Below are 57671 nucleotides of genomic sequence, written 5' to 3' on the forward strand. Positions count from 1 at the left end.
ACTGTGCTGATGTGCTTTTACCACGCTACCATCTATAAATAACCATTCACTATCGTAGTCTGCTGTCATTATGGACATCAGTTGTTGCCATTTACCCGTTTTACGCCAATAGCGGTATTGATGATATACGGTAGACCACTTGCCAAAGCAGGTTGGTAAGTCGCGCCATGGACAGCCAATACGTATGCGGTACAACATCGCTTCGACTGTTCGTCTTAGATTGGGCTTGTTATATATGTTAATTTGTCGCAATATATCAGACAGCTTTTGCCATTGTTCATCAGTGAGCATGGTACGAGCCATAAGTAACGCCTTTTCTCTTTGTTGTGGTAAACAAGAGTGTAAGGCGTTGCTTATTTTTTTCAACTATCTCCCAATTCTATACAGCCCCTAGTAAGCAAGTATTATTTTTTGTATCTATTGTGAGTGGTTTTTAATTAAACGTAGTTTTGCTGGATTGATATATCAATGATGGCTGCAAACACGGCAACCGCTTAAACGCGCAAAATAATAGACCTATAAACAATATGTCTATAAACAGTGCGCCTATAGGCAAAGTAATTTGCTATGACTCGATAAAAAGTGATAACCCTATGATGAATGTTGCAACCTTAGTGACTCGCTGCTTGTCTCCTGTTTTACTCACCGCCGTTGCTCTATCCAGTTTTTCTGTCACTGCCCAAGCGGGCAATATGTATATCTATAAAGACACAGGTGGCCAAGTCCTGCTGACCAATGTTAGTCCAAGTGGTAATTTCGATAAATTCACCAAAAAAGTGAAAGTAACCTACTACAAAGATTCTAAAATGTACGACGGTGGCAGCAATAACTACGGTAGCAGCGCTAGCAGCAATAGCGGAAGCCGCAACTCATACGACAGTTATATTCGTGCCTCTGCTGCGCGTCACGGCGTAGATCCTGCACTTATAAAGGCAATGATGCACACCGAGTCAGCCTTCAACCCTAATGCCCGCTCACCTGTCGGAGCGCAAGGCTTGATGCAGCTAATGCCGGCTACTGCACGCCGATTTAAAGTCAGTAATGCCTGGAATCCAGCCGAAAATATCGAAGGCTCTGCTAAATATATTGCATGGCTGATGAAGCGTTTTAATAACAATGTAGAATTTGCGATTGCAGGCTATAATGCGGGTGAAGGTAATGTCGATAAATATAACGGCATCCCTCCTTTTAAAGAAACCCGTAACTATGTCCAAAGAGTGATGAGCCGCTACCATAGCTTATATAAAAATGACGCCGGTCTTACTGAAACCAGTATGAATGCCAGTAACCAAACTGCCAATCCTAATACCAGTGGTGGCTTGCAAAACGTCAGTTACGCGACCAATAATAATACCAATAACCCCAGCTACGCCAACTCAGCCTATGCGGCATTACGCTAATATAAAAACCAGCAGTAATAGCCCCATATAAAAAGCCCGCTAATGATTAGCGGGCTTTTTATATTTAAAAGATAAGCGATTAGCGCTATATCAAACAATCGACGTAGCACTCACTCTTTTAACATCTATACCATTCACAAGAATTAGAGTGGCAAGAAAAACGAGTTCAAGTACTATACCTTCAAGTACTATGTCTTATAGACTAAACAAGTTTGACACGGCCAATCTTAATTTTTGGGTTTGGTATTATTTGTTTGCCGCTTGGGTAGCAGCAACTTCAGCAGCAAAGTCTTCTTGCTTCTTCTCGATGCCTTCACCAACTTCTAGACGTTTGAAACCAAGTACTTTTACGCCTTCAGCTTTTAATACGTCACCAACTTTTTTATCGTTGTCCATCACGTATGGCTGACGTAGTAAAGTGACTTCGTCTAGGTATTTACGTAGGCCACCTTCGATCATTTTTTCAACGATATTGTCAGGCTTGCCAGACTCTTTTGCTTTGGCTTCGATGATGTCTTTTTCGCGTGCTAGTACGTCAGCAGCAACGTCTTCGTCATCGACAGCAACTGGGTTAAATGCAGCGATATGCATGGCAAGATTTTTGCCAGTTTCTGCATTACCGCCTTCAAAAGATACCACTACACCGATACGTAGGCCGTGACGGTATGAGGCAATATTAGCGCCCTCTAGCGTTTCAACACGGCGAACTTGGATGTTTTCACCGATTTTCTGTACCAATGATACGCGTGCTTCTTCAACCGTTTGACCATCGCCATACGGTAGCTCAGAGATAGCAGCGACATCAGTGACGTTGTTTTCTAGGGCAAGGTTAGCCACTTTTTCTGCAAATGCAGTGAAGCTGTCATCTTTTGCGACGAAGTCAGTTTGGCAGTTAACTTCTAACAAGAATGCTTTATTTTCGCCTTGAGCGATGATGATTGCGCCGTCAGCTGCGATGTTACCAGCTTTTTTAGCCGCTTTCGCTTGACCAGATTTACGTAGGTTATCAATGGCAGTTTCGACATCGCCGTTTGATTCTTCTAACGCTTTTTTACATTCCATCATGCCAAGACCAGTACGGTCACGCAATTCTTTTACCATTTTGGCAGATACTTTTACTTCTGACATAAGAGTTACCTTTTATTATGTATGGGGGTGCACGTGCACGATACTTATTTAGACGTATTTAAACGTGCTTAAATGCTGTTTAGCGTGTCAATAATAAGGCATGACGAGTAAAACTACATCATGCCTATTATGAACTTATACGTATGAGCTTATACGCTGTTAATAACTTTATATGGCTGCTAATAGGTTGACTATCAAGACATCCTTACAAAGTTAAACCTTATCGGTCAGCAATTTATTCTGCTGGAGTAGCCGCTTCTTCTGCTTTGGCTTCAGCTGGTGCTTCTTCAGTAGCAGCAGGCGCTTGCTCTGCAGCTTCTTGTGCTTGGTCAGCTTTGCCGCCAGCTTGAGTCTGTGCGTATTCTTTACCAGCGATAATCGCATCAGCCATAGAAGTTACGTACAAAGTCACCGCACGGATAGCATCATCGTTAGCTGGGATGATGTAATCAACGTCGTCAGGGCTAGAGTTGGTATCAACGATACCGATAACTGGGATACCTAGATTTTTGGCTTCTTTGATAGCAATTGCTTCGTGATCAACGTCTACAACGAAGATTGCGTCAGGTAGGCCGCCCATGTCTTTGATACCGCCCAATGAACGCTCAAGTTTTTCCATATCGCGAGTACGCTCTAACGCTTCACGCTTGGTAAGCTTAGCGAAAGTACCGTCTTCTGCTTGTTTCTCAAGCTCTTTTAGACGATTGATTGACTGGCGTAGTGTTTTCCAGTTAGTCAACATACCACCTAACCAGCGATGGTCAACGTATGGCATGCCAGCACGAGTCGCTTGCTCAGCGATGATGCCGCTTGCTGCGCGTTTGGTACCAACAAATAATACTTTGTTTTTCTTCGCAGCTAGGCCATTTACGTAAGTCAATGCTTCGTTAAACGCTTTTACGGTGTGCTCTAAGTTGATGATGTGAATCTTGTTACGCGCACCAAAGATGTATGGACCCATTTTTGGGTTCCAAAAACGTGTTTGGTGACCAAAGTGAGCGCCGGCTTGTAATAAGTCGCGCATTTCGATTTTGGTTGGATTGTTTGTAGCCATGTTAAATATCCTATTGGTTGGGTTATGCCTCCACATCACAAAAACTGCCTATCTAGCGACACGCATTTGCTTTGGATGCACGTGTATAAATACAACACATAGCCATTAAGCAAATTAATCAAGTCGCCAAACACCCAGCAATTTTTTGCCATGATGTGTGTGTCATTGGTTGATGGGTGGGTTTAAAAAAGTGAGCCATGATTTTAACTTAACAATACTAAATTATAAAAATAGCTGCGCTGTATTTTATCATATAACGCTTGGCGACTGCTAGTGCTATTATGCTGTTTGAGCGTATGATATGGTCAATCGACTATAAAAGAGGTAGATTCAAAATAGCGTTCTACTGGTATAAATTTTTCTGGCGTGCTGTGCCTGCGCAGACAGAGGCTGCAAAAAATTCATACCAGTCCCGCTGTATCGATTTTATACTGAACTCACTATATCAGTGATGGATTAAGCGATACAGATACCTATCACTGCCTTATAACCACGCCAGGTAAATGGTGTGACATAGCTTTGGCGGTCTTTGGGCAAATAAGACACGCTTGGCGCGCCCTCAACGATATGCGGCGGAGAGATAATAAACTCCGAGCCAAACTCAGTGCGCGCATTGCCAGAGATGGTATTTGCCATCTCACCCAACAAGTCTTTCATCATCGTCATTGATGAATCAGGCTCGCCCATTACTTTTATCACCTCTCGCAGCATCACACTTGGCGCACTCACATACACACAGCCTTCAAGAGGACCTGATATCTCGATGACACCACTAAAATCATAACCAACCGCACTCTTGTTATGATTTAAATAAGGGGTATCAATAGACACATCCGAGCCATCAATCTGCGCAAAAAACGCATTGATTGAGCTAAGAAACACACCTAGTTTTTCTACTTTAACCATAATATATTACTATCCAACTTTATTACGTGGCAGCAGTATTAATCCTGCAAACAGACCACAATCTCGCCTACTTGCGAATGCCAAGTGATGGGAATGATAAAAGAACGCTCATCGTTCGGCAACACGATACTTTGTGGCGCGCCTTTGAACACAAACGGTACAGAAATATGAAACTCTGAGCCAAATTCTTTACGTGCATTGCCTGCGATGGTATTTGCTACTTCACCGGCTAAATCGATATAATTCTCATCACTTTTATCGGTTTCACCCATGCTATCCAATATAGAGGACAGTAATTGACGGGTCGCCGAAAAATACACCACGCCTTTTTGTCCACCTGATATACCAATCACACCCGTATAATCATGAACTTTTGGCTGCTTGTTTTCCAACAAATAAGGGGTATCAGCAACGAGCTCTTCTCCGCCAAACTGATTAAAATAATTGCTAATAATACTTAAAAAAATCTGTAGCTTTTGTTCTTTCATAATCACATCTACTTAAGTCATTGAATGGTTTAGTCTTGCATCAACTCATGCAAAGACTCTACAAGCTCTTCTTCTGAAAAAGGCTTGCATAAAAATCCGCTGGCACCCAACGACAACGCTTCAATACCCGTAGCCTTATCAGACAACGCTGACACGACCAAAATACGGACTTCAGGGTCAATCGCAATGATCTTTTCAATACACTCAAGTCCGTCCATCTGCGGCATGGTCAAGTCCATGGTAATCACATCAGGACGATGAATATTGAACTTTTCAATAGCTTGAACGCCACTGGTTGCCGTAGCAACCAACATAAACTGCCCTGAATCATACGCGCGCTGAATACGGTTTCGGATGATATTTGAATCATCAACAATCATTAATTTATGCATAACCTATTACCTGTAATGAGGTACGTGGTCATCCTTAACCGCGTACCTGTTGTCCCCAATTAAGCTTTAGGTAACGTAATGACGAATTGCGTCATTTTACCCAGTTCACTATTGACATTCAGCTTGCCGCCGTAGTCTTTCACCAATGCTTTGATGATATCTAGACCCACACCGCGACCACCATCTTCATCGGCATCATCTCTGGTAGAGAAGCCAGAAGCAAATAGCTTTTTAAGTAAATCACCGTGAGTGAGCTGACTTGCCTCTTCACTATTAAAGTGGTTTTCTTCAACCAGTTTATGACGGATACCATCATAGTCGATACCTTGACCGTCATCTTGCACAATCAGCATAAAGTCTTGACCAGTGTCTTGCACTTCTAGGTCAATTTTACCTGCCGCATCCTTCCCAAGAGAATGACGAACGCTTGGCGCTTCAACACCATGTACCACAGCATTGCGTAGTAACTGAATACCAATCTCTTTGATAGGCTTGGCAAGATGCTCTGGGATATTGACTTGCGCTAACGTGTGGCTGTTTAGCTGTATCTGCTTGCCTTGTCTTGCGGCGATATCCTTGGCAAAATCTCGATAAAATGAGAGCTGATCATCCTTTGGCTCATCGTTCAGGTCGATATCCTGACCACCAGCAATAGTGATGCCACCAATCGATAGGCTGGCTGGCTGATGGCTAATAGCAGTATCAGGCGTTGCTGTTTTTACTGCGCTCTCTTTCGCCATCGCATCATTTAACGCAGTTGTTTTTTGCGTGGTGGCAGGTTTGGTAGGTGCTGGCGCTGAGCGGTTGATACGCTCACCGAGCGTTGCAATGGTATTAGACAAGCTCAACAAGTCATCTAAATGCACGGCAAGTGGCAAGAAATCATTACCCGATAGCTGACCTTGGTTTTGCAGCGCATGCAACTTGTCTTCAGCATCTGAGGCAATCTTAGTAAAGCTGTGCAGTTTTAGCGCAGAAGCCTCGCCTTTTAGACTGTGCATTTCGCGATAAATGGCTTTCAACTTGCTTTCTAGCTCAAATTGCGAGCTACCAGGGTTTTTCAAGATATTGTTCATCTTGTTGATATGCGCATCGGTATTGGCAATGAACTCGTTAATAATCTTCGGATTCACATTCAAGATAGTGGTGAGCATCTCAATCTGCATATCGTTCTGAGAACGCTCTTTTTCTAAGCGCTGCTCAAGATAAACAGCATCAGAGACGTCATTGACGTTGACCAAGATACGGGCAATGTCTTTATTATCATACACGCGTGAGAATTTGAAATCTAAGAAACGGCTATTCGCGCCTTTATTGCCAGCAGCATTATGCAGCATGACTTTGTGTAGAGGGTTTAGAGAGTCCACCAGCTTTTCTTTGACTCGTGGGTTGTATAGCTGCTCAATAAACTGCTTGGTGGTGTTTAGGTCTTTATCAGAGATACGACCACGTAATACACTGGTAAGGTTCTCACCTGCCAAGCTATCAGCACCGATAATGTCGTTTAAAGCGCGAGAATGCTGCTGACCAATCTTCAAATCTTTATCTAGCAGAAATAGACCGGTATTGACCGTTTGCATAATTTCTTGGGTTTCGCGGCGCGCCGTTATCAACTCTTCATCAGAGGATTTCAATCTACGCACAAAATATAGTACGAATATGATGAAATATAAAATTGCGAATGAAATACCAAAAACTTGCAGATTCCGTAGGAACCCAGCACGCTGACCGTTCTCATTACCTAAACTATTACTAAGTGCGGTGGCATTATCATAAATACCTTGTGTACTCTCTCCAAACCTATCCTCTAAAGTACTTGCCGCTAAGACTGATTGTGAATCAACATAGCTGGTTGCTTCTTGTTTATAAGGCGTCCACAGATTTAAAGTGTTTTGTACATACTCAATCTGATCAGGCGCAACTGGAGGCTTATAAACATCTTCATCATCACGAATAGCAACATTACCGCCCTCATTAAGCGTAGTGATCTCTTTATCAAGCTCTTGCGTCAATTGAGTTATTTTTGCCGCTTGCGACTGTAGCGCAGATGCAGGTTGCTGCTGTTGACGCATAATATTGAGTAGATATATCTCTTGGGTGAGCGTTGGAATATCACTTCGAAGGTCCGAGCTCAACGTAGTACCAGCTCGCAAATCACGAATCTTCAGTGAGTTATAAATACTAGTAACCAAAACACCTGACGTTAACAGTAAGAAGATAACGACTGAAACGACAATTGAGGTATAGCGGTTTTTAGAGATATCCAAATTTGAACGTGTAGAAGGTGCATCCACAATTAACTTCCTTGTTTAAATAGTGCATAAAATGAGATTAAAAATCTGAATGATTGATCGCTTTAATGTAGCCAAACATTTATGACATCTCTAAGCCTTAGTGTTATACAAGGCAACTGGCCATATAACCATTCAATCATCTATCCTTGAAGATTAGAGTAGGTCTAGGGCGTGTCCTACGTTTTTAGTGAAGAATTACTTTTAGCTTAAGCGTGTTTTATTAAAACCCATACCCTATCAATATCTTTTCCATAGGCACAGATATGTATTCACATAGAGGATATGTTGAAATTTCCAGATAAGTTTAGATAAGATTTTTATAAAACGTTGAATAAAAACAATCTTAGACAATATGATTTAGAAGAAATATTTTTTTATGAATGGTTGCTTAATTACAATTAAGTAAGGTTTTACACAGGTATATTGCTTTTTATTACACAAAATTACATTTTTAATCATACTAAAATGAACTTGCGAATGCAACAATTTTATTTGACTTTTGTTATGGGTTAATTCTTATACTTCTTATAATACCATTTACAAAAATTAGAGTAGCAAGGAAAACGAGTGCAAGTGCTACGCACTGTAGACTAAACGAGTTTGACAGGGCTAATCGTACTTTTTGGGTTTGGTATAAACATAAAAAAAGCATTTAGACGTATAATACGTGCTAAATGCTTTTTCGACATTTATTCTAGCTAGCTAGAATTTATCTATTAACTACTCTGCCCGTTAATTATTCTGCATTATCAAGATTCAAGTTACGGTCGATTTGCCAAATCAAATAACAACCAAGGCTCATTAGGGAAAACATCGCGATACCCATTTTTAGGACTGGATTGACTGGGAATAAGTTTAATAATAAACCCCCAAAGATACCCACTGAAAACATCAGCGATCCTTGTAAGGCACTGGCCATACCCGCACGGTGCTTTTGAAAGGCCAGTGCAATCGCTGAAGCGTTGGGCTGGGTCAAACCTAAGCCTGCGATACAAAAGAAAATACAGGCCAATACCAGTGGTAGCCACGCATCCGCACCAAGAACCATACCAATGACGAACAACACACCCGCAGAAATGACCTGCATCATCGCCCCAAAACGCAAAATACTCAAAATACGAAAGCGATTGGTCAACCATTGGTTCAGCTGGGTAAGACCCACAAAGCCCGCCGCATTCATGCCAAACAGCCAACCGAAATGTGTCGCTGATACGCCATAGGTATCCATGATTAATTCAGAGGCTGAGCTAATATAGACAAACATTGCGCCCATTAATAGCCCGCCACCAATCGCTGGATAGTTAAAAGTGGGGTCTTTTAACAAGTCCCAATATTGACTAAGGACTTCTTTGGCAGGGCGCGTATTACGGTTTTCTTCGCTAAGCGTTTCAAAAAAGAAAAACTTCGTGAGTAATAAATTAAGTGTACCAAAAGCGGCCAAAAACCAAAAAATAGAATGCCAGTTAAAAAACTGTAAAAACAGCGCACCAAGCGACGGGGCTAATATCGGCGCTAAGCCCATCACCAAAATCATAATAGAAAAGGCTTTGGCAGTTTGTTTGGCAGTCAGGCGATCTCGAATAGCGGCGCGAGTGACCACTGCACCCACACACGCACCCAGCGCTTGCATGGTTCGCCCGACAAACAATACATATTCATTATTTGTGGTCGCACAGACAATGGAAGCGACGACATATAGCGTCATGCCGATATATAAAGGCTTTACTCGGCCAACACGATCACTAAATGGCCCATAAAACAGTTGTCCAAAAACCAAACCAACAAAATAAGCAGGAACGGAGTTGGCCATAAATGCTGTTGAGACGCCAAAATCATCTGCCATCGATGGTAATGCTGGTAGATACATATCGATGGATAATGGCCCTACCGCTACGATAAGCCCAAGCATCATAATCCATGCAACAGGCAAATCAGCAGAGCGCACGCGATCAGCAGCAATCGGTTTATTGGGTAGGGAGGATTGTGGAGCAGACATATTTAGACCATTCTATAGAGTGATTATTTATTTTATTATCGATGCGCTGTTTGTGTAATTTTACCTAAGAAATAATAATTTCTACAAACAATCATGCATACTTACGTCCAGTGACGCAAGCCGACCGTCTTATATCGTACTATCTGCTTGTAATTCAATAGACGTATGACGTTAATAAAACAAACTTTCACACCTAAAACAATCTATCAAGATAGGGCACACTTTTCTAACGAAACTGACGCTTACCAAACGCGGTACTGGCTTGCTTGGCTTTTCTAAGTGCCAGCTTACGGTTACGTCCGAGCATCATTTTCAGCTGCCAGACTTTTTCTTTGTATAAGGTAGTCGCAGGCTGATGATGCATGGCATTAATCACCCGTTTACTCGCCAGCACGGCATCGGGAGAGCGCTCGGCAAATTCAGCCGCAAGCTGCTGGGCTTGCTCAAGTGGCGTCTCACTACAATGACTGACGAGACCCAGCGCTTTACCGGCATCGCCATCGACCATGCGCGCACTCATTGCCAGCTCTTTTAGTACGTCTTCTCGGACCACGCCAAACGCTGATTGTGTTAAACCCATATCGGGCACTAAGCCCCACTTGGCTTCCATGATAGACAGCTGGCAATCAGGATGGCTGATACGCACATCGCAGGCGAGCGCCAATTGCAACCCTGCACCAATACAGTGCCCTTCTAAAACTGCTATCACGGGCACTGGCAGATCACGCCACACCAGACAAACACGTTGGAACGAACTCTGCCATGGCTTTACCAGCTCCCAAACCGCGAATGCTTGGTTTTTGGGATGATTTAAATCGCCCAAATCGATACCCGCACAAAACGTCCCTTCCGCCCCATTGAGAATGACCGCTCGTATCGTTTTGTCTTTGCTAATGCGACCTGCTACTGCAATCAGCTCGTTCACTACTTTAAAGCTCATGGCGTTTTTTTTGTGTGGACGATTTAAGGTAACCGTTACTATATTGTCAGTCGCACTGACTTGTAAGGTTTCATACTGATAAGTGGCGATAGTATTCATAACAATCCTTATTAATGAGTAAAAAATGGCGCTGATAACTGATGGCAGTAATATTAACAGCCTTGTCCCTACGCTACCTTATCAATAACTGACTGCCACGATACGATTCACTCTTAATGTCATAAAATATCGGCTCTAAATCATCTTCCATGTCATGTCGTTTTCACTCAAACGGTGATAATTGAGCTGAGGATAAGCAGACAAATCTAGCGTCTGTAAGTTATTTAGCGCGGTTAACAATGCCTCATAATACGGCGCAAGCATGGCAAACTGTGCCGGTGTAGTGTGCTGTACATTCAACAAGCACTTATCTTCTAAATTTTGACTGGCCTGACGTAATTGCGGCACACCCGTGTAGCGACTGCCGCCCAATATACGGTGGGCAATTTGCGCCAGTGTGCTACGGTCACGGGCTTCCCACGCTTGGGTGAGTGCTTGTTTTTCATCATTGATAGTATCGAGCATCATAATGATCAGCTTGGCTGCCAGATCAGGTTTGTTCGCTGAACGAGTAAGGGCATCTTGCCAGTTCAAAATGTTCGTATTATCACCATCACTGACGCTTAGATGGCTGGTTTCTTGGTAATACATCTGTTGTGCAGTATTCGCTGCTGCTTGTTCACTACTCAAGCCATCTACAGGATTTTGTGAGGGATACAGTAAGGGTGCTTGTCCCTGTTTATGCGAGCGTAAACTCTCATAGCGCGGCTGGGTTTCACGCGGTGTTTCGCGTCTATAATCTTCACGAGGCTGACTGTCTCGTAAATAATCATCACGGATTTTCTTTAATGATAACGGTCGAGTGATTTTTTGTTGATTGATCTTATTAGAAGCATTATTACGAATACTCTCATCACCTTTAATCATAGGATAAGTTATCGTAGAATCTGAAGGCCATGTCGAATACGCTTCAGCATTCACATCTTCAAAACCACCATTTACTGAGCTATCAAGTGGCGAGTCGCTTTCTGCTAAGTGGGTAGCCTGCAAACCCGTGCTATGTGCATGAGCACTAGAGGCTGTCGTCGTACGCCCAAGCCATTTTTGTAGCACTTGCAACAACTGAGGCTGACTAATGGGCTTGCCGACATAGTCATTAATACCACTAGCGATAAGTTTGTCTCGCTCATCAGCTAAACCATGTGCCGTCAACGCGATGATAGGAATATGGCTATCAGAATTTTCAATACTACGGATTTGCCTAGCCGCCTCATGCCCTGACATACGTGGCATCTGAATATCCATAAATATTAAATCAATACTATTTTTGTCCTGAGTGCTATTTTTGTCTTCGGTAGACTCTTCAGCGTGAAGCATATTATTCGATTTTTTATTTACTTCATCGCGGGTTTCAGCTTTAGAGATTTGAGTTTTATTCGACAGACTTTGTTTATCACTCTTCGTAGTTTTGATGTTTTTGGTTTGCTGTTTACTGATAATCTCTATGGCATCAAAACCGCTACTCGCGGTCATTACCTGAATACCAAGCTCGCTAAGCAAGGCATCAAGCACCAGCAGGTTAGGCAGATGGTCATCAACGGCCAGTACCGTTACCCCTTTCCAACGCGGTTCTTGCAAGTTTTTTGGCATACTACGATTTTGCGTATCGAGCATGGCGTAGAGCTGTCTTTTATCCAATGGCTCATACAATATATTGGCTTGATAACGGTTCAATAGTGCTTGGTCGGCAGCCACTTGATAGCCAAATACCGCAAGCTTGCCTTGATAATGTAGACGAATTTGTTTGAGTAGCGCCATCATATCGTCCTGGGTATCATCGTCAACGATGACCCAATCCCAATAGTTGCCGCGCTCTTTTAATGATTCAAGTACTCCTGGTAGCGAGTTGGCCTGAGTCAATTTAATCGGTAAATATTGCAAGCTGGCTTTAAGCACTTGAATAGACGCCGTATGATTAATCCATATCAAAACGTTAAATTCATCGGTATCACTCGCCAGCGGCGCCAATACTGGTAGCTCAATCGTCTGACCGGTGGCAGCTTCCAAAACATCCACGTGTGCTGGCATGCGAAACCAGAATGTGGCCCCTTGATTGGCGATGTTTTCTTGAGCGTTATCATGAAAACCAATATCCCCGCCCATCAGACGGGTTAATTGCTTGGAGATGACCAAGCCCAATCCTGTGCCACCATATTGACGAGTGATTGATGGGTCACCTTGACTGAAGCTTTGAAACAGCATTTTTTGATCGGCTAGAGAGATGCCTTTGCCGCTATCTTGCACGCTAATCATCAAGTAATTGTCTCGGTAGTCATCCAAGCTAACGCGCACCACCACATCTCCGCTATCGGTGAATTTAATCGCATTACCCACGATATTGGTCAGTACTTGCTTGAGGCGCAGGGCATCACCATTGATACGCATTGGCACATCGTTATAAAACAACACCGCCATGCGCAAACCCTTTTCTGCTGACACCGGTGAGAGCATATCGACCACGTCATAAATGGTGTCATAAAGGTCAAACTCATGGCGATCGAGTACCAGTTTACCCGCTTCAATCTTGGAAAAATCCAAGACATCATTTACCAACGCTAATAAATGTGCCGATGATTTACGTATGGTTTGCACATATAAATCTTGTTCGGGGTTTAGCTCGCCATGACGTGCAAGTAAGTTAATAAAACCATCAATACTGTTCAATGGTGTGCGCAGCTCATGGCTGATATTGGCCAAAAATGCTGATTTGGCTTGGCTGGTTGAGATTGCCGCATCACGCGCATTTCTGATAGAAATGTTTTGCATTTCCATCTCATCAAAAGCCAAACGCAAATCATCTTCAGTTTGCTCAGCATGGTCTTTTAACTCTTGAAAGCTCCTATGCAGGCGACGCAGCGTTTTGACCAAATCTTGCTGTAATAAATTCAGCTCACCATTTGATTCAACCGGTACGGGCTGGTATAGATTGTCAACATGGGTACGTTGTAATTGCAGACGCAGCTCATAAATTGGTGCGATCCAGCGCTTTGAATAGATATTTAAGCTGAGCAAGAGAATTAAAATAGTGAACAAACCGGTAATCACCAATGCCATGGCAATACGGTAACGCGCAATATAAAGCGGCTCGTTGTCCATATCGACCAATAGCCACAACCTCTGCCCCTCAAACTCTCCCAATATACTGCCATAAGCCGTGCCGATAGCCGTTGGCTGCTGTGATAAGAAGCGCTCTTGTGCATCTATCGATGGCCACGCTTCATCCAATCCATAACCTACTGACGCGAGCACTTGGTTGTTTTCATTGATAATTGCGATACGCTGGACATGTTGCTCGGACTGCATGCGACCGAGTTTATCTTGGATTTCTTCAAGCTTACTTATGGCCGTTAACGCTGTTTTTGGTGTGCCTTCTGCCTCCCTCTCCTCTACAGTGACTTCGCTGTTTGCTTGCTGACGCTCTTGCTTTAAGAGCTCAGGAATCAGCTCGGCAACTGCTGGAGTGTAACGAATGAGCACCGCCTCCGCCAATACCTCTTGCTCTGAATTGCTGGCGCGCATGGTTTCATAAAAGACCAAAATACCACCGACCGCTGCCAACACACAAATTGGCAAAAACACCAATATGATGAGCTGACCATACGCACTGCTGGTATCAAAACGTTTTTTGTATGCCATGCTAGCTTTACTCTCTACTGGGGATTGGGCTATGTATAAATAACGGCGCTAATTGATGACAGCCCCTAAGTCTCTCAACTATTTTAACAGCATTTATAAATATAAATATCGTCATTACCAGGCGTTGCTGATGATTGAGCACCAGTCACAATATCAAATTCAGACGCAATACTAAATATGGCGGCTGCCCACTCATTTACCAAAATCTGTTGATGCCATCAGCGTAGCCAAAAACAAAATGATATAATGATGCAACTTTTTACTTGTCGTCAGATTCTTTTGGTTGCTACAAAAATAAAATGATAGTTAAAATATAAATAAGGATACCTTATGTCCGCTACAGACCTGTTAAACGCCAATTTCATCACTCAAGTCACCGCCCTCGCTGATTGCGTCGGTCAAACGCCGCTGGTCAAGTTACAGCGCCTGCCTGAACAAGAGCAACTGCCTAATGGTACCGCATTACTGGCCAAGCTTGAAGGCAATAATCCAGCAGGTTCTGTCAAGGACCGTCCAGCGTTTAATATGATTTATCAAGCAGAACAGCGCGGTGATATCAAGCCTGGTGACATGTTGATTGAGGCTACTAGCGGCAATACTGGCATTGCTTTGGCGATGGTCGCGGCGATGAGTGGTTATCCAATAACGCTACTGATGCCAACTAACTCAACCCAAGAGCGCAAAGATGCCATGATTGCCTATGGCGCGACGTTAATTGAGGTGGATGAAGGCATGGAAGCCGCCCGCGATTTGGCGCTGCAAATGCAGACCGATGGCAAAGGCATTGTCTTAGACCAATTTAACAATCTTGACAATAGCCAAGCGCATTACCTCACCACAGGGCCTGAGCTATGGGCACAAACTGAGGGCAAAATCACTCATTTTATTAGCTCAATGGGTACCACTGGCACTATTACCGGCGTGTCACGATACCTTAAAGAACAAAACCCTGATATCAAAGTTATCGGCTTGCAACCTGATGAAGAAGCGTCTATTGCCGGTATCCGCCGCTGGCCTGCTGCTTATATGCCAGGTATTTATGATGCGGATTTGGTCGACGAAGTCATGGATGTTGACCAGCATATCGCCGAAGTTTATATGCGCAAACTGGCACAAACGGAGGGCATATTCGCTGGTGTCTCTTCAGGCGCAGCAGCATGGGCAGCGGTGCAAGTGGCTAAAGAAAACCCTGATGCCGTCATCGCCTTTATTGTCTGTGATCGCGGTGATCGTTATTTATCGACCGGTTTGTACAATGTCGATGACAGCATAGAAAACGCAGACAATAAAGCACTGTAACCTCAAAAGCAGCAAGCTTATAAATACTCAGGATTAACTATGTCACAAGCCTTACCATCCGACCCTATATTGGTATTTGATATTGAGACCGTTGCCGATACAGATGCGGCACGTCGTATTTACCCGCAATTGGCTAAGCTTAATGATGCCGATACACTAAGCGCGTTGACGGCGCTACGCATACAGGAAGCGGGACACGACTTTATGCGTTTGCCGCTACAGCGTATCGTTTGTATTTCAGCCTTATATATAAAAGATGGCAAGCTTTCATTGTTTTCGTTGACCGCTGATAAGTTTAGCGAAAAAGACATTCTTGCTAAGTTCTTTCGGGCATTTAGTGACCTAGAAAAACTGCCACAGCTCATCAGTTGGAATGGCTCAGGCTTTGATATTCCTGTGCTGATATATCGTGCGATGCAATATGACCTGTCAGCGCCTTGGCTGTTCGAAGAAGGCGCGCGTATCAAAAATATGCGCTTTGATAACTACGTCAATCGCTTCCACACCCGTCACCTTGATTTGATGGACAGATTTAGCCAATACGGAGCCAGCCGCCGCGAAGCCATGGATGTGGTTGCCAGCTTATACGGTCTACCAGGCAAAACAGATGTCGACGGCAGCATGGTTGGTGATCTGTTTCATAATGGTGACTGGCAAACGCTGTCTATCTATTGTGAGTCTGACGTCATGAATACTTGGCTGATATATTTGCGTTGGTTGCGTTTAACTGGGCAGCTATCCTCAAAAGATTTTGATGCTTGGCAACAGCAAAGCTATGATTACTTAGCAAAATACACCCAAGCGGATGGCAGTGCTCGTCATCAGGCGTTTATTGCTGATTGGTCATCTGCACCCAACTCACAATCAGCAGGGTAGTGAACGTTTTGTTCCATCCTTGTTTTTTAGTATTTATCATTTAATTTATTAAGGCAGGTTTATGCAACCCACCGATTCAAAAACGTCTACAGCGTCTGATGCTACACCGCAAGTAAGCGATACCCAAACCATCACTGTTCCGCCTAATAAGAAAAAGTCTAAACCCTCATCAAAGACGCGTCGTCGTCTAAAAGACGCTGAGCCACTACCCTTTGCTATCGATGGCCTATCGCATGATGGTCGCGGCGTTGCGGTATACGGTAATGGTTTTGGTGTGGACGATGGTCACATCGAGGACAAACATGGCAAAAAAATCTTTGTCAGCTTTGCACTACCTGGTGAAAGCGCCCTAGTTAAAATTACCAATAGTCGTAGCAGCTTTGAAGAAGGCGATGCCATTAGCATCACTGCCAATCCAAATCCTGAGCGTGCCGTACCGCCCTGCCCGCACTTCGGTGTTTGCGGTGGCTGCAATCTACAGCATTGGCAGCCAGATGGCCAAATCAACTTTAAGCAATCTGTGTTGGCTGAAATGCTTATGCACCAAGCCAATGTGGCGCCTGATAACTGGTTAGCACCCGTGGTTGGCGATCGTCTTGGTTATCGTACCAAAGCTCGATTGGGTGTGCGTTATGTCACCAAAAAAGAAACCGCTTTGGTTGGATTTCGCGAGCGCTCAAGTAACTTTTTGGCAGAGCTCAATGAATGCCATATCTTGGACCCACGCATTGGCTTTGAGATTGAGAATTTAAAAGCGCTTATTAGCACGCTAGAAAGTCGTAACAAGATTGCCCAGCTTGAATTGGCCATGGGTGAAGAGATGCCAGAGCTACCCGATGGCAATCAGCCCGTGGCGCTTATCGTGCGAAACCTCGAGCCATTATCAGATGCTGATATTGATAAGCTAAAGACGTTTTTTGCGGCGCGTAACTGGCAGTTGTATTTGCAGTCTAAAGGTGCTGATACTATCCAGCGGATTGCTTTGACCGATGCTGATGATATGAGTCAGCAGTTTGGACGCCTGTATTATCAACTGCCAGAGTACGATTTGACATTTGAATTTATTCCTACCGATTTCACCCAGGTTAATCTGTCTGTGAATCGTCAAATGACCAAGCTTGCTTGTGATTTGTTGGATTTAAAAGCAGGTGAGCGAGTGCTGGATTTATTCAGTGGTTTGGGTAACTTTAGCTTACCGCTAGCGCGACTGGTTGGCGAAACAGGTTCGGTGGTTGGTGTTGAAGGCAGTGAAGCAATGACTGCACGCGCCGCAGACAATGCGCGCCGTAACGGTATTCATAACACCGAGTTTTATAGCCAAGATTTGACCCACGACTGTACCGATGAACCTTGGGCCAACCAAGGCTTTGATGCATTATTAATCGATCCACCACGCTCTGGCGCATGGGAAATCATGCAGTATTTACCCAAATTCAACGCTGAGCGTATCGTTTACGTCTCTTGCAATCCAGCAACCCTCGCTCGTGATACCAAAGCATTATTAGAACAAGGCTATCGTTTGACGGATGCGGGCGTGATGGACATGTTCTGTCATACCGGTCATGTCGAATCAATCGCGCGCTTTGAAAAAATCGCCGTTTGATTCTTTACTTTCTCTCAAATTAACGGTTCAGAATATTAAATAACCGTATTAAAAGCCGCTGACACTCAACCAAAATTTGAGTGTCAGCAGTAGCAATCAATGACGGCTATTTATTCTGATTAACTGTAGACATTACATAGCCCCGCTTGATTTGTTACTGCAACATGAGATAATAATATAAAATTTTACTATCTCTTTTTATTGTTTTTCATTAAGGAAATAGTGAGTATTTACACCCATAGCTTTATATATTTTACGCACGTTTTATAACTGCTAGAAATGGACTTTTTAGCAGTTATACTGTTTTATCGCTGGCACTTTATAGATCTTAAAAACAGGTCTTAAAAAACATCAGTCTTGAACTATTTATGAATCTTGAATCATAAGTGTCCACATAATAGATAAAGTTATAATCAATTTAGAATGGCTAAGAGGAGTCGGCTATGGTAAAAATTCGTGAAGGATTACCGCTGGTGGATGGACAGACCACGCAAGCCGACAGTGCCACACTAGCGGCGCAGCTGGTCGCCAGTCAACGTTCCCATCAGTCTGCCAATAGCTATGCCCAAATTCCACTGGATATCAAACATCAATTGGCGACTCATAAGCTACACACTACTTTTGATCGCTCGGCGCACTATGCTTACCATAGTCATGACCCAAACCTTGAAAACGAATATCTAGACAATAAAATCCTCGATGAATCACCCATACTCTCGGAAAAAGAGTTTGAAGCGATTGATTTGGACCAGATAAATATTGATGTCCCTACTTGGTTAGATAACGTCGCCAAGCGGATTGGGCAAGAGTCTGTACCTAACCTGAGCGCTGCCTGTGAATTTATTCGCAGCCATATGAATACTAGCGAATCGGAGCGCTCAGGCGCTTACGTGACTGGTATTGGTATGACCGATATCTTAACTTACCTTTATCAAGATGAAGACGCGCTTGTCGCTGCCATGCTCTATCGTAGTGCGCGCAAATCAATCATAAGTCTGGCTGATATCGAAAAAAAATTCGGCACCGATATATCGACCCTAGTCAAAGATACCTTGGCAATGGGTAAGCTGTCTGAAATTATTGAGAGTAACAAACGCTTAGAAGATCATTTCGTCAATAACCAGCGTGACCAACTGTCCAATATCTATAGCATGCTCATTTCTGTCACTAACGATGTGCGCGTCGTGCTTATTAAGCTGGCTGAGCGTACCTTTGCCATGCGCGAATTGACCTTTTCTAACGAGGAGCGACAAAATCGCGTGGCACGTGAGGTCATGACCATTTATGCCCCATTAGCGCATCGATTGGGTATCGCCCAACTAAAATGGGAGCTTGAAGACTTAGCCTTTCGCTACCTTGCGCCTGAACGCTATAAAGAAATTGCTAAGCTGCTATCAGAAAAGCGCAGTGAACGCGAGTCCTATATTCAGCGCGTACAAGACAAACTTAACGACGCCTTGGCAGAAGCCGATATTGAAGGTGAAGTCTCAGGACGCGTTAAACATATCTATTCTATTTATCGAAAAATGAAGCAAAAAGGCTTGTCCTTTGATCAGCTTTACGACATTCGTGCTTTACGGGTTTTGGTCAATAATCCTTCGGACTGCTATCATGTTTTGGGCTTGGTACACGGTCTATGGCGTTATATTCCTGAGCAGTTCGATGATTATATTACCAACCCAAAATCTAACGGCTATCGCTCGCTGCATACCGCAGTCATTGCTGAAAACAAATCGCTTGAGGTACAAATTCGTACTCAAGAAATGCATTTTGAGGCTGAGCTTGGCATGTGCGCCCATGTCAATTACAAAGAAGGCCTAAAAAATAAGAGAGACAACTACCTAAACCAAAGAATCAGCTCTCTGCGTCAGCTATTGTCTATCAATAACGAAACACGCAATCAACCGCGCTCAACATTATTAACTGGTGAAGAGCTAGAAGAATTAGAGTTTGATGAAGAAGACCAAGTGGTTGATTTCGATGAGCTCGAGCGCATTTATATTTTTAGCCGTGATGGCGATATTACTGAGCTACCAAAGGGCGCGACTGTTCTTGATTTTGCCTATTATGTCCATACCCAAGTTGGTAATCGCGCGCAAGCTGCTCGGGTCAATCAACGCTATGTACCGTTGACCTACCAGCTCAAAACGGGTGAGCAAGTCGAAATTATCACTAAGGCATCACGTGAGCCCAACCGCGATTGGCTGGTTGCATCACTGGGTTATATTCACACCAACCGCGCACGCTCAAAACTGCGTCAATGGTTTAATAAACAAGACCGCGACAAGAACATTGAAATAGGTCGACAGATGCTCAGCAAAGAGCTTGAGCGTTTATCAGTGCACCCCAATAGCATCGATTTAAATGACTATACGCAGCATTTTAATGTCAATAATACCGATGATATTGTTGTGGGCTTGGTCACGGGCGATATTGGTCTTAACCAGCTTACCAGCCATATTTCTCGGCAACTGCATTTAGAACCTGAGAAAACTGAAGAAGACTTTACTCCTAGTATTAACACCAGGGATTCTGGAAAGCTTGACGCCTACAAAATCCATATCGATGGCTTGGATAATATCGAGATTGGTTTAGCAGGCTGCTGCCATCCTGTACACGGTGAGCCAATTTCTGGCTATATCACTTTATCACGTGGCGTTAGCGTACATAATCGCGGCTGCCCAGAATATTTGCGTTTAATTGAACGTGATCCTGAACGCGAAATTGATGCTGCTTGGAAAGTTAAATCAGGACGCTATCAACCGGTTGACATCCATGTAGAGGCATACGACAGACGTGGACTACTGCGCGACTTGACCCAAATTATTGATAACGAAAACGTCAATATTCGTCAAGTTGAAACGCTGAGTAACGATGATAATATTGCCTTTTTAAAGTTTCATATTGAAGTTTCAGGGCTGGCACATTTATCCAAGCTATTGGCTAAACTCGAACAGCAGCATGGCATCTTACATGCTCGCCGTGCTGTCGCTTGATTAAAATAACCCGCACTTTTCAAAAGCGCCTTTCATTCATAATAGAGTTTTCATAAAAAACACCATGCCTGAATTACCTGAAGTAGAAACAACCAAGACCAGCCTTGAGCCATTATTAGGCCAACAAGTGACCAATGTAAAAGTATTCCAACCCAAATTACGTTGGTCGATGCCAGATGATTTAAATAGTCTCGTTGGTTACACTTTAGAGAGTGTCAAGCGGCGAGCAAAGTACTTAATACTTAACTTTTTACCAGCAATGGACGGTAGTACCGACTCTTCTAAGCATTTACAGCCAAAACAACTCTTAGTTCATTTAGGCATGTCGGGGAGCCTACAACAGCACAATTATGGTACTGATAAACGCAAACATGACCATTTGGTTATGAGCTTCACTGATGCTGATAATACCAAGACCCAGCTGCATTATTATGATCCTAGACGCTTTGGATCAGTCTTATGGCTTGAAGAATATGGTGATAAGTTGTTGGGTCATTTAGGACCTGAACCGTTATCAGAGGAGTTTACTGCTGATTATCTATATCATTTAATCCAGCGTAGCAATAACTCCAACCAAACGCATGATGACCCTTTAGCCAATAAAGCCAGCACCCGAAAAGCTACCGCCAATAAAACCACTACCAATAAGCAGCCTATCAAACGTGCCATAAAATCTGTGATTATGGAACAGCAAGTGGTGGTCGGCGTCGGCAATATTTACGCGACTGAAAGCTTATATCTTTCTGGCATTCACCCCGCCACTCCAGCCAATGACGTCTCATATGAGAAAATAGTTATACTGGTCGCTCATATCAAAACTATCTTACAAAAGGCGATAAAACTTGGTGGTTCGACGCTACGTGACTTCACAGTGGCCAGTGGTCAAACAGGCTATTTTCAACAGACGTTGAACGTGTATGGTAGACAAGGAGAAGCTTGTCCACATTGTGATACAGTACTCGATAATATCAAGCTTACTGGAAGAGCTAGTGTTTATTGCCCTAGTTGTCAGCCAATAATCTAAAAACCTTTTTATTTTAGACAATTGCTAGTTACTTTACCTTAGACGCCCTATTCTGGGCGTTCAGACTCCTGACATACCAGAAAAACAATTGTTCCTAAATATCTTGCATTTTTGTGCTTCAATACACATATTGCACGCATTTTTATTGCTTATTAACGCACATCTTGCTTTAATGGTGCTAGCACTTACATAAATAGTGCATACTGTTTATGTATCTGTAATATTCACCCTACCTATCGTTGCCGCATTGCTTATATAGAGAAATTATCTCTATGTTGGAGATAGCAACAGCCAGTAATCATACCAATTATGAATTTTAGGATACCGTTATGACTGTTAAAGCCAAGAACCAACGTACAGTTAAGCAAAGCACAGTTAAACAAAGTGTTTTTACTGTTGCCGTAAGCTTAGGTTTGATGGCTGCTAGCATGCAGCCTGCCTTGGCAGCGATAGAAATTGATGAAACTGACTTTGGACCTTCTTACGACACGATGGTGGTTGATACCGTGGTTGGTAAGCCTTTACAACTGGTCAGCGCCGTTGCGGGTACTGCAGCTTATATCGTTAGTTTGCCCTTTTCACTGATCGGTGGTAATGCAGATCAAGCTCAGCAAAAGCTGTTCGTTGAACCTTGGGACGCAATGGGCCGCTGCTTAGGTTGTACCGTTGCTGAAGATAACTATTATAAATCTCAAGTTGTTGATAATAATGTAGTGCGCATTGTCGTCGACCAACCCTCGGAGATTTTGATCAATACCAACGACTATGTGGTCGTCACACCTTAAACGTTACTCACTCCATAGGTGTGATATTTAGAAAAATTAAGTAACATACATCTATTAAAGACAAAAGCTTATCAATCGACAATAAAAAAAGGCTAACTTTGCGTTAGCCTTTTTTATTGCTTTAATTTGGTTAAACCAAACTATTAAGCACCTTTCTTACCACGACCATGACGCTTACGCTCACTTTCAGTCAAATAACGCTTACGTAGACGAATCGCTTTTGGCGTTACTTCAACCAACTCATCATCTTGAATAAATTCAAGCGCTTGCTCAAGCGTGAACTTAACCGCTGGAGTCAATGTTAACGCTTCATCCGTACCACTAGCACGGACGTTGGTTAGCTGCTTAGCCGTTGTTGGGTTAACCGCCATGTCGTCGTTACGTGAGTTAAGACCGACAATCATACCTTCGTATACTTCGAGCTGTGGTTCAGCAAATAACTTACCGCGCTTCTGTAAGTTAAACAGTGCAAAGCCTAGGCAAACACCTTTTGCCATAGAAACCAATACACCATTAGTTCGGCCGCCAACGTCACCAATTTTCTGTGGGCCATAATGTGAGAAACTTGAGGTCATGATACCCGTACCTGAAGTCAATGTTAGGAACTCAGAGCGGAAGCCAATCAAACCACGGGCTGGTATAGTCGCTTCAATACGCATACGACCTTTACCATCAAGCTCCATATTGGTCATCTCACCTTTACGTAGACCAACCTGCTCCATGATAGAACCTTGATGCTCATCTTCAATATCGAAGACGACATTTTCATACGGTTCTTGTAGTTTACCGTCAATTTCTTTAACGATAACTTCTGGGCCTGAAACACCCATCTCAAAGCCTTCACGGCGCATGTTTTCGATAAGTACAGATAGATGAAGCTCACCACGACCCGATACTTTAAATTTATCTGGAGACTCAGTGTCTTCTACACGTAATGCCACGTTGTGAATCAATTCACGCTCAAGACGCTCACGAATGTTACGCGAGGTCACAAACTTACCATCACGACCAGCAAAAGGTGAGTTATTCACTTGAAAGTTCATAGATACTGTTGGTTCATCAACCGTTAGTGCTGGCAATGCTTCAACATGATTGGGATCACAAATAGTATCAGAGATATTAAGAGAATCAATACCAGTAATACAGATGATATCACCTGCTTGTGCATCCTCTACGTCGATACGATCTAAACCGTGATAGCCCATAATTTTTAAAATACGACCATTACGAGTATTGCCGTTCTTATCAACGACCGTCACTTGAGTATTGGTTTTAACTTTACCACGCTGGATACGACCGATACCAATCACGCCCACAAAGCTATTGTAGTCAAGGCTAGAGATTTGCATACGGAATGGAGCATCAGCATCAACTTGCGGAGGCTGAACTACATCAACGATAGTTTTGAAAAGCGGTGTCATATCATCCGCTAAATTATCAGCTTCTAAACCTGCAATGCCGTTCAATGCTGAGGCATAAACAACGGGGAAATCTAGTTGCTCGTCGGTTGCACCTAGATTGTCAAACAGATCAAAGATTTGATCCATTACCCAATCAGGGCGTGAACCTGGACGGTCAATTTTGTTAATAACAACAATCGGCTTTAGACCTTGCTCGAACGCTTTCTGAGTCACGAAACGAGTTTGAGGCATTGGACCATCAACACCGTCTACTACTAGTAGTACGCAGTCAACCATTGACATAACACGTTCAACCTCACCACCAAAGTCGGCGTGACCTGGAGTGTCGACAATGTTGATACGGTATTCAGTTTCGTCAGTAGTATCTGTCCAGCGGATGGCTGTGTTTTTAGCCAAAATAGTAATACCACGCTCTTGCTCAATATCACCTGAATCCATCGCACGTTCAGCAATGTTTGCACGGTCGTCAAAAGTACCAGATTGATGTAATAATTTATCAACCAAAGTTGTTTTACCGTGGTCAACGTGGGCAATAATTGCAATGTTACGCAGGTGTTTGATATCGTTCGCCATATAAAATGCTCGTTTCGTCTTAAGAAAATGCAGTAGCATTAAGCACCGCTGGATAAACTTTTATCTTCAATCAGGTAGATATTAAATACTTACTTTTAGGCGACTACACAATAGGTGCTGTCGTTTAATTATTTTCAGTATAATCAAACATCTACGCTGATAAATTCATCATACAGATAGCTATGCTAATGTACATTCTGTCAATTTACAGAATGTTTGGGCAGCTAGTATAACATTATTGCTTGATAAATTTATGCAATAACTCACCTTTCTCAATACATAAATAAAAAAAAGCCACCCAATGGGCAGCTTTTTTTGTAACTATATATTTAAAATTATAACTAATGAGCGGTTATTTACTCAACAACCATATCTTTAGTTTGTTCAACAGTCATTGTTTTGTCACCAGTGATGATGGCATAAACACGACGGTTCATAGCGCGACCTTCTTCAGTATCGTTTGGCGCGATTGGGTTGTCATAACCATAACCAACAGTTGATAGACGGTTTGGAGCGATACCGAATTCATTAGTTAGCATAGATTTAACAGCAACGGCACGAGCTTCAGATAGGCGTTGGTTATAACGTGCTGAAGGACCAGTTTTAGAAGCATGACCTTCTACACGTGCTGTAGAGTTTGGATACTCACGCATCTTCTCTGCTACTTTAGCGATTTCTGGTTTGTACTGATTTTTGATAGCTGATTTATCGTTATCAAAGAATACACGTAGTTCCATTTTCAGCTCATCAGTAATATCTACTGGTACTGGGCAACCGCGCTCATCAACTACAACGTTCATAGGAGTGCCTGGGCATGCATCGATGCTATCAGGTACGCCATCACCGTCAGAATCAAGATCAGATTCCACAACCACTACTGGCGTATCATCAACCATTGGCTCTGCAACTGGTGGTACTGCTACTGTAGGGGCTAAATGACCACCAAGTACAACTTCTAGGCCGGCCAACGCCATGCCTTCCCACCAGTTGTTATCGAAGTTATGAATCGCACGAGCTTCACCACGTAGGCTTAGCGCGTCGTTGATGCGATACATAGCACCTAAACCTAGGTTACCGATAGTGTCTGTTGTTTCTGATACTTCAGTACCAGCAGCTATTGTAGTGCCAGCTGGAATACCTTCTAACGCACTCTTAGTTGTATATGACTCTTGGTTTTCTACTTTGATTTTAGACTGACCAGCACCAACCAATACATATGGTTTGAATGCGTTATCAGTGTAACCAGTGAACTCTTCGGTACCGATCAAGAAGTTACCAGAAAGCATGGTTTGTTCGACGTCAAAGCGGTTAACGCCTGCATCAGCAGAATCTTCAGAAGCTTCGCCATTCGCGCTAGATACACCGTACTCTACTTGGAACTGAGTAGAAGGAGTCAGCTCGATACCTAGAGCCGCACCAGTATATAGGCTACTTTCTTTGGCTACGCCACCATTGTTGTTACCACGAGTACCATCACCGATAACATCGCCATTGGCGTTTTCATAAAGGTTTTTACCAGTAGCAAGAAGATCACGTTGATCATCATGAGCTTCACCAGTGTAATGATAACCTAGTAATAATGGGCTGATAGTTACACCAGCATTAGCTGCTAAAGGTGCAGCCGCTACAGCAACAATAGCTAGAGCAATTTTATTCAATTTCATGGACTTCCTCCAAAGGATAATTTTAGTGATGCATTAAGCAAAACCGCTTCTCAAGATGTTCTAAAATAGACATCTTTTACGAATTTGTAAGTGACAAAGCAAAACCAATTAAGGAGTAGCTTAGCGATTATCAATTCAGTTTACAACTTTTTTCGTTAACGAGCTACACATTATTACACGATACTGTCGTAACTAAAACACAATAATCCGCTTAAGTTACCTAGAACTAACACACCTTACGATTTTTATCTTTTGTATGTCAGTTCACAATAGATAGTCAGCCGAGCAATACCTACTGTCTGGACATATTTTAATACATTTAGACATTTTTCTCTATTACTAAAACCTGTCATTCACTAATTGAAACATTTTTTGACAGTAGACATATATTCTGTTTATATTGTATCAGTCAACATTATTTCATACATTACAAAGATAACTGTTGTTACAATTTATCTGTCGCCAGCCAACTTACTCATCATAGGCAATAAGACCTCATGACACTTCTTTATAAGATATTGTTAAGTTATGAAAGGCTATCTAAATTTTCTTTATTCACCCTAACTTTGGTTAGGAATGAGTTCGCGAACAGTAGTAGATCGAGTGTTTATGGTTTTTGGTTCTACTTCCAATGGCTTAGGACACCTAACTCTAGGAAAGAAAAAAGAATACAGATAAGGACTCTTGGGCATAGAGGCAGACAAGGTTTTACGTTGGTTGAACTCATGGTTACTGTCGCTGTATTGGCCATCATAGTAAGTATCGCTACTCCGGCAATTCTAAATCAGTTAGCAAGTATGGAAGCTAAGCGCATCAAAAACCAACTAGAAAGCGCTCTACGTTTAGCAAAAGCAGAAAGTCTTATTAGACGCCAAAACGTGTTGGTTTGTCTATCTAATGCTGCTGGTCGTTGCGATAGAGACAGTGATAAAATACTTTTATTATTTATAGACAGTAATGGTAATAATCACTTTGATGCTCAGGTAGATTTTTTGCTGAGCCAGCAAACTTTAAACTTAAAATACGGCAAGCTGAAATTGCGAGTAGGAAACGAGCGTCATTACACCAAATTTTGGGGTGATAGTGGCATACCTCGAGGGCATTTTGGCCATATCAAATACTGCCCGATCGCTACTTATAGTCAAGCCATGTATCAAATCTCATTCAACCAGACAGGCATTATTAAACAGAAACTTAATGAAGACCACCCTACCGAGTGTAATAAATAATGCGACGAGTAATAAGGCCTGCCCGAATGCTTAAAATATCGTCAGTTCGATGTAAAAAAGATACCGTGCGACGGGTATTAATTTTTTGCAGCCTCTGTCAGCGTAGACACCGCAAGCAAGAAAAATTAATACCCGTCACGCGTCAAAGAAAATGTATCTTAATTTAGGGGCTGTATAGAATGTATAAAACATAGCTTAAGGTTTTTTGTGCATCGCTTCTTTCATCATAATAACCGCCTGCTCTAACCCTACGAATACAGCATCGGCAATGAGTGCGTGGCCAATGTTTAACTCATAAATGCCTTCAATCTGTGCAATAGCATTGACATTATCACGGGTTAAGCCATGTCCTGCATTAATCAAAAGTTCGCTATTGGTACGTTGCGCAGTAGCAATCGCATGTTTGATGCGTTTTAGCTCGGCATCTTGTGCCGTTTTGTTGTCTGCTAAACCTGCTTCAGCGTAAGCACCCGTATGCAGTTCAATGGCATCAGCACCGCAATCTATGGCCGCAGAAACCTGCTTGTCTTCTGGATCAATAAATAAAGAGACCTTAATGCCTGCAGCCTGCAACTTGCTAATATAATCGGTCAGCCAAGTCATTTGCCCTGCGACATCAAGCCCACCTTCTGTCGTCAGCTCTGCGCGTTTTTCGGGGACTAAACATACCCAAAATGGTTTAACTTCGCAGGCAATCACTAGCATCTCAGTCGTCGCTGCCATCTCTAGATTCATTCTAGTCGTCAACTGCCCTGCTATCTCATAGACATCTGAGTCTTGAATATGACGACGGTCCTCACGCAAATGGATAGTGATACCATCGGCACCTGCACGCTCGCACAATAAAGCAGCCTCTAAAGGACTGGGATAAATCACCCCACGTGCTTGACGTAAAGTTGCCACGTGATCAATATTCACGCCTAACAAAGGGGTTTGAGAAGTATTTTTAGATGAAGCGAATGAAGAGGTGGTCATAATAAATCCTTTTGATAACAAAACCTATATTTAAAAACAAGCATCCCAGCAGCACTATATTCTTTTAAAAGTGAATCAACTATAACTATAATTTGTCTTTTTTGAAGTAGCTCAACTATAGTGAAGCTATTAGCAAATAACAATTCTATTATTGATAGCGCTGTTGCTGCTGCCATAACAGACGACTTTGTAATGGTTGATAATCAAGTAGATGGTCTATCAGCTGCCGATGAATCCTTGACCAATTATTCAGTGTGGTTTCAGCAATACCCAATTTTGCCATCTCAATAATATCCGCACCTACAAAAAGGCTTTGTCCAGTAGCACTTTCTACATGCTCAGACGGCATATTATTCTGAGAAGTAGGCATAGAGACAGCAACCAAACCCACATCAGGTAAAAAACGATACACACAATCAGCTTCAATGCCATCCTGCATACTGTCATGAGCTAGCGCTAAGGTAAAACCCAACTCGCTAAATAAGTGCTGTTCAAACTGGCGCAAACACAGACGCAATTGATTGGCGCTTAAAGGCTGTCTAAGCTGAATCAGACTTTCTTTATAATGCTGCCACAATACTGGCATCGGGTCTTCAGTAGGTAGGAGACGCCACAGTATTTCATTTAAATACAATGCCGAGTATTGATGTTGGCCCGTGATGTTTTCGTAAGGAGCTGACTCTAGATAAGGCACTGGCTGTAGCAAAGTAGCAGCGTCTTTTGCGGCGCCTGTCTCAATAATATTTTGTGAGGCAATATTAATTTGACTAAAAGTCTTTAAATCACGTTTACCAGTGGCGAAGAGTTGCAATGGCATAAATAAGGGCGCGCCTTTTTTCCCAATACCGTGTATCACCCCATGTTGCTGAGAAAAAAGATAATATAAGGCGCGCTTTTCTTGATAGGGGCGCTGATGCAATAGATAACCGACTAACGCTTCATTACGCATGTGTTATTACCTCAACATTAAGCATCAGTATCGAGCACATAAAAAAGTGATTAAAGCGCTACTTTGCGATTAATACCCTAAACTGGTTAACGCACGCTCGTCATCAGACCAACCGCGCTTCACTTTTACCCATAGTGTCAGCATGATTTTTTTATCAAAGAGCTGCTCCATATCTTTACGAGCATCCATACCAACTTGCTTGATACGTTGACCTTTATCACCGATAACAATGGCTTTTTGGCCACTACGCTCGACATAAATAGTGGCATCAATAAAGGTACAAGCCTTACGTGGACGACCTGTTTTTGGATCGGTATGCGCAGGCTCATCTTTGAACTCGTCAATCTGTACCGTTAAATCATACGGTACTTCATCGCCTGCGCTACGCATGATTTTTTCACGGATAATTTCGCTGGCTAAGAAACGCTCTGAGCGGTCGGTGATTTGCTCAGTATCATAGATAGGTGCGGCAACTGGTAGATGTGAGGCAATCACTTCTTGTAGACGGTCTAGGTTCTGACTTTTTAATGCGGAGACAGGTACAATATCAGCAAAATCGAAACTATCACTAAAGGTTTCAATAAGCGGCAACACGCTGCCCTTATCTTTTAAAGTATCCGCTTTATTAATGACCAATACCACGGTCAAATTTGTCTCGCCGAGTTTCTGCAGGGTCAACAAATCATCGTCACGCCACTGATCTGAGTCAACGACGAATAATACCAAATCAACATCTACTAAGGCAGATACTGCGGCTTTGTTCATGCGCTCATTGATAGCACGCACTTCATTACGGTGAATACCTGGAGTATCTACAAACACAGCCTGCATTTCATGGTTTGATAAAATACCATGAATACGATGGCGAGTGGTTTGTGGCTTACGTGAAGTGATAGATAGTTTTTGACCCAATAAGTGATTCATCAAGGTTGATTTGCCGACGTTTGGACGCCCAACGATGGCCACATAACCTGCCTTAAAATCATCAGCAACATGCCCATGGCTACTAGGGGCAAAAAAATCTTCAATGGCCGTATCGTTTTCTGATGTAATATCTTCTGAATGCGTTATATCATCATTAGTGGTATCTTTATTACCTTGGTTTGGATTCAATTCTGTGTTTTCGGTCATATCGTCGGCATTATCTTCATTATTGGATGGCAAATCAGTACGATTGCTCATAGGGTAATCCTGTAGGGTTTATAACCAGTCAAACGGTGATTAATAAGGCATTGATTGTATCAACACTAAAAAATCGGCACCGTTATTGGCTGGAAAATATTGAGGTCTTAAAATAGGTTGTCAGACTAGAATCATGTTTTGCGCCTAGCTACATATCCGTTATGTGCGCTTTTTAGCTGAATTTGGGAGTTTATGCAATTGATTGATCATCAGCTCAGCGGCTTTTTGTTCAGCGATACGGCGGCTTTCGCCAGATTCAGTAATATCAGCACAGTTATTGATATTAACATGACAACGTACAACAAAGATTTGATGCGGGGCGTTACCTCGGGTTTCCATCAGCTCATAATGAGGCAAGTCAAACTGCTTAGACTGTAGCCATTCTTGCAAGCGACTCTTGGCATCTTTTAGAGCTTTTTGATCATTGACGTTATCAATCAAACTGCCATACCAAGAGAGAACGCAATCGCGAGTAATGTCCATATCTTGGCTGTCTAAATAGATAGCGCCAATCAGAGACTCTACCGCATCCGCCAATATAGACGCACGATTACGACCACCGCCCTTGCGCTCACCTATCCCTAAGATAAGATGATTAGAAAGCTCTAAGTTTTGGGCAATGATAACCAACGACTCTTGCCTGACCAAAGTTGCCCGCATCCGAGTCAAGCGGCCTTCATTTTGGGTAGGATAACGATGGTATAGTGCCTCACCGACAATCATCCCCAATAATGCATCCCCTAAAAACTCTAGACGCTCGTAGTTTTTTTTGCTATCAAACGAGCGATGAGTGAGTGCCAGCTTTGGCAAGCTTAAGTTATTAAACACATAGCCTAACTTACGCGTCAAAATAGCTAACCGCTGAATAAACTCTGAGCTAACAACAAGCGTGTCGCCAGACATGCTGTTTTTTGGGGTAGTAGGAAGCGCTTGGGCGTTCTGCGAAGTTGGTTTCATGCGTGGCTTATGGTTATCCCTTCTGTTTTACTGATTTGGTTAATATCGTCAATTCCATATAAAATCGAATACGGCGTCAGGCTCACTCAGTCTACTATTTGTAGTGCTTGCACTCGCCTTCTTTGTATCCAAATTACTTTAAACAGACTATAGTCGTTAATAACCATATTCATCAATTGGTTTTATAGAAAAATTCAAATTTTAAAGCTGTTTTATGAGTGCTTTAATAGACTCTTAAGCTAATCTATCGTGTCCATATCAATCGCCCCTTCGAAGCGATTAATGATATCAACATTATTAAAAAAATTCTTGGTCACTGCGTATTCTTTATAAATAGCCAGCTGTCCTGTTTTTTTATCAGTAAATGTAAATACGTCCTCTGCCTGAGTATCATAATCAGCATTAATAGATAGCTGTCTGTTGACACGTTCAACGAACTGCTTTGCCGTTTCTTTATTATTGTTCGATTCTTGAAGCTGTGCGCTTAACGTTTTAGTCAATTGATAATCACCAATCTGAGCGGGTACAATCGCGACAACCAGTTTGGCAGCAATGCCCAAAGCGATAATGATTAACACAATGCTCGTCACACTAGCACCGCGCTGCGTAGACAATCCAGATAGGTGCTGCATTATGATGTTCCTTTACGGGTAAATTGCTATTTTGCTAGATATTTTTTAATAGATGGCTGCTTTAATAAATGACTGGCTGCTATGAATAGGAAGTCATTTATTAGATAGCAATAATACTAGCACAAAACTATTATCGATAAACCAACCAATAGAGCACTCATAAATTTATCTCTTACGACATCAACCTTTTACAACATTAATCACTTATGCCATTAATCAATACTACCATTGCGCTTGAAGCTCGGTAAATTAAGCCCTGGTGGCTTATGCATCCAGATATAAACCGCCTTACCCGCTAGGTTTTCATCAGGTACAAAACCCCAAAATCGACCATCCGCACTACGATCACGGTTATCACCCATCACAAAATACTGACCTTCTGGCACATCGATACGCCATTCAGTACCTTCTGAGCTAACCACTTCTGGTGATTGCTGCTGCAAAAATGGCGCGTATTGCGAGCTGTTCATGCCATTTAAGTAGCGAACAAGGTGTTTATTCTCACCTTGAGTTTCTTGAAAATACTGCGCCTCACCTTCCTCTTGCTCACCCATCGCCGCGGCACTTTCTTCTGTTAATACTTGTCCTGGGCCAACCTGCCCCGGTAGATACAGCTGCGAAGTCAACTCAGCATTTGCCGCATAATCGACAGCTTTAGTGTCAACGGCAACATCATTGACTGCAAGTACCCCTTGGTCATAGCTAACAGTATCACCAGGCAAACCGATAACGCGCTTGATATAATAAATGCTAGGGTTTTCAGGGTAACGGAACACGGCTACATCACCATGGTCAGGCTCACCCGTATCCAACACTTTATTGTAAGTCAGTGGTAGTCGCACTCCGTAGGCGTATTTATTCACAGCGATAAAATCGCCTGTATATAAAGTCGGCACCATAGAGGATGAGGGAATATTAAAAGGCTCAATCAAAAACGAGCGCACTATCAATACCACTGCCAATACAGGAAAAAAATCGTAAGCCCAGCGTACCAACAAGCTTTCTTTACCGCGCCCACGGGTTTGACGCTGTTTGAGCGTTAACTTATCTAATAACCAAACAATACCCAAACCTATGGTCAACGGCACTAAAATTAAATTGAAATCAAAATCCATACCAAATTGCCTATTAACGAGCGGCTCATCTCATTACTTGAATGATAAGACCAACTACATTTGACGTATTATATGCAAAATCAAATAAGAGAGATTGTGCTATTAGCTATCAACTTGTAACACGGCTAAGAACGCCTCTTGAGGGATTTCTACGTTACCTACTTGCTTCATACGTTTCTTGCCCGCTTTTTGCTTAGACAACAGTTTTTTCTTACGTGAGACGTCACCACCATAACATTTGGCCAGTACATCTTTACGCATGGCTTTCACTGTGCTGCGACCAATAATTTGACTGCCAATCGCCGCCTGAATCGCCACGTCAAACATCTGACGCGGAATCAATTCTTTCATCTTGATCACTAGCTGATTACCACGATAACGCGCTTGGTCTTGGTGCACGATCATCGCTAACGCATCAACTTTGTCACCATTAATCAGTACGTCTACCTTGACCAATTTATCAGCTTGATAACGCTCAAAGTTATAATCCAGTGAGGCAAACCCGCGAGACACCGACTTTAGACGATCAAAGAAATCCATGACCACTTCACCCATCGGAATATCAAATATCAGCTGCACTTGCTTACCCATAAAGCGCATATCAACCTGTACACCGCGACGCTCGATACATAGCGTCATCACGTTGCCCAAATAATCTTGTGGCACCAAAATCTGGCAGCGAGCAATCGGCTCGCGAAACTCTTCGATATTGTTAGGCTCAGGCAATCTTGATGGGTTATCTACATAAATCACTTCGCCATCTTTCTTTTCAATCTCATAGATAACCGACGGCGCAGTAGTGATTAAATCCAAGTCATATTCGCGCTCTAAACGCTCTTGGATAATCTCCATGTGCAGCATTCCTAAGAACCCACAACGGAAACCAAACCCTAGCGCATCAGAGGTATCGGGCTCAAAGAATAGCGAGGCATCATTAATCTGTAACTTTTGTAGTGCCTCACGGAATTTTTCAAAATCATTGGCGTCAACGGGGAACATACCCGAATAAACCTGCGGGGTAATTTGCTTAAAACCAGGAATACGATCCACATCAGGTGTTTTGGCAAGCGTAATCGTATCACCAACTGGCGCGCCAGCAATATCTTTAATACCGGCAATAATAAAGCCAACCTCACCCGCCTCTAGAATACCTGTATCTAACGGCTTAGGTGTGAACACCCCAATAGAAGTGACTGGATGAGACTCTTTGGTCGATTTGATATAAATCTTATCGCCTTTTTTGACCGTCCCTTCACGGACGCGCACTAAGGAAACTACCCCTAAATAACTGTCAAACCATGAGTCAATGATGAGCGCTTGGAGCGGCGCATCACGATCACCTGTTGGCGCTGGGATAACTTCAACCAAGGCCTCTAACAGCTTATCGACGCCCAGCCCTGATTTTGCTGAGACACGCGGCGCATCAATCGCTTCAATACCGATAATGTCTTCAATCTCTTGAATCACACGCTCAGGCTCAACTTGCGGCAAATCAATCTTATTCAGTACCGCCATCACTTCTAAGCCTAGGTCAACGGCGGTATAGCAGTTGGCCACTGACTGCGCCTCAACCCCTTGTGCCGCATCAACGACCAAAAGCGCACCTTCGCAAGCAGCGAGCGATCGTGAAACTTCATAAGAGAAATCGACGTGACCAGGCGTATCAATAAAATTAAGCTGATAACGCTCACCATTTGGATGGTCATAAAATAAGGTGACCGATTGTGCTTTAATCGTGATACCGCGCTCTCGCTCGATATCCATGGAGTCGAGTACTTGCGCCTGCATCTCGCGATCTTGCAAGGCACCGCACATCTGAATAAAACGATCCGCAAGCGTCGACTTGCCATGATCAATGTGGGCAATGATTGAAAAGTTACGAATATTGGCTAATGCAGTCACAAAGCGCCTACTAAATTAAAGGTGATAGAATAATAAAAAGAATACTGTCAGGCACACGCAATAAAATCAGTGACCAGCGTTGAAAAGAAGACGGTTAAAATCAGATTATTGATTAACAGTATCGTCTCGAGTCAATCGCTTAGGATACAAACTCTTGCGCGCAGGCATGAAGGAGTATTCTAGCAGTTTTCCACTATAAAGTAAGGCGATTTTAGTAATAGAGAAATGATTTATAGGCGAAATTACCAGCGGATAAACTGTATAGATAAAAAAACGAGCCCATTATGAAAGTTCTAGGGCTCGTCCTTATTTTAAAAATACCGATAGTAACACTCTAGTCATACTCAAAACTAATGACAGATATATTACTGAGGTGTATTGGTTTCAGAAAGCTCAACCTCTATACGCTGGTCTTCTACTTGATTCAGATATTTATATATCCACGGCGACCGACCATAAAAAGAACCATTTAACTGGGTTTGTTCTATCAAATACTCACGAAAGCGCAGATAAAACTCATTGTCTGGGGCTTTAGGCTGTTGCCAAAAATCGTTGAGCGACTTTTGATCGGTCAGCTTCGGCGTATCGTAAATCGCGCGACCCATGACCTTGGTTGGTTTTTTATGATAGACCGATTGCAGCCCTGTCGTGCTATTTATCGTTACCATCCCAATACTATGCTTCATTAGGGTTGGCAGGTGCATGTCACAACCATAAAAAACACGCTCCGACACTTGATAGCGCGCCGCCAAACTAGATACCAGCTCACGATAGTCTCGATGACCACGATCTAGCGGATGATGCTTAAATACTAGCAGCTGCTTTTGCTCGGCATGACTGGCAAAGCTGGCGATAGACTCATCAATAAACTGCACCACGTCACGGTAATCACTATGATGCGTAATCTGTGAGTCATTGTGCACTTGTAGGCTAATCAAAAAGTAATTGTCGCTCTCTTGTTTGGTCAGCCGGTGTTGCAACCGCATATCGGGTAAATAGCCACGCAGCTTACGCCATGGCGCTTTTAACCAAGCGATTGCCTCTTGCCACGCGGTCATACCTCGGTAATGAGAATAGTGTGGATAGCGACTTTTATAAAGCCAAGCGATAATATAATAAACAATAGCAGCGATACTCAAACGATAGAATCTATTGTGTGTATATAAGGGTTTATCGTTGGCTTTTTTGAGTGCTTTGATATCCGCTGTATTTAAGCGTGAATAACCATTAATACCATATTGCTGTAAGGTGATATAGTCAGGGCGTAAGTAGCCTTCTTCAAAGACAAAGAAAGACGTCTCTAACGCCTCGCTGACACACGCAGCTTGGGTGTGGTGCGGACGACAATCACCGAAGCAAACAATAGCATCGATACCTTGTTCTTTGATAAAAACCTGCAACCAAGCAGTGAACTGTGCCAACGTGCCCGTATAGGCATAGGTATTATCTTGGTGATAAAAAAACGCATCGCCTGCATTAAAGTTAATCTTACTAACTTTGATATCCTGAGTTTGTAAAAATGACGAAAAACGGTTGAAGAATCCGCCCATCTTTCCTTGTAATAGCAAGACGTGTCGATGAGTGAGCAGGTGAGACATCGAAGCTGCCATAGTATTAAATTACCATTAATTGAAAGATATGAGATAGAGATACGCGAGGTTATTAAACCGCGTGAATATACGGATATTACCAGTAATTATACCGAAAAAACCCCTGCTTGTCGCAATGGATTTCCGCTATGGCTCTACAATAAGTTTCGGGAAAATTTAGGGAAAATCAACGAGATCGTTTGCGTAGACGCTGCTGCCACCGATGACGCTGTTGCATAAAACGTGTTGCGGCATGGCGTTTAAACTGCGTGGGTAAATTTGATAAGGCTGATACTGAAGGCTTAATTAAGTTATTGGTATTGCTAGATATTTCAGATGAAGCCTCGCCATTTTTAGTATTTTTGAGAGAGAATGAGTTTTCAGGCGGATATAAATAATCAATGACTTGCTCTACTTGTGCCAGTCCATAACCAGTAGGCAAACGATATAACGGATAGCGGATAAGCGCGCAATGCAGTAATTGCTCAAGCGTCAATGTTGTGTCTCGCTTACGTCTCTTTAGATAATCAGATTTTGGTGATAACTGCACATCGATATCTGTTGTTAAGCCCCAACCTGCATAAAACGGCAAACCATAACACGTCACTTTTAGACCACGGAGCAATGCTTCAAAGCCTGTCAATGAACTGATCGTATGTACTGCATCGACGCATTCTAAACAATCAGGCATCGCGGTATCATAAGCGACCGCTTGTACCTGACGTAATCCTGCGGCTGCGACTTTACCCGCCCTTAATCCTGCTTCAACATCAGGGTGCGGTTTATAAATTAGATAAGCATCAGGATTATCTTGGCATACACGCTCAATCAAGCCACTATTGGTCTTAATCGTCGAACCACAGTACTGCACCGATAAATCATCTTCTACTTGACCAATAATTAGAATACGGTGTTTGCCAGATGCCTTTGCTTCTTGCATCCAAGAAATATGTTTGCTGTCAACACTGTCGACATCAGCCCCGACATTGTATTTACTCACCCGCTGAGTAAGTAATTTATCTTGCAGTGTCTGCACACGTATACTTTGTTCTGCTGTCAACGTTTCGCAATCACCTAACAAAGTCTCTAAATCTGAAGGCTGGGTGGCATCATAATAAATACCTTGCTTGTCGATCACTACCGACAATGGCGCTAATAACGTCGCACCCAGACCGTTCGAGCGAATAAAGCCATCTTCCATACAGTAGATAGCTGGGATATCTGAGTGCTTTTCACCACGTTTATTCTGTAATCTCTGTTGTACTTGCTGACGCTTGGCCAAACCCCAGACTAATAAGGGCTGCTGATAATTGGCCCGAAAATGATCGGGGTGCAGCAAGTTTTTTAGCCGTGGTTTGGGTTTGATAAATAATGTCGTACGCGGAAAATCCACAAAGGCTTTAACGAATGGCAGTTTCCAGCGGCTAAATTCGTATATGGTTAAGCCGCCCTCAAAGCAAGCTTGCCAGTACCGATTAGTAACCAACCACTCAATCGCCGTGTCAATATCACAAGCCTGCTTGGTGGCTGGATCCACATAGCAGCTATAATCCAGATAAGCACTATAAAACAACGCCTCTAACGTAGTCTTAACCTTACTATCCAAAACGCTAGGAAATAACGCTTGGTTTGTTGTTTCTCTGGCCTGTAAAAATGTATTAGCAGATGCTTGACGGCGTTTCTCAACCGTTTTTAGTAAGCGTTGTGGCGCCCCGCTGTCGTCAGTAAGCCCCCAGCCACTATACCAATTGACCCCGAAACAATGTACTTTTTTACCGAGCATCAAGGCTTCAAAGCCCATATGCGAGCTAACCGTATAAACATGCTCGACTTGCGCTAGCAACGCGATGGGGTTGAGTGCTTGGGTTAAGAGACGGACGTTCTTGGGTAGTTTTAGACTGGTCAGATATCCTGATTTTGATGCAGGATGTGCTTTTATCCAAATATGAGCATTAGGATGATTGCGGCAAGCGGCTTTTAACATCCGCTTAAACTGACGTTTGTCAGCACCAGCGCCTGTAATAGAGGCATCACCTGCGACCTGATCAATCAATAAAATGTGTGATTTTAGCGGTTTTTTTTCGGTATTAACATTGCCCTGATTAACCAATTTATCTAATGACGGACAATCCATTACTGCATTATATTTGCTAAGATGTTCCGCACAAATACGCGCCATCAGTCGTTGAGCATGTTTTTTGTTTAGAGAACGCTCTTCAGGTTTGGTGACGCTTTTAGTGCGCTCAATAATCAGTTGCTCAAGGCGTGAGCTTTGTGCCAAATCAAAGTAGATGCCGATATCATCGACAACGACGCTTACACCATGACGGCTACCAATACCTGAATCTAATGAACGTAGAAAACCATCTTCAACACTCAATGTGGTCAGATTTTGCCGCGTAGCAAACTTACTGGCTCTTTGATAACTTTTTTTATGCCCCCAACCGATAAAAGCATCGGGTTGCTGTTTTGATAAACAAGAAAATTGCTGTTGAACAAAGTCAGATAGCGGTAATTTAGATAATGGTAACAACGGGTTTTTGTGATTAATGAGACGACGTTGTAACCCTGACCAGAGATACCAGCGCTGAATATCTGCTTGCAAAACCTGGGATAGCAGCACATTGTTACGACGCATCCCTTTACCAATGACCGCCAGTTGCTTTGGTGAGGTACGCGGGTCTGATGGCAAAAATAGTGCATTATCATAGGGCGATACTACTGGTATTTTACCGTCACCTTGAACACTTTTTGCCATCTTTGCCCCCTTTATCCATTACTTTTGCATCAATCTATACAGATGATGTTTTATGTCGCTATTAAATAACAGTTATAAATCGAGGACAACTTTAGCTGCGATTGCCAATTGATAGACAATCTGCGACAAGCCACGGGTGATTTCTACGCGCTTGGTTTTGACTTTTGGTAATACCATAATCTCGTCACCTTGCTGGATACGGTAGGCGGTATTGACCACTTCACTGGCCCCATTTTGATGGATAACCAAGATTTCTTTAACGTCAGCATTATCAGAGAAACCGCCTGAATTGGCAACATAATCACCAACGGTATAATCTGGGTTAAAGGTAAGCGCACCTTGTGCTCGTACTTGACCATTGACCGTAATGACTGAGGTTTGGGCAGGTATCTCAATGATATCGCCTTGCTGCAAAATAATATCCTGCCACGAATTCGGTACCACGACGATTTGACCCGTTGTCTTCACGTTACGTGCTTTGGCGACAAATTGCTTAACCAAAGTGGCATCATCTTGACGTAGTGCCGCCTCTTCGCGAGTGGTCGACTGCGTAGCAAGCGTCAGCTCTTCTAAACGATCAAGCGACTCATTAATCATGCGTTTTTGTTGCTCAGCAACGGACTCACGATAAATGGTCAGATGCGAGAGCTTCGCTAATGGACTCGGCTGCAACTGTGGAACGATGTCTTTGAGACGCGCACCGTCCTTCACTATCATCGCACCATTGCCGGTATGCGCGCCTTTAACTTGCACCGCGATTGTACCAGCATAGCGATCGGAGGTGACTACCATCTCATCACCATTATAAACAGGAACGCTTTGCGCTTCCGCCAGTGAATAGTACTCGGCGGTTTGCGCACGTCCTGCACTGCGGGTAATGCTAACGTTGGTAGCGTTCGCTTCCGGACTAGCCACTTGTAAAACATCACCGATAGTTAAGTCATTAACATCAAATTCAAAGGTATATTCGTTCTGGACCTCACCACCAACGACAAACGTCTTTTTCTGCGGAGCAACGGTAATGACATCGCCATCACGGAAGGCGAAAGACTGCAGTTTACCCGCTAATAAAAAATCATATAGATTGACCTGCTGTAACATCTGACCATTGCGTTTTATCTGAATATCAATGTAGCTACCGCGTGTTGGATCAACACCGCCCGCTCTATCCAAATAAGACAATACGGAGTCTGCTGCCAGTCCACCATAATAACCAGGCTGCTTGACAAATCCAGTGACGAATACTTTAACCGGTTGCGCTTGCTCTAAGGATGCATAGACGCCAACGTTCGAGCGATAAATACGATTGACCGCGCTCTTGACTACATTCTGCAGATTGCCATTTTGGACGCCAGAAACGCGAACCGGACCGATATTAGGCAAAAAGATATTGCCTTGTGGATCAACCGTCATAGTGGCGGCATATTGATAAGCTCCCCACATCCGTACTTGTACATTATCACCAGGGTTAATCGAATAGCTGTCGTTAAAAGTGGAGCCAGAAGTCGTGGAAAATGCGCCGCGAAATAGCTGCTCACCGAACATCAAGTCTTGAGTATCGATGTCTTGATAAGGTCGTGTGGTGTTAATAACAGACTGGCTAGGTAAGCTTGCCGCATCTACCGCTTCTTGAGTAGTGCCCTGCCCTTGTACACCACCAGCAAAGGCTTGCGTTGAGACATTAATATTGTTGCGATTTTGATCTTGACCCCTGCTGTTGGCAGACGTACCAAAGCTCGAACCTGCCATTTGATCGGCATAACTGCCTGCTGCTAGCGCTGGAACACTGGTTGCTGCCATTGCCAAACTTATCGCTTGTATCACTGTCACGATAGGACGTGGTTTCATATTCATGAGTGGTATTCCTTTGCTGATCTATCGATCATTACTAATATCTGGTTTGTGACAAATGGCTGCGATGATCACGGACAACGACTAGCTACGATGATCACGGACAACCGCCATCACTAGGCGCACAAATCCATAAAGCATCAAAAGCAAAGCCAACGATGTCCAAATAATATAAGCTCGGCGTGGATATAATGCTTCTTCAGCTTCATAAGGGGTTGAGATCACAATCAAATTCTTCATCTTTTTAAAGGCTTCTAGACGCGCCTTTTCAAGCGAAGACAACGACAATTTATACAGCTCAGTCGCGAAGTCAACATCGGCTTTAATGGTCTCAAACTGTACCGCTTGACGGTTCAACTTGGTGGTACTTGGTGACGTCAGCTTGGTTTGCTCTTGAGTGATTTGCTCCTCGATCGCTTTAATCTGACTTCTTACGGAAACCACTTGCGGCGCATCTGGATTCAGATAGCTAAGCAGTTGTCGCTCTTCGGTACGTAATGAGCTGAGTTGCCCTTGCAAGCTACCAATCAGTTGATTAACGATTTGGGCATTGGCTTGAGGGTCGTAAATCTCGTTTGTATTCTGATACGTTAATAACTTCTCTTTAGCATCATTTAAGCGATCTTGCGACTCATCTAATTGAGTCTCTGCAAACACCAACTGATCGCGAGCCACTTCTTGTGAAATACGGTTTACGAACTGCTCAGACTCACTCAAGATGGTTTTATTGAGCTCAAAAGCATACTTTGAATCAAAAGCTTCCGTCGAGACTGAGAGTACATAACTTTGTTCATCTAGATTGATATGAACACGCTTTTTGAAGTACTCAAGTAACTCCTCTTGCGTGGCATCGGGATCAATCTCATTGAGCGGATCTGAGCCATCGACATGGTAAGCTTCGCGGAACTTGAATTTATTATCAAGACGCTTCACCATGTCATTAGATAAAATATACTCGGTTAGATAAGTCGCATCTTCCTTACTGGTACTGTTCACTCCCAATAGGGCCGATAAACCACCACCAGCTGGTACGCTTGACTCGCTTACTTGCTTGACCACCACATTAGCAGTTGAGATAAAGCGCGGGTGAGCAAAGGTCATGACGTAGAAAATCACCAGCACCCAAGGAAGGACTACTAAGCCGATAAATAGCGAGAAGCTGACTACTTTACTTTTTTGCTTTGTGGATATGCTTTTCATAAACCTCAATCGCTTCTGTTGTATCGTCAAACACATGTGCTGTTTGATCCATTAATACAATACCAATATCGCAGTTACGTTTGATATCACCAATGTTATGCGACACTATTAAAAACCCCGCTTGTGCACGGCGGGCGGCTAAAATCTCTTCACTACGTTTACGAAACGCGGCATCACCAACGGCGCCGGCTTCATCAAGCATATAATAATCAAAATCAAAAGCTAAGCTCAGGCCAAAGGTTAAGCGCGCTTTCATCCCTGATGAGTAGCTTTTCACCGGCATGTCAAAATAATTGCCAATGTCAGCGAATTCTTCTACAAAACGGATTTTTTCCTCAATGTAAGGCCCGCTTGAATATAGACGACACACAAAACGCACGTTTTGACGGCCTGTTAAACTGCCCTGAAAACCACCGGCCACACCGACTGGCCAAGAGATCGTAGAATCAGTAATAATCTCACCATGGTCTGGCTCATCCAGTCCACAGATAATACGTAGCAAGGTCGACTTACCAGCGCCATTACGACCAAGTAAACCGACACTTTGTTTATCACCAATGGTCAGATTTAAATCTTTAAATAGATAATGCCGACCTTGCTTGGTCATAAATGATTTAGAGACGTTTCTAATTTCAATCATCGTTTTACCTATTGTTACTCGCATTTCTTACATGATAACTATCTATATAATTATCTATTTATTTCGAACGGAGCATATCTCGCTCAGCATATTTATAAAGCAATAATCCTAAAAAATTCACCGCAAACATCCATTTTAAAAAGTATCCTATATCAATATGATCAGCAGGGTAGTTAGGGGCAAATGCATGTCTAATTAGCTCAATATTATGAATAAAAGGGTTGTAAAGTAGATAACTAAAGTATGGCTCTGGAATAATATGGATAGGATAAATAATCCCAGATGTAAAATACAATATAGTAAATATTATAGTGATTACCTTGCTAATCTCACCGCCATAATGACCAACTACCATCATAATTAGAGCAACACCAAAGCTAAATATAAATAGCGTTATCCAGCAAAACAATACAATATGCAAATTTTCTAAACTGGCATAAATATTAAAAAAGGCCAAGCCAAGCAGCAACAGTATCGATGTGAAAAAATAAATGACCAGTTCTAAAAATGAACGCGCAATAATCACATCGATGTGCTTGATTGAACGATACATCAACAAGCCTTTATTAGCCTCAACAGCCCCTAATGCTCTCGTCGCTATTTTCTGAAACATGCGAAACGGAACCATTCCTGCCACTAAGAACAGAGAAAAATCCATTCCGGGAACCAAACGCTCCCGAATAGCGCCAAATATTACTAAAAAAATAAGTACTTGAAAAAGAACTTCTAATGGCGCCCATAGATAACCTAATCGATAACCACCGAAGCGCGTTTGCAGCTCACGCATCAGTAACGCATGAAATGCCGCACCCATGACTTTCAGACCACTACGATGCTTAATAGGACGATAAGGAGGTAATTGTACAGACATGGCGTTACAGGACTTTACCGAAAACAGCCCCTATGATAAGTAACAGGGACATAAGTTACAAGAATTAATCTGTGTCTAAACAGATAAGCCTATGATTTAGTAAGAAATCGGTAAGTAATTAAGGCGCGCTATAATTAAACACTCTACTCAACCGACTATCAGACGGGCATTACATCTATTTATTTTAAGCAAAAAAAAACCAATCACAGAATGATTGGCCTTTTTAAATTTGAGCAACTGCATATAAATGGTGGCGATGAAGAGACTTGAACTCTTGACCTCACGATTATGAGTCATGCGCTCTAACCAGCTGAGCTACATCGCCATTTAAGGCTCGGTATAATACCGATAGAGGCGGTTGTCGTCAACCCCTAATTAGCAATTTTTGCAAAAAAACTGAATTTTATTCAAATTAATGGCAATTATTACTATTACTACTGATAAAAATGAACAATAAAAAAAGTTGGTAAACCGATAAGCCGGGTTCTGTCGTGGACAATCATTCCTCTAGGCGTACAATCGCTCGTACGCTCAAGCAACCTACCCGCATCGAACGCGGGCCGCGCCATGCCGATGCCTATTTGGTCTTGCTACGCGTGGAGTTTACCATGCCGTGAACTGTTGCCAGCCACGCGGTGCGCTCTTACCGCACCCTTTCACCCTTACCTCGCTTGCGCGGGGCGGTCTACTCTCTGCTGCACTGGTCGTCAAGTTACCCTGCCCAGCCGTTAGCTGGCACGCTGCCCTATGTAGCCCGGACTTTCCTCCCCTGCGCCATCTGTTGCCAGTGTGCAGCGGCGATTGCCTAGCCTACCAAGCGCGCTAGTATAGCAAAATTAATCCTGATGTCGGAGATTTTTTTGGATTATTTAGCTCTTTAGATAAAAACGTTCAAATAAAACTTATCGGCAGCGTCAACTCATTATTATTAGGCTCGTTTTTATCTTGCTGTGGTAGCTGTAGCCAATGGGTATTTGGATAGTTCTGAGCCAGATAATTTTGCAAAAAATCAATCGTGCTATTCGCAATTTCAGCATCAGTATTCACACTAGCATGCACAGTGTCATCGTGAATATGATTATAAACGACGCTATGTACCATTAAACCACGCGCTGTTATTGCCTCCAAACTGAGCAAGGTATGATTGATACTGCCCAAGCGACCAGAAGTAACCAAAATAATCGGATAGCCGACTTCAGCAATATAATCTAAGGTTAATAACGGCTCTGTGATCGGCACTAATAATCCGCCTGCGCCTTCCAATAACACCACGTCATAATCTGACTGTAGCGCTTCCGTAGCTTTAGTAATCAAACTAGGGTTAAGAGTATCATTAGCAAGTTTTACTGCCAAATGCGGCGATGCTGGCTTTTCATAACGATAAGGACAAGTTGTGCCGTCGATATCGCAGGGCTGTAGCGGAATATTCATTAATTGACGATGGGTAACAATATCGTCGGCAATATTCATGTCACCATTATCTGCATTGATACTGACGCCTGTCTGTACCAACTTTTGGCTAATAACCTTAACACCTTGCTGTATAAGCGCTTTGGCAATCATGCCAGTGGCATAGGTTTTGCCAATATCGGTATCGATACCAGAGATAAATAGTACACTCATGACTTAACTTGACCTTACGCTTGGACTTGCATGGATAAATAAGCGCGCACCACTTTTAACAACGCTTGGCATAACGTCACTAGCTCGTCATCAGTAATAATATAAGGCGGCATAATATAGACCAACTTACCAAATGGTCGCACCCAAATGCCATTATCAATCAGTAAAGATTGAAAAACTGGCATATCAACGGCTTCACACAGCTCCATGACGGCGACCGCACCTAGACAACGTACCTCGGCAACACCCTTCAAGAGCGCAGCGGGTGCGAACTGCTGCTCCATCACCGCTTGCATATTTGCCGTACGCGCTTCGATATCGTAAGACAGTATCAAATCAATCGAGGCACAGGCGACCGCACAAGCCAGTGGATTACCCATAAAAGTTGGCCCATGCATAAGGGCTGGATAGTCGCTTTGGCTAATGGTATCGGCTATGGTGCGCGTGCAAAGGGTGGCAGCAAAAGTCATATAGCCGCCAGTCAATGCCTTTCCAACAGTCATAATATCAGGGCTGATATCAGCATGCTCACACGCAAATAGTTTGCCACTACGCCCAAAGCCAGTGGCGATTTCATCAGCAATCAGCACTACGTCATGCTCGTCACACAATTGGCGTAATAGTTGCAGATACTCAGGACTATAAAAGCGCATACCACCTGCGCCTTGGATAATCGGCTCGATAATAAAGCCAGCAAGCTTGTCGCTGTTTTTAGCGAAAAATACGCTTAACTCATCACGCTCGCTTTGGCTTAGCTCACGCTCAAATCCTAACGGCGGTGCAGGAACGAAGTGCTGCATAGGTAATTGCTTACCATACAGACTGTGCATGCCTGCAACGGGATCGCAGATACTCATCGCATGCCAGGTATCGCCATAGTAGCCAGAATGAGTCGAGGCAAATTGCTGCTTAATCGGACGCTTGGCAGCAATCTGATATTGCAAGGCCATTTTTAATGCGACTTCTACGGCAATGCTACCGCTATCGGCATAAAATATCGCATCGAGTCCGGTGGGGACGATAGATAGCAGCTTTTTGCCCAAGTCAATCGCGGGCTGATGGGTTAAGCCACCAAACATGACGTGTGCCATTTTGCCCAATTGTTCAATCATCGCCGCATTCAATTGCGGATGATTATAACCATGCACGCTTGCCCACCACGACGACATCCCATCAAGCAGACGTGTGCCATCTTCGGTGACAATATAAATGCCATCCGCGTGGTCAATAACGATATTTGGATAACTGGGCGGCAAACTGGCATAAGGATGCCAAAGATGCTGATTATCAAAAGAGGAATGGATATCTGGGTCGAGATTGCTGGTTGCTGCTGACAGACTCGTCATGAATTAACCTACTATTTACCGGTGATGCGTTTGTATTTTGCCAATAAATCACCTTCAGACTCTACGTGGTTAGGGTCTTTTGGGATACAGTCGATGGGACAAATCTCCACGCACTGCGGCTCGTCAAAATGCCCCACACATTCGGTACATAAATCAGGGTTAATCTCGTAAATATCCTCGCCCTCATAAATCGCATCGTTGGGGCAAGCAGGTTCGCACACATCACAATTGATGCATTCATCGGTAATTAATAACGCCATAAACTGCTCCTTATTTGCTAGCAGTTGATCATTAGTGGGTAGATAAACTATGTAACAATGAACTTATACCATTCACAAAAATTAGAGTAGCAAGGAAAACGAGTGCAAGTGCGACGCATCGTAGGCTAAACGAGTTTGACACAGCTAATCGTACTTTTGGGTTTGGTATTATTATTTAATACTGAGCTTTTGGATAAAAGCTTCAGACACACAAGGTGGCACAAATTTAGTCACATCACCGCCAAGTTTGGCGATTTCTCGAATCATCGTTGATGAGATAAATGAGTAATTCTGCGAAGGGGTCAAAAATACCGCTTCAAAATTTTCATCAAGCTCGCGATTCATATTGGCCAGCTGAAACTCATATTCAAAATCGGACATGGCTCGTAGACCACGCAAAACTGCCGTGGCATTTTTTTCACGCATAAAATCAACGAGCAAACCTTCGAACCCTACCACTGAGACTTGGGGTAAGTCAGCAAATACGGTTTCGACCAAAGCCACACGCTCTTCAAAGTCGAATAATGGCTTTTTATGGTGTCCTGAGGCAACCGCAATCACTACCTCATCAAACAATTTGGTCGCACGCGTGACTAAGTCCACATGACCGTTGGTAATCGGGTCAAAGGTGCCAGGGTATAAAATCTTGGTATGCAATTTTGAAGAAGTAGCAGAAAGGCTCATAACAGGGCTAATATGGTTGATTATAATGCGGTATATGCTAGCAAATTTTACCCAAACTTAATACTTATCTGCTACATTTGTCCTAACAGCCGACTTACCTTTACACACCATGCTTTGCTACAATAGCCGGTTCGACTCATCCATCTTAGCACCGAAAAGATACAACCCCTATTAAAAGATTGCGATGAGGACTGTTAGACAAGGACAATATATTTTGAAGTCCTTTTGGAGAAATTATGTCAAAAAAATCAAAAAAACCTGACAATCAAATCTGTGCCAATAAAAAAGCTCGTCACGAGTACTTTATTGAAGAGACGTTTGAAGCAGGATTGTCATTACAAGGCTGGGAAGTCAAAGCGATTCGCGCGGGTAAAATGACCATCACCGAAGCGTATATCATCTTCCGTAACAATGAAGCATTCTTATTTGGCGCGCACATTCAGCCGCTACTATCGAGCTCAACACACGTCAGCCCTGATAGTATCCGTACGCGTAAGCTACTGCTCAATCGCCGCGAAATTGAAAAGTTAATGGGCGCGGTCAATCAAAAAGGCTATGCTTGCGTGCCATTATCTTGCTATTGGAAACACTCGCTAGTGAAATGCCAAATCGCTTTAGCAGTGGGTAAAAAACAGCACGATAAACGTAAAACCCTTAAAGACCGTGACTGGGAGCGTGATAAACAGCGCGGCTTTAAACAACATTTAGATTAAAGGTATTTATAGCAAACCCCAAAAGGACGATTCAGCTTCTATGTTGAATCGTCCTTTTTTATGAGGCAGATAAATTTGAGTAAAGCAGTTTTATGAACTCTATAGTTAAAATACTTTAAAAACGCTACGATACTGCGGGTATAGTTTTTTTTGCAGCCTCTGTCTGCGTAGGCACAGCAAGCAAGAAAAAACGGTACCTGCAGTAAGTGATGTAGCGATATTACTTCTCACTGACTATATCTTAAACCGCTTGCACTGTTTTAGTGGTTTGCGTATTTTTATGAGCGCGACGCAGTTGACGCACACCATGCACAATCAAACAAACAATACCAAGCCAAATCAAGCCATAACTATAAATCATCGCTGATTCAAACGGGTTACCCAATACGGTGATTGCTAAAATAAATAACAATGCCGGTTCTAAATAACTCATCATGCCATAGACGTTGACTGGCAACATTTGACTGGCATCGACGTTGGTTTTCATCGCTAGCACACTCAGTATACCGAGTCCCGTCAGCATCATAATAAAGAAACCAGAACCACTCACTAAACTTAAGCTATTGGGCGCGACAAAGACTAAATACACCAAAGCAAACGGTGCAAATATCGTTAAATCAACTAACAAGCCAGTCACCGCACCGATACCTTGTAGACGACGCAAAATATAATAAATAGGATAAGTACCGCAGACCCATAACGTTGCCCATGAGACGCTTTGCGTACGCACAATCTCACTGCCAACGCCCAATGCCGCAAAGCCAACGGCCAACCATTGCAAACGGCTTAACTTTTCACCGAATAGTATACAACCAAAGACCACCATCATCAGTGGGAATAAAAAATAACCCATCGCCGTTTGGACGCCTTGTCCATTGACCGGTGCCCACATAAACAGCCAAAACTGACTTAAGAATATCGGTGTCGGTAATAGTAACCATGCCCACTGCTTAACCGTGCCGAGCGCTTTTAGCTTACCAATATGTAAACCCAGACGGCCACTAATTAGCAAATACCCTACCAATGCTGCCCACATCGCCAGCATGCGCCAAATAAATACTTGGGTACCCGATAGCGGCGCTAAAAAGCTACTATAAGCATAAAGCACACCAAACAAGACATTTGAGAGTATTGCTAACGCTACGCCCATTATCAATGTGCGTTGCTGCGCGCTACCTGCTGTCCAAACTGCCGGCAACGGTAAGCGCGACACCGTGGTTGCGAGCGTATTGGTAAATACATTGGAAAGCATTGAGATAGACATGAATAGCACCGTAAAATAATAGCGTTTAAAACAATCAGTGATGAGTTTTAATTCTCACCGATGGGGTTGACTGAGACGGCCTATTCTACTAACCCTTAATGATATAAAATATCTATATAAAGTCAATTTTGATTATTTTTATCATTTATAAGACCTAAACATCAATATTTTATTATTATTTAATAAATACCGATAATAATTATAATAGACTTTAGGTTTAATAATATTTTTTGGAGAATCAATACATGAGTCAGACGTTAGATGCTATCGATAAAGCCATTTTAAACTTGCTCCAAGAAGATGCGACGTTGCCCCTAAAAGCCGTGGCAGAGCAAGTCCACGTTTCTATCGCTACCGCTCAGCGCCGCATCCAAGCATTAACGGATAACGGTGTAATAACCAAACAAGTCGCTATCGTTGATCCCAATAAGGTGGGCTACGGTCTAACAGCGGTAGTGATGATAGAGATGTCGCGTTCTAACACCTCGATGCAGCATCGCTTTGAGCGCTTAATGCACGATCAACCGCGAGTAATGAGCTGCTATGAAGTATCCGGAGATGCGGACTTTATGTTGATGGTCAACGCCAAAAATATGAAAGATTACCATGAATTCACGCGTAACTTGCTGACCTACGAGAATAATGTGCGTAGCTTTAAAAGCCAGTTTGTGATGAATTTTACCAAGAGTGGGACGAAGATTTTACTGGATTAACTGCGCTTAATTAAATATAGCTATAAACTCTAAATAACCGCTAATATAAATTATTAGTAGAGTTATCCAAAGCAACTGAGTAAGATGTCAAAATAGGATATAAAGGGACGTTCGATAAATTTATAAGCTTATGAATAGTTAATAAAACCAAGCTTAATCATAGCCAATGTAGACAAGGAAGCCTTACCATGACTCAACACTCAAATAGTACTTATCGAAAAAACAGTACTAAAACAGTACCACAACTCCTCAGCCTAAAAATACTATTAACAGGCGCATCGCTGGTGGCATTACTCGCCAGCTCAGGCTGTGCTACCAGCTCGTTATTAGACAGTAGCAGTCATGCCAGCACAAAAACCACTAAAAACAGCTTGTCAGAAGATCAGATTATCGCCTTTGGTCGTCCGGCACAGGCGTTACCGAAAATGCCCAACGCCTCGATGGTTATCGTCGGTGAAAAGAACAGCTATGTACTCACCCAAGGCGGCACAGAAATGGTCAGCTTATTGACCAACTTAACGCCAAAAAATATTCAAGTCGATAATGACATGAGTTTTTACGTACCCAATAACGATGGCTATTTTCAGGGCGAAATGAAGCTTTCTTATGCTAAGTTAAAGGATGAGTTTAAGCGCTCCGATTATCAGTTCTTTTTACAAAATAAAGGCAAAGAATGTACCTCGGCCAGTGACCAGCGTATCAATGCCCAGCGCTTTTGCTTTAGCGTTCCTGTGAAAGGGGCTATCTATCCACAAGTCAGTAACTTAAGCTTAATCCAATCCAATTATCGCGCCTTAAGCAAGCCTTATATGGTCAATTTTTATACGCAGTCGCAGCAAAACCAAGTATCTCGTAGCGGTGCAAATACCGCTCAAAAGCTAGTATTACTACCTTTTGCCCTAGCCTTTGATGTCGTCACTTTCCCATTTCAACTATTAGAATAGTAAATTTTTATATGATCGAATACTTAAAACTGAAAGGTTTCTAAATTTTAACGACTCTCCTTACTGCCAGATGTCTTACACTATCAATCACTTATCGCCAATCGTTTATGACATCATGAGTTAAATTCATGTTAAAATGAGCGCCTTTAAATTAGCCGTTGTTCTTATTGATGAATAACGGCTAACTTTTAGTGCCATTTTTCTAATTAACAGGTCCGCTCATGTCTGCCGATACCATCGCCCGTACCGCCTTTAAACAAGGCACCAAACCGCTTTACGACTACGACAAACATTGGGCGAGCTGCTACGAGCCTGCGCCCTATCTGCCCATGAACCGTAAAGAGATGGACGATTTGGGCTGGGATGCCTGTGACGTCATCATCATTTCAGGCGATGCTTATGTCGATCATCCAAGCTTTGGTATGGCGATTATCGGACGCTTGCTAGAGTCACAAGGTTTTCGCGTTGGCATCATTGCGCAGCCAGACTGGAAGAGTAAAGACGCTTTTATGGAGCTTGGTAAACCCGTTTATGCCTATGGCGTAACCGCAGGCAATATGGACAGCATGATTAATCGCTATACTGCTGACCGTAAAATTCGTAGCGATGACGCTTACTCGCCAGGCAACGTGGCGGACAAACGCCCTGACCGCGCCGCTATCGTTTATAGTCAACGCTGCCGCGAAGCGTATCCCGATGTGCCGATTATCTTGGGCGGCATCGAAGGCAGCTTGCGCCGTATCGCCCATTATGATTATTGGTCGGATAAAGTCCGTCGCAGTATTTTGATCGATGCCCGTGCCGATGTTTTATTGTATGGTAATGCCGAGCGTGCCATCGTCGACGTGGTCCATGGTTTGTCAAAAGGCTATAGCTTTGAGCAAATGAGTAGCTTACGCGGTACAGCGTATTTATTGACCCCGACCCGTCGTCACTGGCAAGCGGGCATGACCGAAGTCGCCAGCAATGATGTCGATACCGTCGGTCGTGTTGACCCGATTATCAACCCGTATGTCATGACCGAAGACGTCGACCAATGCTCAATCGAGCAAAACAAACCTAGCGATTCTCCCGTTGGGCAAGCCATGTCGGGAATGACAGGAATGGCAGGCATGGCTTCACAGTATCCGGGCTTCGTCTCTGAACCAGTAACCAATAAAATTATCAATGCCGACCAAGTCGATGAAGACACGCAAGTAGTGCAAATGCGCGGTTTTGACAAACCTATGACTGCGCGTAAGCACAAGCTCAAAATGCCACCGCGTGAGAAAACCGTCATTCGTCTGCCTGATTATGAGCATGTCAAATCCGACCCAGTATTATATGCGCATGCCAGCCGTATCTTGCATCTCGAGACCAATCCGGGAAACGCCCGTGCGCTGGTGCAGCGTCATAGTAGTGGTGCAGGTAATTCGCATACCTCAATCGATGTCTGGCTCAACCCGCCACCGATTCCACTCTCGACCGAAGAGATGGACTACGTGTTTGACTTACCTTATGCACGCCTGCCGCATCCAAGCTATGGCGATGCGCACATTCCTGCTTATGACATGATTAAATTCTCCGTCAATATCATGCGCGGCTGTTTTGGCGGCTGTACTTTTTGCTCGATTACCGAGCACGAAGGACGCATTATCCAAAACCGCTCAGAAGACTCCATCCTACGTGAAGTCGAAGCGATTCGTGATGTCGCGCCCAACTTCACTGGCGTCATCTCTGACCTTGGTGGGCCAACTGCCAATATGTATCGTCTCAGCTGTAAAGACGAGACCATTGAAAAAAACTGCCGCAAGCCCTCTTGTGTCTATCCTGACGTCTGTGAAAACTTGATTACCGACCACAGTAATTTGACCAAGCTATACCGTAAAGCGCGTGATATTAAAGGGGTAAAAAAGATTCTTATCGCCTCAGGACTGCGTTATGACTTGGCAATTAAAGACCCTGAATATGTCAAAGAGTTGGTCAGTCATCACGTCGGTGGCTATCTAAAAATTGCTCCTGAGCATTCAGAAGAAAACGTCTTATCAAAAATGATGAAGCCTGGCATGGGCAATTACGATAAGTTCAAAGCCATGTTTGAGCAGTACAGCCAAGAAGCGGGCAAAGAGCAGTATCTGATTCCTTACTTTATCGCCGCTCACCCCGGCACCAAAGATGAGGACATGATGAATCTGGCACTTTGGCTCAAAAACTATGGCTATCGCGCCGACCAAGTGCAGGCGTTCTATCCAAGCCCAATGGCGACAGCGACCACCATGTATCACACTCATAAAGACCCGCTGCATAAAGTAAGCCGTAGCGAAGGTGATATGGATATCGTCAAATCTGGTAAGCAGCGTAAACTACACAAAGCATTCTTGCGCTACCACGATCCAAAAAACTGGGTATTATTGCGTAAAGCGCTACAAGAAATGGGACGCAGTGATTTAATTGGTAAAAATCGTGGCTGCTTAATCCCGCCATTTAACGCCAGCTTAGAAGGGCGCGACGCGGCACAAGACAGCTATCAATCAGCACGTAAAAAGAACAGTCGTTTGGGCAATGACTCAGTGAAGCGCAGCAATAATAGCCCGAGCGCTGCAAAAAACACCTCGAGCAGAAACAATAAAAAAGTCAGCAAAGGTAACTTCCAAACTCAGCATACGGGTTTGCCACCACGTAAAACTAAGTAGTTAAACAACCATTAAATTACTGTTAAGCAGGCTCAAACGTCTTTATTAATATCAACAAAAAGCGCCTATCGGCTAAGCAGTCGATAGGCGCTTTTTGTTTGGCATAGGCTTATTTTTAATGCACTTATAGTTAAAATATTCTAAAAACGCTATAGTGCTGCTGGTATGAAATTTTTTCAGCCTTTGTCTGCGTAGGCATAGTAAGCAAGAAAAATTAATATCAGCAGTACCTGATGTATCAATATTGCTTCTCCCTAACTATCCTTCCCTATTTTAAAACCTGATCATTCGAGCGTTACATTAGTCAGCGTTTAAGTAACTAAGCAAACACGTGACAAACAATTTCTAACATTCTCCAGTAATAGTTTTCGTTACCATATGCGCTATATGCTTAACGCATAGTTAAAAACAAATACATGATAATTTTTATACCTTTGGAGAAAACCATGAATACGCTAACTAAAATTGCAACGGCCCTACCTGCTCTTGCCCTATTAAGCGCTTGTGCGACTACTGCTCCCACTACTACGCCAAATGCATCAGAAACGCCTGCATCAGAAAGCGTACCCGATGCCGCTTACGATCGCATGGCACCAGCACCTTATACTTGTACTGACGACAGCAAAATCATGGCAAAACAGTCAATCAATAAAAAACAAGTCATGCTAAATGCAACCATGCCTAAAGTACAATGGAATGAGCAACCAATCATCTTAAATGGTGAAGTGCAAGGCGATACAGCAAGCTATATCAACGAGTCAAACCCTGAAGCTGTCTATGCATGGCACATGAAAGACGACAAAGGTATCTTTGCTATCAAATGGGCAGACGGTAAAGAATACCAAGTAAATTGCCAAGTGGGTAGATAATGATTTCGGTTTAATCGTGCATTGATAACGATAAATCTATAGTTGTTAAGCTTAGCATTACTATAAACAGTCATCATTTGGTGGCTGTTTTTTTATGCCTGCCATTTTGTCTCAAACTATAGATAACGCGCTTTCTTAGCTGACTTCCTAACATAAGAATCAGCCCTTTTCTGAATATAACTAGAGAAGCGTATAGAAAGCTGTCAAAATAGCACATCTATAAAAATGCTTGATGCTGAACAATAAAAAGGATGACTCAATAATGAAGCGCTTAATGAATATGATGATTGTCGCTAGTGCCAGTATGTGGGCGCTGTCAGGGTGCGACAACAGTGCTGATACTGCTGAAACAACTACTTCGTCCTCTGATTCAGCGCTAACGACAGCGGATTCATCAACGAAAGCCGAAAACACGATTGATTGGTCTGCCATGGATAGCGGTGAAAAACCAGCCGATCTCAGCAATTATCAATATCCTTTTGCGCCCGATAGCCAAAATGTCCGTGACTATGCAGAATACTTCAAAGTTGATAATACTACGGCTCAGCATAATCTAACCGTGAGTATGGCAAGTAATGAAGCACTATCAAAAGCCTTGGATCAGCTGAGTGAAAATTACGTCTCACATGAGCTGACCGATGATAAAGACATGACACTTATTATTCATACCACGCCTGAGGTTAAAGCCAGTAATTATGATTATGTACTGTCTGGTGAATTTGCGAAAGGGTTGGTATTGCCGATTGAAATTGTGCCAGATGGTAAGAAAAGTGAGGTTAAGGAGCATGGAGAGATGGCGGAGTAGAGATTAATAGCGTATGTTTTTGCGCATACGCTACCAAGAAACTCTAAACTGTAGGGTGCGCCTTGCGCACCGATAAGATTAAAAAACCTGTAAGCTATAGAATCTATCCCGCATAACTATAAGACATAAAGGCTCATACGGTAAATACAGATGCCACGATACATTCGTTCATACACGAAAGGTGCTACCTACTTTTTTACTTTGGTTTCATACAACCGAAGAAGAATACTGTGTGAAGATGACTTCCTGCAAGCCTTTAAAAAAAGTATAAAACAAGTTCAACAACAATATTCCTTTGAAATTATTGCATGGGTACAATTGCCCGACCATCTGCACTGTATTTGGAGACTGCCTGAAAACGATGCTGACTATAGTATGCGTTGGTCACAGATAAAGCGCTTAACCACCCAAGCTTGCCCACAATACCACTTACCAATAAATGAATTAAGCCCTTCAAAAGTTAAGAGACATGAAAGAGGCATTTGGCAACGTCGGTTTTACGAGCATGAAATAAAGAACGAAGCAGACTTTATAAGACATATAGATTATCTGCACTATAACCCTGTTAAGCATGGGTTAGTCAAAAAGGTAGTAGATTGGCCGTATTCAAGCTTTCATCGTTATGTGAGGCAAGGTGACTATTTAGCAGATTGGGGGGATGATGGTCTCGAATTCTCATCGAGTTTTATTGATAAATTAGAGTGAGCTATATTTGATGGTGCGCTAGGCGCACCCTACTGGCTGTACGCGAGCGCCGAGTGAGCCATTAAAAAAAGACGGCTCATGACCCGCATATTTGCCTACCATTAAAGCAAGCGATGCTGAGGCCATGCTTTTTCTTTTCTGTCTCTTTGCTCTTTTAATGGCAAGGACTTGCCCTACTCCCCAACCAACGCCAGAAACTCATCCTCACCCACCACTTTCACCCCTAATTTCTCCGCCTTCGCCATCTTCGAGCCAGCCTTATCACCTGCCAATAGCGCGGTAGTTTTTGCTGAGATGCTTCCGGATACTTTGGCACCGAGCGCTTGAAGCTTGGCTTTGGCTTCATCGCGTGCCATGCTATCGAGCGCGCCAGTAATAACCCACGTTTGCCCATCGAGCGGCAACCCCTCTGACACCACTTGCTCGACCTTATCCCAATGCACGCCAGCTTCACGTAATGCGGTGATGACTTCTATATTGTGCGGTGCGCGGAAGAACTTATAGGCAAGCTCAGCAGTAATAGCGCCCACGTCTGGCGTGAGTAACAGTTTTTCGATATCTGCTGCCATTAGACTGTCAAGGTCGCCAAATTGCTGTGCCAAATTCTGCGCAGTGGTTTCACCAACGCCACGAATACCAAGTGCATAGA

Annotated in this window: 47 protein-coding genes, 1 tRNA gene and 1 other RNA gene (1 of these 49 running past the window's edge); 15 read left to right on the forward strand and 34 right to left on the reverse strand. The window is 43.1% G+C overall.

Features of this window, described 5'->3' with window-relative positions:
* Window positions 1-303: transposase (locus tag EI161_RS01930; RefSeq protein WP_192528841.1), on the reverse strand; the 303-nt coding region annotated here is incomplete at its 3' end.
* 290 nt (window positions 304-593) lie between these two features.
* Between EI161_RS01930 and EI161_RS01935 the strand changes: the two genes are divergently transcribed.
* Window positions 594-1400, forward strand: a complete 807-nt coding sequence (locus tag EI161_RS01935) for a lytic transglycosylase domain-containing protein (protein ID WP_192522539.1) — start codon at window positions 594-596, stop codon at window positions 1398-1400.
* Between the two features lie 246 nt (window positions 1401-1646).
* Here the strand turns inward: EI161_RS01935 and tsf are convergent, their stop codons facing one another.
* The 9 genes from tsf to EI161_RS01980 all read right to left on the reverse strand — a co-directional run bounded on the left by tsf (window position 1647) and on the right by EI161_RS01980 (window position 14333).
* Window positions 1647-2528, reverse strand: a complete 882-nt coding sequence (gene tsf, locus EI161_RS01940; protein WP_192522540.1) for a translation elongation factor Ts — start codon at window positions 2526-2528, stop codon at window positions 1647-1649.
* 235 nt (window positions 2529-2763) lie between these two features.
* Window positions 2764-3582 (reverse strand): 30S ribosomal protein S2, encoded by an 819-nt coding sequence (rpsB, locus tag EI161_RS01945; RefSeq protein ID WP_192522541.1) that lies wholly within the window; start codon window positions 3580-3582, stop codon window positions 2764-2766.
* 456 nt (window positions 3583-4038) lie between these two features.
* Complete coding sequence (locus EI161_RS01950) at window positions 4039-4488, reverse strand: chemotaxis protein CheX (protein WP_192522542.1); 450 nt, start codon at window positions 4486-4488, stop codon at window positions 4039-4041.
* Window positions 4489-4526: 38 nt separating this feature from the next.
* A complete protein-coding gene (locus EI161_RS01955) occupies window positions 4527-4976 on the reverse strand; it encodes a chemotaxis protein CheX (protein ID WP_192522543.1) in 450 nt (149 codons plus the stop codon).
* A gap of 29 nt (window positions 4977-5005) precedes the next feature.
* Window positions 5006-5368 carry a response regulator gene (locus EI161_RS01960; RefSeq protein WP_192522544.1) on the reverse strand — a complete coding sequence of 121 codons (363 nt, stop codon included), beginning with the start codon at window positions 5366-5368 and terminating at the stop codon, window positions 5006-5008.
* Window positions 5369-5427: 59 nt separating this feature from the next.
* The gene (locus EI161_RS01965; protein WP_318779280.1) at window positions 5428-7662 is read right to left on the reverse strand and encodes an ATP-binding protein; all 2235 of its coding nucleotides are present in this window, start codon (window positions 7660-7662) and stop codon (window positions 5428-5430) included.
* Between the two features lie 736 nt (window positions 7663-8398).
* Window positions 8399-9658, reverse strand: a complete 1260-nt coding sequence (locus EI161_RS01970; RefSeq protein WP_192522545.1) for a multidrug effflux MFS transporter — start codon at window positions 9656-9658, stop codon at window positions 8399-8401.
* Window positions 9659-9884: 226 nt separating this feature from the next.
* Window positions 9885-10697 carry a crotonase/enoyl-CoA hydratase family protein gene (locus EI161_RS01975; protein ID WP_192522546.1) on the reverse strand — a complete coding sequence of 271 codons (813 nt, stop codon included), beginning with the start codon at window positions 10695-10697 and terminating at the stop codon, window positions 9885-9887.
* Between the two features lie 135 nt (window positions 10698-10832).
* The gene (locus EI161_RS01980; RefSeq protein ID WP_192522547.1) at window positions 10833-14333 is read right to left on the reverse strand and encodes an ATP-binding protein; all 3501 of its coding nucleotides are present in this window, start codon (window positions 14331-14333) and stop codon (window positions 10833-10835) included.
* A 330-nt stretch (window positions 14334-14663) separates the two neighbouring features.
* Here EI161_RS01980 and cysM point away from each other — a divergent pair, with 330 nt between their 5' ends.
* The 6 genes from cysM to EI161_RS02010 all read left to right on the forward strand — a co-directional run bounded on the left by cysM (window position 14664) and on the right by EI161_RS02010 (window position 22916).
* Window positions 14664-15632: a cysteine synthase CysM gene (gene cysM / locus EI161_RS01985; protein WP_192522548.1), complete on the forward strand. Its 969-nt coding sequence runs from the start codon at window positions 14664-14666 to the stop codon at window positions 15630-15632.
* 39 nt (window positions 15633-15671) lie between these two features.
* Window positions 15672-16508 (forward strand): 3'-5' exonuclease, encoded by an 837-nt coding sequence (locus EI161_RS01990; RefSeq protein WP_192522549.1) that lies wholly within the window; start codon window positions 15672-15674, stop codon window positions 16506-16508.
* Between the two features lie 61 nt (window positions 16509-16569).
* Window positions 16570-18111 (forward strand): 23S rRNA (uracil(1939)-C(5))-methyltransferase RlmD, encoded by a 1542-nt coding sequence (gene rlmD / locus EI161_RS01995; RefSeq protein WP_192522550.1) that lies wholly within the window; start codon window positions 16570-16572, stop codon window positions 18109-18111.
* 443 nt (window positions 18112-18554) lie between these two features.
* Complete coding sequence (locus EI161_RS02000; RefSeq protein WP_192522551.1) at window positions 18555-21107, forward strand: RelA/SpoT family protein; 2553 nt, start codon at window positions 18555-18557, stop codon at window positions 21105-21107.
* Between the two features lie 64 nt (window positions 21108-21171).
* Complete coding sequence (gene mutM, locus EI161_RS02005) at window positions 21172-22131, forward strand: bifunctional DNA-formamidopyrimidine glycosylase/DNA-(apurinic or apyrimidinic site) lyase (protein WP_192528842.1); 960 nt, start codon at window positions 21172-21174, stop codon at window positions 22129-22131.
* Between the two features lie 329 nt (window positions 22132-22460).
* Window positions 22461-22916 carry a hypothetical protein gene (locus EI161_RS02010; RefSeq protein ID WP_192528843.1) on the forward strand — a complete coding sequence of 152 codons (456 nt, stop codon included), beginning with the start codon at window positions 22461-22463 and terminating at the stop codon, window positions 22914-22916.
* 143 nt (window positions 22917-23059) lie between these two features.
* Here EI161_RS02010 and typA read toward each other — a convergent pair whose 3' ends face one another.
* Both typA and EI161_RS02020 read right to left on the reverse strand, forming a co-directional pair.
* Window positions 23060-24910 (reverse strand): translational GTPase TypA, encoded by a 1851-nt coding sequence (gene typA, locus EI161_RS02015; RefSeq protein ID WP_192522554.1) that lies wholly within the window; start codon window positions 24908-24910, stop codon window positions 23060-23062.
* A gap of 356 nt (window positions 24911-25266) precedes the next feature.
* Window positions 25267-26574, reverse strand: coding sequence for an OmpA family protein (locus tag EI161_RS02020; RefSeq protein WP_192528844.1), 1308 nt, complete (start codon window positions 26572-26574; stop codon window positions 25267-25269).
* 674 nt (window positions 26575-27248) lie between these two features.
* On the opposite strand from EI161_RS02020, the gene EI161_RS02025 reads away from it, so the two are divergent.
* Window positions 27249-27803, forward strand: coding sequence for a GspH/FimT family pseudopilin (locus EI161_RS02025; protein ID WP_318779357.1), 555 nt, complete (start codon window positions 27249-27251; stop codon window positions 27801-27803).
* A gap of 195 nt (window positions 27804-27998) precedes the next feature.
* Here EI161_RS02025 and EI161_RS02030 read toward each other — a convergent pair whose 3' ends face one another.
* The 20 genes from EI161_RS02030 to coaD form a co-directional block, all read right to left on the reverse strand.
* Window positions 27999-28778: a pyridoxine 5'-phosphate synthase gene (locus EI161_RS02030; protein WP_192528846.1), complete on the reverse strand. Its 780-nt coding sequence runs from the start codon at window positions 28776-28778 to the stop codon at window positions 27999-28001.
* Entirely contained in the window at window positions 28775-28954 is a 180-nt protein-coding gene (locus tag EI161_RS02035) for a hypothetical protein (protein WP_192522558.1), read from the reverse strand. Before EI161_RS02035 ends, EI161_RS02030 begins: the two co-directional genes overlap by 4 nt.
* A complete protein-coding gene (gene recO / locus EI161_RS02040; RefSeq protein ID WP_192522559.1) occupies window positions 28927-29727 on the reverse strand; it encodes a DNA repair protein RecO in 801 nt (266 codons plus the stop codon). Before recO ends, EI161_RS02035 begins: the two co-directional genes overlap by 28 nt.
* A 69-nt stretch (window positions 29728-29796) precedes the next feature.
* Window positions 29797-30909, reverse strand: coding sequence for a GTPase Era (gene era / locus EI161_RS02045; protein ID WP_192522560.1), 1113 nt, complete (start codon window positions 30907-30909; stop codon window positions 29797-29799).
* Between the two features lie 159 nt (window positions 30910-31068).
* Window positions 31069-31866, reverse strand: coding sequence for a ribonuclease III (gene rnc / locus EI161_RS02050; protein ID WP_192528847.1), 798 nt, complete (start codon window positions 31864-31866; stop codon window positions 31069-31071).
* Window positions 31867-32105: 239 nt separating this feature from the next.
* Window positions 32106-32498: a DUF4845 domain-containing protein gene (locus EI161_RS02055; RefSeq protein ID WP_225735183.1), complete on the reverse strand. Its 393-nt coding sequence runs from the start codon at window positions 32496-32498 to the stop codon at window positions 32106-32108.
* Between the two features lie 212 nt (window positions 32499-32710).
* Window positions 32711-33613: a signal peptidase I gene (gene lepB, locus EI161_RS02060; RefSeq protein ID WP_192528848.1), complete on the reverse strand. Its 903-nt coding sequence runs from the start codon at window positions 33611-33613 to the stop codon at window positions 32711-32713.
* A gap of 102 nt (window positions 33614-33715) precedes the next feature.
* A complete protein-coding gene (gene lepA / locus EI161_RS02065; protein ID WP_192522563.1) occupies window positions 33716-35515 on the reverse strand; it encodes a translation elongation factor 4 in 1800 nt (599 codons plus the stop codon).
* 365 nt (window positions 35516-35880) lie between these two features.
* Window positions 35881-37113 carry a capsule biosynthesis protein gene (locus EI161_RS02070; RefSeq protein ID WP_225735184.1) on the reverse strand — a complete coding sequence of 411 codons (1233 nt, stop codon included), beginning with the start codon at window positions 37111-37113 and terminating at the stop codon, window positions 35881-35883.
* A gap of 178 nt (window positions 37114-37291) precedes the next feature.
* The gene (locus tag EI161_RS02075) at window positions 37292-39862 is read right to left on the reverse strand and encodes a capsular polysaccharide biosynthesis protein (RefSeq protein WP_192528850.1); all 2571 of its coding nucleotides are present in this window, start codon (window positions 39860-39862) and stop codon (window positions 37292-37294) included.
* 72 nt (window positions 39863-39934) lie between these two features.
* On the reverse strand, window positions 39935-41716 hold the full coding sequence (locus EI161_RS02080) for a polysaccharide biosynthesis/export family protein (protein WP_192522566.1): 1782 nt from the start codon (window positions 41714-41716) through the stop codon (window positions 39935-39937).
* 81 nt (window positions 41717-41797) lie between these two features.
* Complete coding sequence (locus EI161_RS02085) at window positions 41798-42913, reverse strand: capsule biosynthesis protein (protein WP_192522567.1); 1116 nt, start codon at window positions 42911-42913, stop codon at window positions 41798-41800.
* Window positions 42882-43553 (reverse strand): ABC transporter ATP-binding protein, encoded by a 672-nt coding sequence (locus EI161_RS02090; RefSeq protein WP_192522568.1) that lies wholly within the window; start codon window positions 43551-43553, stop codon window positions 42882-42884. Before EI161_RS02090 ends, EI161_RS02085 begins: the two co-directional genes overlap by 32 nt.
* A 58-nt stretch (window positions 43554-43611) precedes the next feature.
* Window positions 43612-44424, reverse strand: a complete 813-nt coding sequence (locus tag EI161_RS02095) for an ABC transporter permease (protein ID WP_192528851.1) — start codon at window positions 44422-44424, stop codon at window positions 43612-43614.
* Between the two features lie 248 nt (window positions 44425-44672).
* A tRNA-Met gene (locus EI161_RS02100) sits at window positions 44673-44749 on the reverse strand.
* A 134-nt stretch (window positions 44750-44883) separates the two neighbouring features.
* An RNA gene (rnpB, locus tag EI161_RS02105) (RNase P RNA component class A) lies at window positions 44884-45241 on the reverse strand.
* 74 nt (window positions 45242-45315) lie between these two features.
* Window positions 45316-46047 carry a dethiobiotin synthase gene (bioD, locus tag EI161_RS02110; protein ID WP_192528852.1) on the reverse strand — a complete coding sequence of 244 codons (732 nt, stop codon included), beginning with the start codon at window positions 46045-46047 and terminating at the stop codon, window positions 45316-45318.
* A gap of 14 nt (window positions 46048-46061) precedes the next feature.
* The gene (gene bioA / locus EI161_RS02115) at window positions 46062-47393 is read right to left on the reverse strand and encodes an adenosylmethionine--8-amino-7-oxononanoate transaminase (protein WP_192528853.1); all 1332 of its coding nucleotides are present in this window, start codon (window positions 47391-47393) and stop codon (window positions 46062-46064) included.
* Between the two features lie 11 nt (window positions 47394-47404).
* The gene (locus EI161_RS02120) at window positions 47405-47653 is read right to left on the reverse strand and encodes a YfhL family 4Fe-4S dicluster ferredoxin (RefSeq protein WP_192522572.1); all 249 of its coding nucleotides are present in this window, start codon (window positions 47651-47653) and stop codon (window positions 47405-47407) included.
* Window positions 47654-47824: 171 nt separating this feature from the next.
* On the reverse strand, window positions 47825-48337 hold the full coding sequence (coaD, locus tag EI161_RS02125; protein WP_192522573.1) for a pantetheine-phosphate adenylyltransferase: 513 nt from the start codon (window positions 48335-48337) through the stop codon (window positions 47825-47827).
* 236 nt (window positions 48338-48573) lie between these two features.
* Between coaD and smpB the strand changes: the two genes are divergently transcribed.
* On the forward strand, window positions 48574-49050 hold the full coding sequence (gene smpB / locus EI161_RS02130) for an SsrA-binding protein SmpB (RefSeq protein WP_192522574.1): 477 nt from the start codon (window positions 48574-48576) through the stop codon (window positions 49048-49050).
* A 241-nt stretch (window positions 49051-49291) separates the two neighbouring features.
* On the opposite strand, the gene EI161_RS02135 is transcribed toward smpB, so the two are convergent.
* Entirely contained in the window at window positions 49292-50314 is a 1023-nt protein-coding gene (locus tag EI161_RS02135; protein WP_225735185.1) for an EamA family transporter RarD, read from the reverse strand.
* A 245-nt stretch (window positions 50315-50559) separates the two neighbouring features.
* Between EI161_RS02135 and EI161_RS02140 the strand changes: the two genes are divergently transcribed.
* The 6 genes from EI161_RS02140 (at window position 50560) to EI161_RS02165 (ending at window position 57022) form a co-directional block, all read left to right on the forward strand.
* Window positions 50560-51027: an Lrp/AsnC family transcriptional regulator gene (locus EI161_RS02140; protein ID WP_192528854.1), complete on the forward strand. Its 468-nt coding sequence runs from the start codon at window positions 50560-50562 to the stop codon at window positions 51025-51027.
* Between the two features lie 188 nt (window positions 51028-51215).
* Window positions 51216-51971, forward strand: a complete 756-nt coding sequence (locus EI161_RS02145) for a hypothetical protein (protein ID WP_225735186.1) — start codon at window positions 51216-51218, stop codon at window positions 51969-51971.
* 221 nt (window positions 51972-52192) lie between these two features.
* Window positions 52193-54643, forward strand: coding sequence for a YgiQ family radical SAM protein (locus tag EI161_RS02150; RefSeq protein ID WP_192528855.1), 2451 nt, complete (start codon window positions 52193-52195; stop codon window positions 54641-54643).
* A gap of 446 nt (window positions 54644-55089) precedes the next feature.
* Window positions 55090-55512, forward strand: a complete 423-nt coding sequence (locus tag EI161_RS02155) for a hypothetical protein (protein WP_192528856.1) — start codon at window positions 55090-55092, stop codon at window positions 55510-55512.
* 262 nt (window positions 55513-55774) lie between these two features.
* Window positions 55775-56317: a hypothetical protein gene (locus EI161_RS02160; protein WP_225735187.1), complete on the forward strand. Its 543-nt coding sequence runs from the start codon at window positions 55775-55777 to the stop codon at window positions 56315-56317.
* A 150-nt stretch (window positions 56318-56467) separates the two neighbouring features.
* A complete protein-coding gene (locus EI161_RS02165; protein WP_192528857.1) occupies window positions 56468-57022 on the forward strand; it encodes an REP-associated tyrosine transposase in 555 nt (184 codons plus the stop codon).
* Between the two features lie 173 nt (window positions 57023-57195).
* Here EI161_RS02165 and ligA read toward each other — a convergent pair whose 3' ends face one another.
* Window positions 57196-57671 carry the 3' portion of an NAD-dependent DNA ligase LigA gene (gene ligA, locus EI161_RS02170; RefSeq protein ID WP_192522579.1) on the reverse strand. Its footprint extends 1600 nt past the window's final position, so 476 of the gene's 2076 nt are visible here — the last part of the coding sequence; its start codon lies off the right edge, out of view; it ends in the stop codon at window positions 57196-57198.

This window comes from Psychrobacter sp. FME5, assembly GCF_014861375.1.
Taxonomy (GTDB): Bacteria; Pseudomonadota; Gammaproteobacteria; order Pseudomonadales; family Moraxellaceae; genus Psychrobacter.

Excerpts from the sequence above, each read along its gene's own strand:
- EI161_RS02150 (WP_192528855.1), top strand. The coding sequence starts at position 52,193 with ATGTCTGCCGATACCATCGCCCGTACCGCCTTTAAACAAGGCACCAAA.
- EI161_RS01960 (WP_192522544.1), bottom strand. The coding sequence starts at position 5,368 with ATGCATAAATTAATGATTGTTGATGATTCAAATATCATCCGAAACCGT.
- EI161_RS02035 (WP_192522558.1), bottom strand. The coding sequence starts at position 28,954 with ATGGCAGCAGCAACAGCGCTATCAATAATAGAATTGTTATTTGCTAAT.
- rpsB (WP_192522541.1), bottom strand. The coding sequence starts at position 3,582 with ATGGCTACAAACAATCCAACCAAAATCGAAATGCGCGACTTATTACAA.
- EI161_RS01990 (WP_192522549.1), top strand. The coding sequence starts at position 15,672 with ATGTCACAAGCCTTACCATCCGACCCTATATTGGTATTTGATATTGAG.
- mutM (WP_192528842.1), top strand. The coding sequence starts at position 21,172 with ATGCCTGAATTACCTGAAGTAGAAACAACCAAGACCAGCCTTGAGCCA.
- EI161_RS02095 (WP_192528851.1), bottom strand. The coding sequence starts at position 44,424 with ATGTCTGTACAATTACCTCCTTATCGTCCTATTAAGCATCGTAGTGGT.
- EI161_RS02075 (WP_192528850.1), bottom strand. The coding sequence starts at position 39,862 with ATGGCAAAAAGTGTTCAAGGTGACGGTAAAATACCAGTAGTATCGCCC.
- EI161_RS01935 (WP_192522539.1), top strand. The coding sequence starts at position 594 with ATGATGAATGTTGCAACCTTAGTGACTCGCTGCTTGTCTCCTGTTTTA.
- EI161_RS01975 (WP_192522546.1), bottom strand. The coding sequence starts at position 10,697 with ATGAATACTATCGCCACTTATCAGTATGAAACCTTACAAGTCAGTGCG.
- EI161_RS02085 (WP_192522567.1), bottom strand. The coding sequence starts at position 42,913 with ATGAAAAGCATATCCACAAAGCAAAAAAGTAAAGTAGTCAGCTTCTCG.
- EI161_RS02145 (WP_225735186.1), top strand. The coding sequence starts at position 51,216 with ATGACTCAACACTCAAATAGTACTTATCGAAAAAACAGTACTAAAACA.
- era (WP_192522560.1), bottom strand. The coding sequence starts at position 30,909 with ATGAGCAATCGTACTGATTTGCCATCCAATAATGAAGATAATGCCGAC.
- EI161_RS01950 (WP_192522542.1), bottom strand. The coding sequence starts at position 4,488 with ATGGTTAAAGTAGAAAAACTAGGTGTGTTTCTTAGCTCAATCAATGCG.
- bioD (WP_192528852.1), bottom strand. The coding sequence starts at position 46,047 with ATGAGTGTACTATTTATCTCTGGTATCGATACCGATATTGGCAAAACC.
- smpB (WP_192522574.1), top strand. The coding sequence starts at position 48,574 with ATGTCAAAAAAATCAAAAAAACCTGACAATCAAATCTGTGCCAATAAA.
- EI161_RS02135 (WP_225735185.1), bottom strand. The coding sequence starts at position 50,314 with ATGTCTATCTCAATGCTTTCCAATGTATTTACCAATACGCTCGCAACC.
- recO (WP_192522559.1), bottom strand. The coding sequence starts at position 29,727 with ATGCGTAATGAAGCGTTAGTCGGTTATCTATTGCATCAGCGCCCCTAT.
- EI161_RS02080 (WP_192522566.1), bottom strand. The coding sequence starts at position 41,716 with ATGAATATGAAACCACGTCCTATCGTGACAGTGATACAAGCGATAAGT.
- EI161_RS01970 (WP_192522545.1), bottom strand. The coding sequence starts at position 9,658 with ATGTCTGCTCCACAATCCTCCCTACCCAATAAACCGATTGCTGCTGAT.
- EI161_RS02070 (WP_225735184.1), bottom strand. The coding sequence starts at position 37,113 with ATGTCTCACCTGCTCACTCATCGACACGTCTTGCTATTACAAGGAAAG.
- EI161_RS02120 (WP_192522572.1), bottom strand. The coding sequence starts at position 47,653 with ATGGCGTTATTAATTACCGATGAATGCATCAATTGTGATGTGTGCGAA.
- cysM (WP_192522548.1), top strand. The coding sequence starts at position 14,664 with ATGTCCGCTACAGACCTGTTAAACGCCAATTTCATCACTCAAGTCACC.
- EI161_RS02140 (WP_192528854.1), top strand. The coding sequence starts at position 50,560 with ATGAGTCAGACGTTAGATGCTATCGATAAAGCCATTTTAAACTTGCTC.
- EI161_RS02155 (WP_192528856.1), top strand. The coding sequence starts at position 55,090 with ATGAATACGCTAACTAAAATTGCAACGGCCCTACCTGCTCTTGCCCTA.
- EI161_RS02165 (WP_192528857.1), top strand. The coding sequence starts at position 56,468 with ATGCCACGATACATTCGTTCATACACGAAAGGTGCTACCTACTTTTTT.
- EI161_RS02160 (WP_225735187.1), top strand. The coding sequence starts at position 55,775 with ATGAAGCGCTTAATGAATATGATGATTGTCGCTAGTGCCAGTATGTGG.
- typA (WP_192522554.1), bottom strand. The coding sequence starts at position 24,910 with ATGGCGAACGATATCAAACACCTGCGTAACATTGCAATTATTGCCCAC.
- coaD (WP_192522573.1), bottom strand. The coding sequence starts at position 48,337 with ATGAGCCTTTCTGCTACTTCTTCAAAATTGCATACCAAGATTTTATAC.
- EI161_RS02030 (WP_192528846.1), bottom strand. The coding sequence starts at position 28,778 with ATGACCACCTCTTCATTCGCTTCATCTAAAAATACTTCTCAAACCCCT.
- EI161_RS01980 (WP_192522547.1), bottom strand. The coding sequence starts at position 14,333 with ATGGCATACAAAAAACGTTTTGATACCAGCAGTGCGTATGGTCAGCTC.
- tsf (WP_192522540.1), bottom strand. The coding sequence starts at position 2,528 with ATGTCAGAAGTAAAAGTATCTGCCAAAATGGTAAAAGAATTGCGTGAC.
- rnc (WP_192528847.1), bottom strand. The coding sequence starts at position 31,866 with ATGAAACCAACTTCGCAGAACGCCCAAGCGCTTCCTACTACCCCAAAA.
- EI161_RS02010 (WP_192528843.1), top strand. The coding sequence starts at position 22,461 with ATGACTGTTAAAGCCAAGAACCAACGTACAGTTAAGCAAAGCACAGTT.
- EI161_RS02090 (WP_192522568.1), bottom strand. The coding sequence starts at position 43,553 with ATGATTGAAATTAGAAACGTCTCTAAATCATTTATGACCAAGCAAGGT.
- lepB (WP_192528848.1), bottom strand. The coding sequence starts at position 33,613 with ATGGATTTTGATTTCAATTTAATTTTAGTGCCGTTGACCATAGGTTTG.
- EI161_RS01955 (WP_192522543.1), bottom strand. The coding sequence starts at position 4,976 with ATGAAAGAACAAAAGCTACAGATTTTTTTAAGTATTATTAGCAATTAT.
- EI161_RS02020 (WP_192528844.1), bottom strand. The coding sequence starts at position 26,574 with ATGAAATTGAATAAAATTGCTCTAGCTATTGTTGCTGTAGCGGCTGCA.
- rlmD (WP_192522550.1), top strand. The coding sequence starts at position 16,570 with ATGCAACCCACCGATTCAAAAACGTCTACAGCGTCTGATGCTACACCG.
- bioA (WP_192528853.1), bottom strand. The coding sequence starts at position 47,393 with ATGACGAGTCTGTCAGCAGCAACCAGCAATCTCGACCCAGATATCCAT.
- EI161_RS02000 (WP_192522551.1), top strand. The coding sequence starts at position 18,555 with ATGGTAAAAATTCGTGAAGGATTACCGCTGGTGGATGGACAGACCACG.
- EI161_RS02055 (WP_225735183.1), bottom strand. The coding sequence starts at position 32,498 with ATGCAGCACCTATCTGGATTGTCTACGCAGCGCGGTGCTAGTGTGACG.